We start from the raw sequence: 56822 nt of genomic DNA on the forward strand, positions 1-56822 counted from the left end.
TCATCGATCTGCACGTAGAGTGCGGTCAGGAGGGTGTCCAGCTCTTCGGTCGTCACAACCCGAATGCTGGACACCCTCCCTGCATGCCCGGAGCAGAACCGGCAAACCCAGCCGACTTCGGAACTACTCGTCTAGCCCGGGAGGGGCCCCGCTACGGGACGGCCGGCCCGCTCAGGTAGGTGCCGTCCGCGCTGTACGGCCAGGCGTTCGGCGCGCAGCCCTTCAGGCCGTAGATCTGCTGCATCATCGCGGGCGCCGGCTTGTTCGGGCCGGGGCAGGTCTCGTGGCCGTGGCCGATCCGGTGGCCCACCTCGTGGTTGACGATCAGCGCCCGGTAATCGTCCAGCGGGCCGCTGAACTGGGGTGAACCGGTGTTCCAGCGCTTGGAGTTGACGAGCACCTGGTTGCCGACGTTGCAGTTGACCTCGCCGTGGGTGTCCAGGCCGGAGGCGCCGCAGATCTTGTCGACCGTGGCCGGGGAGGCGATCTTCACGGTGAAGTCGTACGGGCCGGTCGCCACCAGCTGGAAGCCGTTCTTGTGGTCGTTGGTCCAGCCGCGCCGGTCGCCGAGGATGCCGTGGACCTGCGCGGCGGCGGCCGCCGCGTCGATGCCGATGCCGTCCTCGACCTCCACCCGGTAGCGGCGCACGGTGCCGCGGCCGACCGGCTTGGCGGTGGCCGGGGCGATGGTGAAGGTGCCCGCGCCCTTGCTGGGGCCCGGGTCCGGCTCGGTGGCGGTGGGCGTGGGCGTCGGGGTCGGGGTGGGCGTCGCCGTGGGGGTCGGGGTCGGTGGCGGTGCCGCACCGGTCGACTGTTCGGCCGGCGGGGCGATCCGGGCCTGGGCGGCCGGTCCGGGGGCCGACGAGCCGGCGGAACGATTCAGCAGGAAGGCGGCGGAACCCAGCACCAGCAGCGAGGCGACCAGCGCCGTGAGCATGCCAGGGCCTATTCGGCGACGTGCCCGGCGGCGTCGACGGCTGCCGCCGGCCTTGCGGGGCGGGGTGGCTCGCCTGCGGGTGGATGGGGCTGCGGACACGCTCGACACCCTGGCATGGAGGACTGGTGAATGTCCACGTACCGGGTATGCAACCCCGGGCGGCCGCTGGGCGTTCAGCGGGCGCCGGGCTTCCGGCGGCCGTGCCCGCCGGCGCACCGGTGCCCGCGCCGCCGGCGGGCGCCCGTTCGGCGCGTCCGCGGCGTCCGCCGGGCCCCTGGCCACCGCCGCCGCCGTGAGCCGGGTCCGATCCGGTGATCGCGGTTGACCTCTGCGGTTCGGGTGGCAGACTTCAGGGCATGGCGATCCACAGGAATCTTCTCGACGGCCCCGAACCGACCCTCCTGCCCGAGGAGGAGCGGCCCTACCGGATGCTGGCGGAGGAGTCGGCCTCCCCGACCCAGGTGGCGGCCGAGTTCCCGGCCTTCTGCCTGGCCTGGGCCATGCTCGCCGACGACGCCTACGCGGCCGGCCGCTACGTCGAGTCGTACGCCTACGCGCGCACCGGCTACCACCGCGGCCTGGACGCGCTGCGCCGCAGCGGCTGGAAGGGCCACGGGCCGGTGCCGTGGGAGCACCGCGGCAACCGCGGCTTCCTGCGCTGCCTGGCGGCGCTCGCCCGGGCGGCCGGCGCGATCAAGGAGACCGAGGAGGAGACGCGCTGCTGGCAGTTCCTGAAGGACAGCAGCGCGGAGGCCTACGCGGAGCTCAAGCAGTAGGGCGCTCGAGCAGGAAGGCGCTCGACCAGGAGCGCCTTCGCGCAGGAGCGCGTTCAGCAGGAGGGCGCCCCGCGCGAGCGCGAGGACCACACGACCGTGCCCCCGGCGGAGGACCGCCGGGGGCACACCCGTTGTCACGCCCGTCCCGACGGGCTCACTTCAGGCGCTTGCCGGCCGAGCGCAGCTGCTCGGCGGCCTCGACCACCCGGGCGGCCATGCCGGCCTCGGCCAGCTTGCCCCAGGTGCGGGGGTCGTAGGTGCTCTTCTTGCCGACCTCGCCGTCGACCTTCAGCACGCCGTCGTAGTTGGCGAACATGTGGCCGGCCACCGGGCGGGTGAAGGCGTACTGGGTGTCGGTGTCCAGGTTCATCTTCACGACGCCGTTCTCCAGCGCGGTGGCGATCTCCTCGGCGGTGGAGCCCGAGCCGCCGTGGAAGACGAAGTCGAACGGGTCGGTCTTGCCGAACTGCTTGCCGATCGCGTCCTGCAGCTCGCGCAGCAGCTCCGGCTTCAGCACGACGTTGCCCGGCTTGTACACGCCGTGCACGTTGCCGAAGGAGGCGGCCAGCAGGTAGCGGCCCTTCTCGCCCAGCCCCAGCGCCTCGGCGGTGCGCACGGCGTCGTTGACGCTGGTGTACAGCTCGTCGTTGATCTCGTGCGAGACGCCGTCCTCCTCGCCACCGGTCGGGGTGATCTCGACCTCGAGGATGATCTTGGCGGCGGCGGCCTGGGCCAGCAGCTCCTGGGCGATGGCCAGGTTGTCGGCCAGGGTCTCGGCGGAGCCGTCCCACATGTGCGACTGGAACAGCGGGTTCTCGCCCTTGGCCACGCGCTCGGCGGAGATCGCCAGCAGCGGGCGGACGTAGCCGTCCAGCTTGTCCTTGGGGCAGTGGTCGGTGTGCAGCGCGACGGTGACGTCGTACTTGGCGGCGACGATGTGCGCGAACTCGGCGAGCGCGACCGCGCCGGTCACCATGTCCTTCTTGTGCTGGCCGCCCAGGAACTCCGCGCCACCGGTCGAGATCTGGATGATGCCGTCGCTCTCGGCCTCGGCGAAACCACGCAGCGCGGCGTGCAGGGTCTGCGACGAGGTGACGTTGATGGCCGGGTAGGCGAACTTGCCCGCCTTGGCCCGGTCCAGCATCTCGTTGTAGACCTCGGGAGTTGCGATGGGCATGCGATCCGCTCCTGTCGGGTTGCGGCGTACGGACGGTGCTGTCCGACGCTGTGTACGCCTTCGTGACGACTCCGTGCCGGCCCGCCGACGCGCGGCGCTGCGGTGTGGCTCTCCGGCACCAAGGTTCGAGGCGGCCTCCGCGGTACGGCCATGAGGGTGGTGGGCCGCCGCGGACCGGACGCCGGTGCCATCTTCCCAGACTCGTGCCCGCAGGTCAGCAGGAGCCCGCCAGTCGGAACGTCCGGCCCGGGCGCTCGGCCGGAAGCCGTCGGAGCGCCCGGCCGGAAGTCGTCCGGCGCTCGGCCGGAAGCCGTCGGCAAGGTACGCCCGCTATCCTGCGCCCGTGGACTACAACCAGCTGGCCGTCAACCTCCTCGACGCCAAATCCCTGATCTCGTCCCTCGGTGCCATCGGGCTCATCGCGATCATCTTCGCGGAGACCGGCCTGCTGGTCGGCTTCTTCTTCCCGGGCGACTCACTGCTGATCCTCGCCGGCGTGGCCGCCTCGAACGCCGCCTCCTCGGTGCTCGGCGACGGCGCCAAGCTGCCGATCGCCGTCCTGCTCGTCGGCTGCCCGATCGCGGCGATCGCCGGTGCCCAGCTGGGGCACCTGATCGGGGCGAAGGTCGGGCCGAGGATGTTCGACAAGCCCGAGTCGAAGATCTTCCGCCGCGAGTACGTGGTGAAGGCGGAGGAGTACTTCAACAAGTTCGGCTCCGGCAAGGCCGTGGTGCTGGCCCGCTTCATGCCGATCATCCGGACGTTCCTGAACCCGGTGGCCGGCACCCTGGAGATGCCCGCCCGGACGTTCTTCGTCTGGAACGTCGTCGGTGGCGTGCTCTGGACCGAGTCGATGCTGCTGATCGGCTACTTCTTCGGTGACGCGCTCGCCCCGGTGATCGACAAGTACCTGATCCCGGCGGTGCTGCTGATCGTCCTGCTGTCCGTCTCGCCGATCCTGGTCGAGGTGCTGCGGGAGCGCCGCAAGAAGAAGGCGGGCGTCGTCGACAGCGCCCCCGAGACGGTGCAGAGCGGCAGCGGTCGGCACCGGCGCGGCTGAGGCCGACCGGCCGGCGGCAACCGGGTCCGACGGGTCCAACGCGAAGGGCCGGGCTGTTCCACGTGGAACAGCCCGGCCCTTCGCGTTCGACGCGGGGTTCCGCGGCTCCCTCGCGCTGAACGCCGGGTTCCGCGGCTCCGGACGGGGTCAGAGGCCCAGGTCGTCCAGGTGGTACGCGGTCACGTACTCCAGACCCTGCTCCGCGATGGCGTCCGCACCGCCGCGCTCGACGATCACCGCGACGCCGACCACCTCGGCGCCCGCCTCGCGCAGCGCCTCGACGGCGGTCAGCACCGAGCCGCCGGTGGTGGAGGTGTCCTCGACCGCCAGCACCCGGCGGCCCTTCACGTCCGGGCCCTCGATCCGGCGCTGCAGGCCGTGCGCCTTGCCGGCCTTGCGGACCACGAAGGCGTCCAGCTTCCGTCCGCGGGCGGCGGCGGCGTGCAGCATCGAGGCGGCCACCGGGTCGGCGCCCAGGGTCAGGCCGCCGACGGCGTCGTAGTCCAGGTGCGAGGTCGCGTCCAGCATCACCCGGCCGACCAGCGGGGCCGCCTCGCCGTCCAGCGTGATCCGGCGCAGGTCGACGTAGTAGTCGGCCTCCTTGCCGGAGGAAAGGGTGACCTTGCCGTGCACGACGGCCTTGTCCTTGATCTGTGCCAGCAGGGCGTCGCGGTCGTTGCTCATGAGCGTTCAGTCTAGGCCCTGCCCGCCGCCCCGTCGGCTAACGGCGGCGCAGCGCCCTGACCAGCACCACGGCACCGCCCAGCAGCGCCACCGAGCCGCCGATCACCCACGGCACCGCGCTGCGGCCGCCGGCGCCCGGCACGACGATGCCGCCGGCCTCGCCGCCCCAGCGGGACGCCGCCCGGGCCCGGGCGCTGCGGGCGGGCATCGCCGGGGCGTAGCGGCCGCGCGGCGGGGCGTGGTCCACTTCCTCGGCGGAGCGGCCGACGATGCTGCGGCGGACGGGGCCGCTGAGGTCCGGCTCGTCCTCGTAGGCGAACAGCGGCTCGACCGGCACCTCCTCGGCGACCTCGTCCTGGCGTCCGCCGCTCCCGGCCCCGGCGCCCTCGCCGGACCCGGCGTCCTCGACGTCGTCGGCGGACCCGTCGGCGTCCTCGTCATCGGCGGCGGAGCCGGTGGGCAGCCCGAAGCGCTCGGCGTCGGCGTCGGAGAAGGCGATCAGGTCGGAGAGGTCGTCGTCCAGGTCGTCGCCGGGCTGGTCCTGGCGGTCCTCGATGGAGACCACCTCGGCCTCGGGCCCGTCACCGGCCCCGGCGGCGTCGCCGCTCTCCTCCTCGTCCGCCGGTCCGGCGTCCTGGGAGGTGAGCGCGGCGGCGAAGCGGTCCAGCAGGCGGTGGCCGGTGGCGGTGAGGGTCTCGGCGTCGAACTCGGTCAACCGGCCGGTGGCGGTCAGGTCGCCGGTGAAGCGGATCGTCGCGGTGCCGTCCTCGGCGCCGTCCGCGACGCTGACCCGCACGGTGGCGGTCACCTCGCCGTCGCCCCGGGCCTCCTGCCCCTCGGCCAGCACGGTGAGCACGCCCTCCCGGCCCTCGATCAGCGACAGCACGCCCTTGTAGGTGATCGTGGAGCCGCCGATCCGGAGCTTCAGCCGTCCGCCGATCTCCTCGGCCGGGCCGCTCCCGACGGCTGAAGGCTCGGTGTTCAGCCCCGGCACGCTCCGGGCCAGTTGCGCCGGATCCTGCAAGGCCTCCCGCACCAGCTCTGCGGACATCGGGACGACAACCTCATGCTCCATGCCACGGAGCCTACCGATCCGATCCCGCCCGGTCCCCACCTACCGCCACTCGAGTTTCGGGGCGGGGCGGCGGGCGGTCGGAGTGCGGCGCCCCGCACGCCGTGGACCGGTCGGCCGGGGGCCCGTCGGGCTCGTCCGCCGCCGCTCAGTGCGGGCCCAGCACGGTCAGCGGCGCGGGGGGCCGCGCGGGCCGGCGCGCGGTCAGCCGGGCGGTCGAGGCGCGCAGGGACTCGGGGGTCAGGGCGCGGGGCGGCGGGGCGTCGGGGGCCAGGGTGACCGGGGGTTGGACGGCGGCGGCGAGCAGGAAGTCCTGGGCGGTGTCCGGTGCGCCGGGGAGGCAGGCGGCGGTCGGGCCGCCGGGCACGTCGTACGGGGCGGTCCGCAGGCCTGCCGCGCGCAGACCGGACTCGATGCGCCAGAGGCCGTCCTCGTCCCCGCCGGCCCGGACGGCGATCCGGCCGCCCGGGGCCAGCAGCCGGGCCGCGAGGCCGTAGAACTCCTGGGAGTGGTACTTGACCGGTCCGCCGTCCGAGGGGGCGGGCAGGTCGACGAGCACCACGTCGTACTCCTCGCCGGGCGTGCCGCGCAGCCAGGCCATCGGGTCGGCCGCCGTCCTGCGGACCCGGGGGTCGTCCAGCGAGTGGCCGGTGAGGGCGGCGAGCCCGGGGTCGGTGCCGGCGAGCCGGGGGAGGACGGGGTCGGTGTCGACCAGTCGTACGGAGCGGACGCCGCCGTGCCGCAGCACCTCCCGCAGGGCGAGGCCGTCGCCGCCGCCGAGCAGCAGGACTTTGGTGTCCGGTCCGGCGGCCATGGCGGGGTGGACCAGCGCCTCGCTGCCCCGGTACTCGTCGGGGCCGCAGACCGCGAGCCGTCCGTCGAGGTAGAGCCGGAGCGGGCCCTCGGTGGGGCCGGTGAGCACGATCTCCTGGTACCGGCTGCGGGTGGCGTAGCGGACCTGGTCGCCGTAGAGGGCGTGCCGGGCGGCGCGTTCGACGGTGTCGGAGCCGGCGGCGGCCGCCGCGAGCAGGCCGAGGACGAGGGTGCAGCCGAGCCAGAGCAGCCGTCGTATCCGGGGGACGGGTTCCTCGCGGAAGAGCCAGAGCACCACGGCGGCCCCGGCGACCGCGTTGACCGCCCCGGTGACCAGCGCGCCGTCGCCCGGGCCGAGGCAGGGGACGATCAGGAAGGGGAAGGCGAGGCCGCCGATCAGCGCGCCCACGTAGTCGGCGGCGAAGAGGTCGGCGGCGGCGCGTCCGGCGTCCTCGCGCCGGATCCGCTGGATGAGGGTCATCAGCAGCGGGATCTCGGCACCGATCAGGACGCCGATCAGGCAGGTGAGGCCGACCATGGCGGCCTGGTAGCGGCCGATCCAGGCCCAGCAGGAGTACAGCGCGAGGGCGGAGAGTCCTCCGGTGAGCGCGAGGGCGCATTCGACCAGGGCGAAGGCGGTGGCGGGCCGTCGGGTGAGCCGCTTGGCGAGCAGCGAGCCGAGGCCCATGGCGAACACCATCACGGAGAGCACGACCGAGGTCTGGGTGACCGTGTCCCCGAGCAGGTAGTCGCCGAGTGCCACGAGTTCGAGCTCGTAGACGAGCCCGCAGGCCGCGCAGACGAAGGCGGCCAGCAGGACGGCCAGCCGGGCGAGCCGGGGGTGGGAGCGCAGCCGGGAGCGACGGCGGGCGGGGAGGGGGGTCACGCTCCGCCCGGACCGGGGCGGGGTGCCGTCGTGGAGGTCCACTCGCGGGCGTACGGGCGGGCCGGCCGGATGATTGATCACGAACAAACGCTAGGGGACGTGCGGGACGGATAGCTGCGCCCATCCGGCGGACAGTACGGGCTGTCGGATTGACGAATCGTTCCTGCGTGCGATTCATCGGCGAGAGCCGGGTGATCTAAGAGAGGGTCGGCGTTCCCTCCGAGGCTCCGGGTGGTCACGGCCCCGGCACCACCAGCGAGGAGCGGGTGCAGACCAGCTGCCCCTCCTGGGGGTAGGCGTGCCAGGTCCGCCAGAGCAGCCGGTCCGTACCGCCCTGGGTGACCAGCGCGGTGAAGGCGCTCGGGTCACCGGGGAAGACCCCGGCGAGGCCGCGCGGGTGCCCCTCGACCAGGGCCAGCAGTTCCTGGGCGCGGGCCGCGAAGTCGTGCGGGGGCAGCGCCTCGATCCGGGCGGCGAACTCGTACTCCCAGCCGCCGACCTGCTTGGCGACCCGGGCCGGCAGCGGGGTGCGGCGGCCGGGCAGGCAGGCGACGGTTTCCAGGCAGCTGCCGGGGCCGGCGTCGATCACCACCTGGTGCGAGGCGCCCAGCAGCCGGAGCTGGAGGGTGCCCGGGGTGCCGGGGCGGCTGCCTTCGAGTCTCAGGTCGCGGACCGCGAGCGCCGGCAGCGGTTCGCCGCCGAGGCACCAGGCCAGGTCACCGGCGCGGGTGTCCGTGTAGGAGGTCTGCAGTGTGGTGAGCATGCTCGGCTCCGCGTTTCAGCTCCGTGCGCGCCCGCCGAGCAGCAGCGACTAGGCCTAGGCGATGGCGAGGCTGTTCGTGGCTGTGCGGCCCTGGGCGCGGCCGACCGTGGAAGGAAGGATTCCGGCTGGAGATTCAGCAGCAGAGAAGCATGAATACGCCGGGTCCGTCGGTGATTTACCCAACTTTGTCAAGCATTCACCGTTTCGAGCACACCCGCTTCCCGGCTCTGATCGACCCGGTGTGCGACTCTGCACAGCGCGCGCCCTTACGACCGGCCCGCGCGCCGTGCGCGCCGGATGTGCGCCCTCCGTGCGCCCCACGCGCCGCCGCCCTCCACACGCCGGGCGTGGAGGGCGGGCGGGTGTGCCAAGGAGGTCGGCGGGATTGCCGCCTTGGCAGCGGAACAGCCTGATTTGCAGGGTAGTTGATGGCGGATCAGAACAGGCGTCGGATCGGACCGGCGCCCGTTCGAGGGGGCGCGCGAGCGCTCAGAGGCGCTGCAGCCGCGCGACGGCCTCCTGGAGCACCTCGTCCTTTTTGCAGAAAGTGAAGCGGACCAGGCTAAGGCCCGCCTCGGCGTCGTCGTAGAAGACGGCGTTGGGGATCGCCACCACACCGCAGCGCTCCGGCAGGGCGCGGCAGAACTCGACGCCGTCCTTCTCGCCGAGCGGGGTGATGTCGGTGGTGACGAAGTAGGTGCCCTCGGGGGCGAAGGCCCGGAACCCGGCCGCGGTGAGGCCGCCGAGCAGCAGGTCGCGCTTGCGCAGCAGATCGGCGCGCAGGGTGTCGAAGTAGTCGTCGGGCAGCCGCAGGGCCTCGGCGACGGCGTACTGGAACGGGCCGGCGCTGACGTAGGTGAGGTACTGCTTCGCGGTGCGCACGGCGGACACCAGCGCCGGACTCCCGGTGACCCAGCCGACCTTCCAGCCGGTGAAGGAGAAGGTCTTGCCGGCCGAGGAGATGCTCACGGTGCGCTCGCGCATGCCGGGCAGGCCGGCGAGCGGGCGGTGGACGGTGCCGAAGACCAGGTGCTCGTAGACCTCGTCGGTGACCACCAGCAGGTCGTGCTCCACGGCGAGGGCGGCGATGCCGGCCGTTTCCTCGGCGGTCAGCACGGTGCCGGTGGGGTTGTGCGGGGTGTTGATCAGCAGCAGCCGGGTGCGCGGGGTGATCAGGGCGCGCAACTCGTCCAGGTCGGGGCGGAACGACGGGGCCCGCAGGGTGAGCGGGCGGCGGGTGGCACCGGCCATGGCGATGCAGGCGGCGTAGGAGTCGTAGAACGGCTCGAGGGCGATCACCTCGTCGCCGGGCTCCAGCAGCGCGAGCAGGGCGGCGGCGATGGCCTCGGTGGCGCCGGCGGTGACCAGCACCTCGGTGTCCGGGTCGTAGGCCAGGCCGTGGAAGCGCTGCTGGTGCTCGGCGATGGCGGTGCGCAGCTCGGGGATGCCGGGGCCGGGCGGGTACTGGTTGCCCCGGCCCTCGCGCAGGGCCCGTACGGCCGCCTCGCGGACCTCCTCGGGCCCGTCGGTGTCCGGGAAGCCCTGGCCGAGGTTGATCGAGCCGGTGGCCGTGGCCAGGGCCGACATCTCGGCGAAGATCGTCGTGCCCATCCCGGCCAGTCGGCGGTTCAGCAGCGGCCTGGTTCCCATGCGAAAGGCTCCTCACGCGTCGTCGTCGCGCCCATCCTGGGCCAGTCGGAGGCCGCCGACAAGGACGGCCCGGGAGGAGGGCGGCCCGGGTCAGGACGGCCGGGGAGGAGGACAGCACGGGTCAGGGCGGCCGGGGGCGAGCGGGGCCGGGGCACGGCAGGACAGCCGGGGACGAGCGCGGCCCGGGGCGCGGCAGGGCGGCCGGCGACGACCCTGGCCGGGACGGCGAACGGCCCGCCGCCGCGCCGTGGGCGCAGGGGCGGGCCGGAGGGGGGAACGCGGGGGATCAGGCCTCGTCGGAGCCCTCGCCCTCGCCCTCCTCGCCCTCGATCTCGTTCTGCAGGCCGAGGCGCTCGACGATCCACTGCTCGAACCCGACCGCGGCCTGGGTCCAGTTCGCGGTGGTGGTGACGAAGTAGTCCAGGTTGACGCCGGTGCCGACGATCATCTGGGCCTCGCCGATCAGGCGGACGACGCCGTCCTCGTGGGTGTGGGTGTAGACCTTGGGCCAGAGGGTCTCGCGGTTCCACTCGTCGATCAGGTCGAGGATCTCGCCCTTCTTCTCCAGCGGGTACGCGCGGTCGTAGAAGGCGCGGACCGCGAAGAGCTCCTTCTGCTCGCCGCGGAACATGTAGTAGACGCGGAAGCCCTCCCAGGGGGCGGTGAGGTCGCCCTCCTCGTCCACGACGTGCTTGAGCTGCATCTGGTCGAGCAGCTGGGTGACCAGGCCCTGGTCCGGAACGATGATCGGCGGCGGGCCGGCCGGCCGGCCGCCCTGGCCACCGGGCTGGCCACCGCCCCCGGGGACGCCGAAGGACGGGATGGACGACGGGTCGATGCTCATGGGGGTCCTCTTCCTCAGTGCACGTGGTGGCCGGCAATGAGAGGCCGCCCTTTCCACCTCCCATCCTGCCTCATCCGGGGCTCCGCTCACAGGGGCACCCGGGGGCGCGTCGATCTTCGTTCGGGGGTGTCGCGGGGCCCCGGTAACGCACGGTGTCCGGAGCCGGCGACGGGTCGGCGGGCGGTCGGCGCGCCCGGCGCGCGCGTGAGCCACGTCACGCGCCCGGCGCCCGGGTTCGGCTGCCGTACCGGCCGGATGCGGTTAGCGTGCGACGGGGCTCGCCTTTTGCAACATCGCTGTCGCGTGGGCGAGTTGATGAGGACTTGAGTCGAAGGGGGGAGTGGGATGGAGCGTGCGGTGACCGGGGAGGGCAACTCGCTCGGGGCGCTGCTGCGGAGCATCCGGCTGGAGCGGGGGATGACGCAGGAGCAACTGGGGGAGGCGTCGGGGCTGAGCGTGCGGTCGATCCGCGACCTGGAGCGGGGGGTGTCCTGCCCGCGCGTCTCCACGCTGCGGCTGCTGAGCCAGACGTGGAACCTGCCGGAGTCCCAGGGGGCCGAGCTGCACCGGCTGGCGCGCAGCCGGCGGGACCGCTCGCGGCGGCAGCGCCGGGGCGCGGCCGACTGACCGCGCCCGCGGCACGACCCGTACGGGCCGCCTCCCGCACGTGGACGGCGGCAGGCGGCCCGTACCCGGGCCCGGGCGGTGCTACTTCTCCAGCGGCCCGCGGCTGCGGACGGTGAGGCGGTCGCCCTCGTCGTCCCGCTCGACCAGGACGGTGTCCCCGTCGTGCACCTGGCCGGACAGGATCGCCCGGGCCAGCTGGTCGCCGATCGCGGACTGCACCAGCCGGCGCAGCGGGCGGGCGCCGTACGCCGGGTCGTACCCGGTGAGCGCCAGCCAGTCGCGGGCGGCCTCGGAGACGTCCAGGGTGAGCCGCCGCTCGCGCAGCCGCTCGCCGAGGTGGGCCACCTGGAGGTCGACGATCCGGCTGAGCTCGGCGGTGCCCAGCGGGTCGAAGACCACGATGTCATCCAGCCGGTTGAGGAACTCCGGCTTGAAGGTGAGCCGGACGGTGTCCAGCACCAGGGCCTTCTTCCGGTCCTCCGGGGTGGCCGGGTCGACCAGGTACTGGCTGCCCAGGTTGGAGGTGAGGATCAGGATGGCGTTGCGGAAGTCCACCGTGCGGCCCTGGCCGTCGGTGAGCCGGCCGTCGTCCAGCACCTGGAGCAGGACGTCGAAGACCTCCGGGTGCGCCTTCTCCACCTCGTCCAGCAGCACCACGCTGTACGGACGGCGGCGGACCGCCTCGGTGAGCTGGCCGCCCTCCTCGTAGCCGACGTAGCCGGGCGGGGCGCCGACCAGGCGGGCGACGGAGTGCTTCTCGCCGTACTCGCTCATGTCGATCCGGACCATCGCCCGCTCGTCGTCGAACAGGAAGTCGGCCAGGGCCTTGGCGAGTTCGGTCTTGCCGACACCGGTCGGGCCGAGGAACAGGAACGAGCCGGTCGGGCGGTCCGGGTCGGCGATGCCCGAGCGGGTGCGGCGCACCGCGTCCGAGACCGCCTGCACGGCCTGCTTCTGGCCGATCAGGCGGCGACCCAACTCCCCCTCCATGCGCAGGAGTTTGGCGCTCTCGCCCTCCAGCAGGCGGCCGGCCGGGATGCCCGTCCAGGAGGCCACCACGTCGGCCACGTCGTCCGGGCCGACCTCCTCCTTGACCATCGAGGCCGAGGCGGCCCCGGGCTCGTCGTCGGCGGTCGCGGCGCGCTCCTGGGCGTCCGCGAGCTCCTTCTCGGCGGCCGGGATCTCGGCATACATCAGCTTGGACGCCCGCTCGAAGTCGCCGTCCCGCTGGGCGCGTTCGAGGGCGCCCTGCAGTTCGTCCAGCCGCTCCTTGAGCTCGCCGACCCGGTTGAGGCTCTTCTTCTCCTGCTCCCAGCGCGCCGTCAGCACGCTCAACTGCTCGTTCCGGTCGGCGAGGTCGCGCCGCAGCCGGGCCAGCCGGTCGACCGAGGCCGGGTCGGACTCCTTCTCCAGGGCCAGCTCCTCCATCCGCAACCGGTCGACGGCGCGCTGGAGTTCGTCGATCTCGACCGGGGAGGAGTCGATCTCCATCCGGAGCCGGGAGGCCGCCTCGTCGACCAGGTCGATGGCCTTGTCGGGCAGGAAGCGGGAGGTGATGTAGCGGTTGGACAGGGTGGCGGCCGCGACCAGGGCGGCGTCCGAGATCTGCACCTTGTGGTGCGCCTCGTACCGGCCCTTGAGGCCGCGCAGGATGGCGATCGAGTCCTCCACGCTGGGCTCGCCGACCAGCACCTGCTGGAAGCGGCGCTCCAGGGCCGGGTCCTTCTCGATCCGCTCGCGGTACTCGTCCAGCGTGGTCGCGCCGACCATCCGCAGCTCGCCGCGGGCCAGCATCGGCTTGAGCATGTTGCCCGCGTCCATCGCGGAGTCCCCGCCGGCGCCCGCGCCGACCACGGTGTGCAGCTCGTCGATGAAGGTGACGACCTGGCCGTCGGAGGACTTGATGTCGTTCAGGACGGCCTTCAGCCGCTCCTCGAACTCACCGCGGAACTTGGCCCCGGCCACCATCGCGCCGAGGTCCAGCGCGACCAGCCGCTTGCCGCGCAGCGACTCCGGCACGTCGCCGGCCACGATGCGCTGGGCCAGGCCCTCGACCACGGCGGTCTTGCCGACACCGGGCTCGCCGATCAGCACCGGGTTGTTCTTGGTCCGGCGGGAGAGCACCTGGACGACCCGGCGGATCTCGTGGTCACGGCCGATCACCGGGTCGAGCTTGCCGTCCCGGGCGGCCTGGGTGAGGTCGGTGCCGTACTTCTCCAGCGCCTTGTAGGTGCCCTCGGGGTCCGGCGAGGTGACCCGGCCGCTGCCCCGGACGTCCTTGAAGGCGGCGAGCAGCGCCTTGGGCGTCGCGCCGTGCCGCACCAGCAGCTCGGCCACCGGGCCGCCCTCGGCGGCCAGGCCGACCATCAGGTGCTCGGTGGAGACGTACTGGTCGTCCAGGTCGTCCGCGCGCCGGCCGGCCTCGGTGAGCACCGCCAGGGTGTCCCGGGCGAGCTGGGGAGCGGCCACCGTCGAGCCCATCGCGCTGGGCAGGGCGGTGAGTTGGCGGCGCGCCTCGGCGTCGATCCGGCCGGCGTCCGCCCCGACCGCCTCCAGCAGGGGCCGGGCGATGCCCTCGGGCTGCTCCAGCATGGCGATCAGGATGTGCACCGGCCTGACGTCCGGGTTGCCGGCTGCGCCCGCCTGCCGGATCGCGGCGGACAGGGCGTCCTGCGTCTTGGTGGTGAACTTGCTGGCGTCCACTGCTGGGGGATCCTCCCTCGTCGTCCTTCACTGCTGCTGGCTACAGCATGCACTAAGTTGAGTCTATTCCGCTCAACTTTCCGCGCGGTACTCCGGCCCGCCCTCCGACCCGCCCCCCGGCCCGCTTTCCGACCCGCCCCCCGGCCCGCTTTCCGACCCGCCCTCCGGCCGGTCGTCCGCCCGGCCCTCTCCCGGCGTGGTTCTCCCCAGGGCCCGGACCTTGCGCTTCAAGGTCGGGCCGTTCGCCCGCCGGGTCAGCCCCAGCAGCTCCCGGGCCGGCCCGCCCGGCCGGTGTCCGGCCGGCCAGACCGCGCGCAGCGGCCGCCGCAGGTCCAGCTCCTCCGCCAGCGGGACCTCGACCAGCCGCCGGGTGGTCAGCTCCTCCACCACCGCGAGCTCGCTCAGGCAGACCGGCCCCGCGCCGGTCATCGCCGCCGCCTTCAGTGCGGTGGACGAGGCCAGCTCCAACCGGGGCCGCACGGCGCCCCCGTACGGGGTCAGCGCCATCTCCAGCACCTCCCGGGTGCCCGAGCCGGGCTCGCGCAGCACCAGCGGCGTGGCCGCCAGCTCCGCCCCGGTCAGCGGGGTGCGCCGACGTGCCCACGGGTGGCCCGGGGCCACCACGACCACCAGCCGGTCCGCAGCGACCACCGCGCCGGCCAGCCCCGGCGGGGTGGAGGGGCCCTCGACGAAGCCGAGGTCGGCCTCCCCGGCCAGCACGTGCCCGGCGACCTCCGCCGAGTTCGCCGTCCGCAGCGTCACCGCCGTCCCCGGACTGGCCTCGGCGAGCGCCAGCAGCCAGCCCGGCATCAGGTACTCCGCGACGGTCAGGCTGGCCACCACCCGCAGCTTGGCGTCCCGCCGCTCGCGCAGCGCGTCGATCCCGGCGTCCAGCGCCTGTGCCGCCTCCACCACCTGCCGGGCCCACTCGACCACCAGCCGGCCCGCGTCGGTCGGCCGGCTGCCCCGCGGCGAGCGCTCCAGCAGCGGCACGCCGATCTGCCGCTCCATGCCCTTGATCCGGGCGCTGGCCGTCGGCTGGCTGACGCCCAGCTCGGCCGCGGCCCGTCCGACGCTGCCCAGCCGGGCCACCGCGAGCAGCAGTTCCAGGGCGCCGAGCTCGGGGACGCGCGGGGAGAGAGCCATAGGTCCAGCCTATGCCCCCATAGAAACCGCGGCGCTACCGGCGGCCGGGCCGCCCGGGCAGGGTGTTGTCCATGTCCACCTCGGCCGCCGTCCGCCCGCTCACCCGCCCCACCGCCCGTACCAGGGCCGCCCGGTTCGACCTCTCCCGACTGGGCCCCAACTGGTACGCCACCGTGATGGGCACCGCGATCGTCGCCAACGGCGCCGCGGCCCTGCCGGTACGCCTGCCCGGGCTGATCGGCTTCGGCGAGGTGATGTGGGCGCTCGGACTGACCGCCCTGCTGGTGCTGGCCGCGGCCCGGCTGGTCCACCTCACCCGGCACCGTGCGGCGGCCCGGGCCCAGTTGCTGGACGAGCCGGCCACCGCCGTCTTCTACGGCTGCCCGCCGATGGCGCTGCTGGCGGTCGGGCTCGGCACCCTGACGCTCGGCTCCCGGGTCATCGGTACCGGCCCGGCGGTCGCCGTGGACGCCGTGCTGTGGGGCGTCGGCACCCTGTACGCGCTGACCGTCGCCGCCGGCATCCCGTACCTGATGATCACCCGGCACCCGGTCTCCGTCCTGGAGGCCAACCCGACCTGGCTGCTGCCCGTGGTCGCCCCGCTGGTCGCCTCCGCCTGCGGCCCGGCCCTCGTCCCGCATCTCCCGGCCGGGCAGCCGCAGCAGGCCCTGCTGTACGGCTGCTGCGCGCTGTTCGGGGTCGGTCTGCTGGCCACCCTGGTGCTGCTGCCGGTGGTGTTCACCGGCCTGTTCCACACCAAGCTGCCCGCCCTGGCACTCACCCCGTCCCTGTTCCTGGTGCTTGGCCCGCTCGGCCAGTCCGTCACCGCGGTGCACCAGCTCGCCGACGCCGCCCGCCCGGTGCTGCCCGGGCCGGCTTCCGTCCTGCTACCGCTCGCCGAGCTGTACGGCGTCGCGGTGCTCGGGGTCGCGATGCTCTGGCTGGCCGTCGCGGTCACCGCCAACCTGCGCGCCCGCCGGGCCGGGATGCCGTTCGCGATGACCTGGTGGGCGTACACCTTCCCGATCGGCACCTGCGTCACCGGCGCCGCCGCGCTCGCCCGGCACACCGGCTTCGGCGGCTTCACCGGGCTGGCCACCGGGCTCTACCTGCTGCTGCTCGTCGCCTGGGTGCTGGCGGCGCGGGGCACCGCGGCCGGGCTGGCCCGCGGCCGGCTGCTCGCGCGCCGAACCCGCTGAACCCGCCGAGCCCGCCGAGCCCGCCGAGCCGGCAGGGGTGCTCGGGCGCCGCCGGCCGGGAGGATCCCCTGCTTCCGGCCCGCCGGCTCAGGAGCGCGCCGCAGTTGCAGGAACGCGCAGCTGCAGGACGACCGTGCCCGGCCGACCGGCGGAACCGCCGTCCGCTGCCCGTACCCCGCGCTGGCCTCGGTGTTCACCGGAATCCGGCCCGCCGCCGGGGGTGCGCCGGCCGAGCCCGCGTGCAGGTACCTGCAATTGCGCGAACCTGCACTCGGGCGCCACTTGTCCGCCGGCCGTCACGCTGTGAAGGTGGAGGTGCGCCAGGTCGTCCGGGCAACCGCAGCCCGATGGTGGCGACTTGCTCTTCGGACTGACCGCGGCTGCGACAACCCGCGGCCGTGGAACGGGGGGGAAGAGCACCGGCCGGGGTCCATGTGTGGTGATGGACTCCGGATCCGGATCCGGCGAGGCGTTGCTGCTCCGCCTCGCCGGGAGCGCCTTGGCATGGCGTACCGATGGCGGCCCCCGGGGCCGGTGTGCGACGGCACCCGGCCCCGGGGGCCCGCCGTTCGGCCGGTACCGTGAACACGCCCGGAGACCGGTACCGCGCACCCCAGGCCCGCGCGACCGGCCAGGGGCAGTACCACGGCAGAGGCGTCCGGCAGGGGGAGTACGACGTGACGGCGGAACCGGCGGTCACGCCGCACCGGACGCCACCCGCGGGCGGCGAACCCGACGAGGCGGCCCGGCAGCTGTACCTGGCGATCATCGCCGAAGGCGGACGCATCCCGTTCACCGACGTCCCGGAAAGCGAGCGCGACGCGCTCCGGCAACTCCTCGACATCGGCCTGGTCATGGCCAACCGGATGGACCACTGCTACACCGCCGTCAGCCCGCGCTCGGTCAGCGACCGCGTCGGCGCCGAACTGCGCAGCGCGGCCACCCGCCTGCTGGTCCGCGCGGAGAACCTCCCCGGCGCCCTGGACACCCTCACCCGCGCCTACGACGCCATGCCCCGCCCGTCCGGCCGCCCCGGCGGCGCGGTCTACGTCGAGGGCCACGTCCACATCCGCCAGCGGATCTCCCAACTGGTCTCCGACTGCCGTTCCGAGGTGCTCACCGCCCAGCCAGGCCACCGGCCCGCCGACACCCTGCAGATCGCCCTCGCCCAGGACGTCCAACTGCTCCAGCGCGGCTGCTCGCTGCGCACCATCTACCAGCCGGTCGCGCTCGCCGACCCGCCCGCGCTCGCCTACGCGGAGGAGGTCACCCGGCACGGTTCCCAGATCCGCGTCCTCGACGAGCCCTTCCAGCGGCTGATCGTCTTCGACCGCAGCGTCGCCGTCATCGCCGCCAACGACGACAACAGCACCGCCGCCTTCATCAGCGACCCGGCCGCCCTCGCCTTCCTGATCGGCGCCTTCGAACGCGACTGGGCCCGCGCCGACACCACCGAGGCCGCCGCCTGCCTCGGCCAGGGCCCCGCCCGCACCATCCCCGACCGGGTCGGCCGCCTCCTCGCCCGCGGCCTCACCCAGCGCGCCGTCGCCACCCGGCTCGGGCTGAGCGAACGCACCGTCGCCGCCCACATCTCGCGGCTGCGCGACCGCTACGGCGCCCAGACCCTCTTCCAGCTCGGCTGGCTGATGCGGGGCTCCCGCGAGGACTGACGGACCGGGCCCGGCGACGCGTCCGGACGGGACGCCCGGCAGACGAGAGGAGAACGACCATGACCGACCGCAGCCTCGCCCTGCTCGACGAGGCCGCCCGCGAGCTCTACCGCGCGATCCTGCGCGAGGGCGGCCGGATCCGCATCGCCGACATCCCGCAGCAGGACGCGGAGACCGTCCAGGCGCTGCTGGAGCTGGGGCTGCTGAAGCCGTACCTGTCGGACGGCTCGCTCAGCGCGATCAACCCGCGCTCGGTCTCCGCCCGGATCGCGGCCGACCTGCGCACGGCCGGGACCCGACTGCTGGTGCAGGCCGAGGAGGTGCCCGACCTCCTCGGTGACCTCACCAACGCCTACGACGCCGCCCCTCGGTGCCACGACCGCGACCGTACGCGGACCAGTCGGGTGGTCGTCGGGGCGAAGGACATCCGGCACCAGATCGCCAGGCTCACCGAGGAGTTGCGCAGCGAGGCGCTCTGCCTCCACCCGGGCGGCGCCCGGCCGGCGGAGGCCGCCGATGACATCGTGGACCACGCCCGGCGCTACGTGGCGTCCGGCGGCGCACTCCGCACGGTCTACGGGGCGTCGGTGCTCACCGACGGCCCGTCGGTCCGGCTGGCCGCGCGGCTGACCGAGCTCGGCTGCCACCTCCGGGTCCTGGCGGTGCCGTTCACGAAGATGATGGTCCTCGACCGGACGGTCGCGGTGATCCCCGCCGCGCCGGACGCGAGCAGCGCGGCCTTCGTCGAGGACCCGATCGTGGTCGACTTCCTGGTGAGGAGCTTCGAAACGCACTGGCAGCAGGCCGAGGGCGTGAACTGGGCGGCACTGACGGACGGTTCGAACGAGTCCGTGACCCGGGAGCAGGTGGGCCGCCTGCTCGCCCGGGGACTCACGCAGCGGGCGATCGCCAGCCGCATGGGGCTGAGCGAGCGGACCGTCGCCGGTCACATCGCCCGGCTGCGCGAGTCCTACGACGCGGAGACACTGTTCCAACTGGGCTGGCGGATGCGGGGAGCCCGGACGGGGGAGTCCGGTGGGCGAGCCCCCGTGGGTCCTGCTCAGCCGGTGGCGGCGCCGGTCGGCCAGTAACCGGGGAGGGCGGACTTCTGCCGGGGGACGTTGAACTGCTCGCCCGGGGCGGTCCAGAAGCCCTCGCGGAGGGAGAGCGCCATGCCGGCCCAGTCGAGTGCGGTCTCCACCGTGTGGTTGAGGGCCTCCTGCGACCAGGTGTCGTCGAAGACCAGCGGCAGGACGGGGGCGACCTGCTCGATGGTGGCGATCAGGGGGTTGTGGGTGATGGCCTCGTCGACGAGCAGGACGATCGGCTTCCGCAGGGCCGAGGCCCAGCCCAGCTCCAGGCTCACGCCGGCCGAGAGCGGCGCTCCGACGTAGGCGAAGACCAGGTCGGCGGACTGCAGGGCGCGGAAGTCGGAGGGCACCCGGGGCTCGGGGGCGCGGCCGGCGACGGTCCAGGCGTCGCTGTGGTGCGCGCTGTACACGGCGGCCCCGCTGCGGAGGAGGGTGGTGCGGAGCGTCGTCAGCCGCGTCCGGCTGGCGAGGGTCACCACGCTGTCCGCGGGACCGGTCAGGCGCATCAGCGGCGCGGCCAGGAACACGCGTGCACGCCGGCCCTCAGGGGCCTGGCTGTCGTGGTGACGCAGGTAGGGCTCGGTCATGTCGACTCCGGGGAAAGGCCGACCGGGTGGGGATGCGGTGCCGGTAGGCGCTGCGGTTGGTTGCTGCTTCGGAAAAGTCGAAGAGATCAGCCGGATATTTGACAGTACAGCGGCAAGTTTGCCTTTTCGCCGCACCATCGGGGACGAAATGATCGTCTATCAGCGGTTGCAGCCCCGTCCAGCGTCCCGCCCTGTCATCTGGATGACTGGCAGAGAGATGACGCTCTCTGTGGAGTCGGGGAGATGACACCGCTGTGAGGTCTGCGGCATCATGTGGACGCTAGTGCTATTAGATCCAGCTCACGGAGCTCTTGAGAGAAGGAGGGGTGGGTCCGTGTCCCCTATGTACCGACTCGTCCGCACGGTTGCGCTTTCGGTTGTCCTCGGCGCGGCTGTGCTGGCTGGGGTTCAGGCTGTTGTCGGCAGCGAGCAGGCCGGCGTCTCCACGACCGCGGCGGTTTCGGTGAGCGACGACATCCACTGGTGAGGCCTGGCCGGTTGGGGCATCGGGACCTGAGGGTGAGTCCGTGCCGCACTGACGGCCCGGCCGAGGTGCTGGAAAAGCCGCTCCTTTGAGGGAGCGTTTCCTACGCGTCTTCTTCTCGCGGGGAGCGGCCTAGCACATAGCCGAGTTGGAAGAGGGAGTCGACGTTGTAGTCCTCCCTCATCTCGGCGATATGCCGGGCGAGCGTCCGCTCACTGATGCCGAGCCGCCGCGCTATGACGCGGTGGTTCGTTCCGGAGAGCAGGAGCTCGATGATGGTCTGCCGGAGTTGCGACACGACCTGACGCGGGACCGTGCGGTCCCCCTCGAACTCGAGCGCCCTGTTCCAGCTCCGCTCGAAGACCTCCTCGGCGAGGAAGTTGATGACGGCGGGGTCGTAGATGAAGGCGGCGATGGTGTCGCCCGCCACGGGAATCACCGCCAGCTTCCGATCGACCACGATCAGCCTGGTGTACGGCTCGTCGAGGGTGCGGAACTGCCAACCGGCCTTCGCCAGCTGGGCCACGTAGTCCCTGGTCGGCTGGTGGTAGCGGGTGCTCGCGTGGTAGATCGTCCGCATCGACGCGCCGTGCCGGAGCATGTCGAGATCGCGGTCCAGGAATGCGGTCAGCAACTCGGCCGGGCGCGGTCCGCCCGGTTGCATGGCGAGTCCCTCCGTCCACCCGCTGGCCGCGGATTGCTGGAGCCGTTGATTGATCAGGGCGCGGCCCCGGACGTATTCGATGGGACCGCCGGATTGGTTCGGTGCGTGGAAAGCCTCGGCGAGTTCGCTGAGCTCCGTCGGCAACGCCACCGCGCGGGACAGAAGGTCGAGCGCCTGCCGTTGCCACGTCGAACTCAGGCTTGCCGACAGCTGTGTCGGGTCGACGGCGAAATAGGCGTCCGGCTCTTCGTTGTCGAGAATTAGCAGCCCGAGGTCCAGCAACTCCTGGAGGGCGGAATCCTCGCCGGAATCGCAGGCATTCCGGCTCAGCCGACCGCTCTCGCTCACGGCCTTCAGATAGAGCGTGCGGGCATCCTCCGACAGGACGCGGAGTCCGCCTGGCGCGGCACCTGCTCCTTCTCGCCCACTCATTCTTGGTCTCCCTGTGTTGACCGGACAAGTTAGTCAACGCGACGGATGGCTACTGCAGCAAGGATCTTATGCGGCTTGCAGGATCCGGTCGGAGTCGTCCCAGGTGGCGATCGCCCCCCTTGCCGCAGCACTCTCTCACCACACGCCAGCCGCCGGCACCCCCCGAACAGGAGGGAGCCGGCGGCTGGCGGAGCAGGCGGGCCCGCGGGTCAGCGCTTGGGGCGCCAGACGACGAGGGCGCTGGACTGCGGGGTGGGGGGCTGGTACGGGACGAGGTCGCGGCGGTAGGACGCGTGGACGGCGGCCTCGCGCTGCTGGAGCGCGGCGGCGGCGCCCTCGAGGGAGTCGACCAGTTCGGTGATGCGGGACTGGAGGGCGGCGACCTGGTTCTCCAGCTCGATGATCCGCTTGATGCCGGCCAGGTTGATGCCCTCGTCCTGCGAGAGCCGCTGGACCTCCCGCAACTGCTGGATGTCGCGGGCGGAGTAGCGGCGGCCGCGACCGGCGGTGCGGTCGGGGCTGACCAGGCCGAGGCGGTCGTACTGGCGCAGGGTCTGCGGGTGCAGGCCGGACAGCTCGGCGGCCACCGAGATGACGTACACCGGGGTGTCCTCGGTGAGCACGTACTGCGGCGGCGCGGTGGCGGCGCGCCGGGTGCGGCGGGGGCCGTCGCCGGGCAGGCCCTCGCCGAGCCCGGGGCCGATCGGGCTGTCGGGTGTCATCGAGTCGGGGTTCATCTGGTCGTCACGCTCCCTTCGCCGCCCGGAACAGGGCGGCTCGTGGGTCGTCGGAGGCGGTGGCCTCGCGGTACTGCTCGAGGGCGTTCAGCGCGTCGCCGGTGACGTGCTGCGGCACCACGACCTCGACGGTGACGAGGAGGTCGCCTCGGGTGCCGTCCTTGCGGGTGGCGCCCTTGCCGCGGGCGCGCATGGTGAGACCGTTGGCGCTGCCCGGGGGCAGCTTGAGCTTGACGGTGGGGCCGCCGAGGGTGGGCACCTCGATGGTCGCGCCGAGGGCGGCCTCGGGGAAGGTGACCGGGACGGTGACGGTCAGGTTGTCGCCCTTGCGCCCGAAGACCGGGTGCGGCTCGACGTGCACGGTGACGTAGAGGTCGCCGGGCTGGCCGCCGCGCTCGCCCTGGGCGCCCTTGCCCTTGAGCCGGATCCGCTGGTCGGCCTGGACACCGGCCGGGATGCGGACCTGCATGGTGCGGGCCGAGCTGGCCCGGCCGCTGCCGTGGCAGTCGGTGCACGGGTCGTCGACGATCATGCCGCGGCCGCGGCAGTCCTTGCACGGCTCGGAGAGCGCGAAGGCGCCCTGGCCGCGGCTGACGGTGCCGGCGCCGACGCAGGTCGGGCAGACCCGCGGGGTGGTGCCGGACTTGGCGCCGGTGCCGTTGCAGGTCCGGCAGGGAGCCTGGCTGGTCATCCGCAGCGGCACGGTCGCGCCGTCGACCGCCTCCTCGAAGGAGAGCGTCACCTCGGTCTCGACGTCGGCACCGCGCCGGGGCTGGGCCTGCCGGGCGCCGCCCCGGTTGAAGAGGCCGCCGAAGACATCGCCGAGGCCGCCGCCGCCCTGGCTGCCGCTGAAGAGGTCGCCGAAGTCGAAGCCGTAGCTGCCGGTGCCGGGGCCGCCGGTGCGGAAGCCGCCGTTGGCGAAGAGGCTGCGGGCCTCGTCGTACTCCTTGCGGCGCTTGTCGTCGGAGAGGACGTCGTACGCCTCGGAGATGTCCTTGAAGCGCTCCTCGGCCTTGGCGTCGCCCTTGTTCGCGTCCGGGTGGAACTCGCGCGCCAGCTTGCGGTACGTCTTCTTGATCTCGGCGGCGGTGGCGTCCTTGGGCACGCCGAGGACCTTGTAGTAGTCCTTCTCGACGAAGTCCTTGCCGCTCATGCGCCCACCTCGCTGCGCCCGGCAGCCGCTGAGCGGTCCGCGCACCCCTGGATGGTTCGCTCGCTGCGCTCGCTCACGGCTCCCGCCACCTCCCGATGTCCATCGTCACTGTGCTGTCAACAGCCGCTGGAAGAAGAGCCGTTGACAGCGCGCTGCGGAGCCGGCCGCTCGACTTGCCGGCGTTCGACTCCGCAGCGCACTGGTTGTCAGCTGTCACAGGTTGTCAGCTGTCCGAGCCACCGTCGGACTCGTCCGTGTCGGCGGGCTTCGCCTCGGCGTCCGGGGCGGACGTCGTCTGGGTGCCCGGCTGGGGCTCCGCGACGGCGACCATGGCGGGGCGGATGATCCGCTCGCCGATGCGGTAGCCGGGCTGGAGGATCTGCACACAGGTGTCCACGGTGACATCCGAGGAGTAGCTGTGCATCAGTGCCTCGTGCTGCGTCGGGTCGAAGGGCTCGCCCTCCTTGCCGAACTGCTGGAGGCCCAGCTTGGCGACGACCGTCTCCAGGGACTCGGCGACGGACTTGAAGCCGCCCGTCACCTCGCCGTGCTCGCGGGCGCGGCCGATGTCGTCCAGGACGGGGATCAGGGACTCCAGGATGTTGGAGACCGCGATCTCGCGGACGGTCAGCCGGTCGCGCTCGACCCGCTTGCGGTAGTTCTGGTACTCGGCCTGCAGCCGCTGCAGGTCCCCGGTGCGCTCGGCCAGCTCGCGCTTGGCCGTGGCGAGCTCGTCGGAGCCCTCGCCCGCACCCGCCGAGGCGGCTTCCTCGGCTGCCTTGATCACGGCTTCCTCGGCGGCGGAGTCGTCGCCGGGCTTGCCGCCCTGCGGCTTGTCCGTCACGCCGACGCACCGCCCTTGGGCTTCTCGTCGTCCACGATCTCGGCGTCGACGACGTCGTCGTCCTTCGCCTGGGCGGACTCACCGGCCCCGGCCGCACCGGCGGCGTCGGCGTTGGCGTAGAGCGCCTGGCCGAGCTTCTGGGCGGTGGTGGACACCTTCTCCGAGGCCTCGCGGATCTTCGCGATGTCCTCGCCCTTCAGGGCCTCCTTGAGCTCACCGATGGCGGTCTCGACCTCGGTCTTGACGTCGGCGGGGAGCTTGTCGGCGTTGTCGGCGATGAACTTCTCGGTCGAGTAGACGAGCTGCTCGGCGGAGTTGCGGGTCTCCACGGCCTCGCGGCGCTTGTGGTCGTCCTCGGCGTACTGCTCGGCCTCGCGGCGCATCCGGTCGACCTCGTCCTTCGGCAGCGAGGAGCCGCCGGTGACGGTCATCTTCTGCTCCTTGCCGGTGCCGAGGTCCTTGGCCGCGACGTGCATGATGCCGTTGGCGTCGATGTCGAAGGTGACCTCGATCTGCGGCAGGCCGCGCGGCGCCGGCGGCAGGCCGGTCAGCTCGAACATGCCGAGCTTCTTGTTGTAGGCGGCGATCTCGCGCTCGCCCTGGTAGACCTGGATCTGGACGGACGGCTGGTTGTCCTCGGCCGTCGTGAAGATCTCGGAACGCTTGGTCGGGATCGTGGTGTTGCGCTCGATCAGCTTGGTCATGATGCCGCCCTTGGTCTCGATGCCGAGGGACAGCGGGGTGACGTCCAGCAGCAGGACGTCCTTGACCTCGCCCTTGAGGACACCGGCCTGGAGCGAGGCGCCGATGGCGACGACCTCGTCCGGGTTGACGCCCTTGTTGGCGTCCTTGCCGCCGGTCAGCTCGCGGACGAGCTCGGCGACGGCCGGCATGCGGGTCGAGCCGCCGACCAGGACGACGTGGTCGATCTCGGAGAGCGAGATGCCGGCGTCCTTGATCACGTTGTGGAACGGGACCTTGCAGCGCTCCAGCAGGTCCGCGGTCAGCTGCTGGAACTGGGCGCGGGTGAGCTTCTCGTCCAGGTGCAGCGGACCCTCGGCGGAGGCCGTGATGTACGGCAGGTTGATCGAGGTCTCGGAGGACGAGGACAGCTCGATCTTGGCCTTCTCGGCGGCCTCGCGCAGACGCTGCAGGGCCATCTTGTCCTTGGACAGGTCGACGCCGTGGCCGGCCTGGAAGACCTTCACCAGGTGGTTGACGACGCGCTGGTCCCAGTCGTCACCACCGAGGTGGTTGTCACCGTTGGTGGCCTTCACCTCGACGACCCCGTCGCCGATCTCCAGCAGGGAGACGTCGAAGGTGCCGCCGCCGAGGTCGAAGACCAGGATGGTCTGGTCGTCCTTGTCCAGGCCGTACGCCAGGGCGGCCGCGGTGGGCTCGTTGACGATGCGCAGGACGTTGAGGCCCGCGATCTCGCCGGCCTCCTTGGTGGCCTGGCGCTCCGAGTCGTTGAAGTACGCCGGGACGGTGATGACGGCGTCGGTGACGGTCTCGCCCAGGTACGCCTCGGCGTCGCGCTTCAGCTTCTGCAGCACGAAGGCCGAGATCTGCTGCGGCGTGAAGTCCTTGCCGTCGATGTTGATCTTCCACCCGGTGCCCATGTGGCGCTTGACCGAGCGGATGGTGCGGTCGACGTTGGTGACCGCCTGGCGCTTGGCCACCTCGCCGACCAGGACCTCGCCGTTCTTCGCGAAGGCGACGACGGACGGCGTGGTCCGAGCGCCCTCGGCGTTCGTGATGACGGTGGGCTCGCCACCCTCCAGAACGCTGACGACCGAGTTCGTCGTGCCGAGGTCGATGCCGACCGCGCGTGCCATCGTAGGTACCTCCACGGAAGAGTTGAGCTTTACAGGCTCAAGGATGCACGACCCGTCCGGGGCCGTCAACAGCTTTGAGTGCGGGCGGCTCAACTTTGCTGAGCCGAACGGTCGGGCGCCGGAGCCCGGCGGCGGGCGGAGGTCGGCCGCCGGCCGGTCGGCCCGCCGGATTCCGAATCGGGCTCGATCGGGTGCGGCGCGTGGGAGTCACGTGACTGCCGCCATAGCTTGGGAACCTTCTGGTGGCCTGTTGTTGACAGGTAATGTCCGGGCCGTCGGCCCGGAAAGTTACCGACCAGTACACTCACTTCAGAAAACCGTGGAACCACAGACCCTGCTGAACCGCAAGCCGCAGGAGACGGAGAGCCGATGCAGCTAGCAGCGATCGTCATCTCGCTGGTCACCTTCGTGATCGGCACCGCGCTCGCCCTTCGTGCGGCGTGGCACATCTTCCGGGTGGTGCTGACCGGCTCGCCGGACTCCACCCGCTTCGGGAAGCCCGCCCAGCGGGTGAGGACCGTGGCGGTCGAGTTCATCGGCCACACCCGGATGAACCGCTGGGGGATCGTCGGCATCGCCCACTGGTTCGTCGCCGTCGGCTTCTTCAGCCTGGTGCTGACCATCGTCAACGCGATGGGCCAGCTCTTCGACGCCGAGTGGGAACTGCCGGTCATCGGCCACTGGATGATCTGGCAGCTCTTCGTCGAGCTCGTCGGCACCCTGACCACCCTGGGCATCGTGACCCTGATGGTGATCCGGCTGATGAGCCTGCCGTCCAGGTCGGGCCGCAAGTCCCGGTTCGCCGGCTCGATCGCCTGGCAGGCCTTCTACGTCGAGTACACGATCCTCGGCATCGGCCTCTGCATCCTGATGCTCCGCGCGCTGGAGGGCGCCCTGGCGGGCGTCGACTCCTACGGCCCCGAGCACCTGGTCTCCTACCCGATCGTCTCCGCGCTCAGCGGGCTGTCGCACGGCACCCTGGAGAACCTGGTCTACCTGTTCGCGATGCTGAAGATCTGCATCTCGTTCGCCTGGGCCATCACCATCGGCCTCAACCCCTCGATGGGCGTGGCCTGGCACCGCTTCCTCGGCTTCTTCAACATCTACTTCAAGCGCGAGGAGGACGGCGGCACCGCGCTCGGCGCGCTCCGCCCGATGACCAGCAAGGGCCAGCCGATCGACTTCGAGGACCCGGCGGAGGACGCCGTCTTCGGCGTCTCCCAGGTCGAGCACTTCTCCTGGAAGGGCATCCTCGACTTCTCCACCTGCACCGAGTGCGGCCGCTGCCAGTCGCAGTGCCCCGCCTGGAACACCGGCAAGCCGCTCTCCCCCAAGCTGCTGATCATGAGCCTTCGCGAGCACGCCTACGGCAAGGCGCCGTACCTGCTGGCCGGCGGCGGCAAGGACATGGAGGGCACCGAGCAGGCCACCGCCGAACAGCTCAAGGACCTCCCGGCGGCCGCCCTGGCCGAGGCCGACCGCCCGCTGATCGGCACCGCCGAGGAGAACGGCGTCATCGACCCGGACGTGCTGTGGTCCTGCACCACCTGCGGCGCCTGCGTCGAGCAGTGCCCGGTGGACATCGAGCACGTCGACCACATCGTCGACATGCGCCGCTACCAGGTGATGATCGAGAGCAACTTCCCGACCGAGGCCGGGACGATGCTCAAGAACCTGGAGAACAAGGGCAACCCGTGGGGCATGGCCACCAAGGCCCGCCTCGACTGGGTCAAGGAGCTCAAGAAGGAGACCGGCATCGAGGTGCCGGTGATCGGCGAGGACATCGACCCCGCCGAGGTCGAGTACCTCTACTGGGTCGGCTGCGCCGGCGCCCTGGAGGACCGCGCCAAGAAGACCACCAAGGCCTTCGCCGAGCTGCTGCACACCGCGGGCGTGAAGTTCGCGATCCTCGGCAAGGAGGAGACCTGCACCGGTGACTCCCCGCGCCGCCTGGGCAACGAGTTCCTGTTCCAGATGCTCGGCGCGCAGAACGTGGAGACCCTGAACGCCGCGCTGGAGGACGCCCCGACCAAGCGGATCGTGGCCACCTGCCCGCACTGCTTCAACACCATCGCCAACGAGTACCCCCAGCTCGGCGGGCACTTCGAGGTGATCCACCACACCCAGCTGCTCCAGCACCTGATCGACGAGGGCAAGCTCGTCCCGGTCAACCCGGTCGAGGGCCTGATCACCTACCACGACCCCTGCTACCTGGGCCGCCACAACAAGGTCTACAGCCCGCCGCGCGAGATCATGGACAAGGTCCCCGGTCTGCGCCAGCAGGAGATGCACCGGCACAAGGAGCGCGGCTTCTGCTGCGGCGCCGGCGGTGCCCGGATGTGGATGGAGGAGCGCATCGGCAAGCGGATCAACACCGAGCGCGTGGACGAGGCGCTGTCCCTCAACCCGGACATCGTCTCCACCGCCTGCCCGTTCTGCCTGGTGATGCTCTCCGACTCGGTCAACGGCAAGAAGAACGAGGGCGCGGCCAAGGAGCACCTGAAGGTGGTCGACGTGGCCCAGCTGCTGCTCGACTCGGTGAAGGCGACCCCGCCCGCCGCGGCCGAGGACGAGCCGGCGACCGTCGGCGCGTAGCGACCGCTGTTCGACAGTTCTGCTACAACCGCCCGGCCCGGTGGACGCACCCAACGCGCCCGCCGGGCCGGGCCTTTCGGCGCCACGGCCGACGTCCGGGCGCACGCCGGGCGGACGGCGGGTGACGCCGGTCGCACGGCCGCCGGACTGGCATTCGGTCGGAAGGAAATACAGTAGGCGCCGGACCGGCTGCGAGGCCGGTCGGCCCGTTCCGAACGGGTCGAGAACACCGACGGAGGTACGGCCCACCGGGCCGGGCCGCAGAGACCACAAGGGGAACAGCGCAGACCATGACCGAGGCGATCATGCTCGTCGGTGGTAAGGGCACGCGACTGCGTCCGCTGACCACCCACACCCCCAAGCCGATGCTGCCCGTGGCGGGTGTCCCGTTCATCGCCCACCAGCTGGCCCGCGCGGCCGCTGCCGGGGTGACCCGCGTGGTGCTGGCCACCTCGTACCTGGCCGAGGTGTTCGAGGACCACTTCCAGGACGGCACCCCGTACGGCATCGAGCTGGTCTACCTCACCGAGCGCGAGCCGCTGGGCACCGGCGGAGCCATCCGCAACGCCGCCTCCGGCCTGACCTGCGGCCCCGACGAGCCGGTCCTGGTCTTCAACGGGGACATCCTGTCCGGGCTGGACATCGCCGCCCTGCGCGATGGCCACGTGGCCGCCGGGGCCGACGTCACCCTCCACCTCACCCGGGTCGAGGATCCGCGGGCCTTCGGCCTCGTCCCGACCGACGCGGACGGACGGGTGCTGGAGTTCCTGGAGAAGCCGGAGACGCCGGAGCAGATCGTCACCGACCAGATCAACGCCGGCTGCTACGTCTTCACCCGGTCCGTCATCGACCGCATCCCGGCCGGCCGGGAGGTGTCCGTCGAGCGCGAGACCTTCCCCGAGCTGCTCGCCACCGGTGCCCTGCTGCGCGGCGTCGTCGACACCTCGTACTGGCTGGACCTCGGCACCCCGGCCGCGTTCGTCCGCGGCTCGGCCGACCTGGTGCTCGGCAAGGTCGACTCCCCGGCCGTCCCCGGCCCCACCGGCGACGCCCTGCTGCTGCCCGGCGCCACCGTCCACCCGCGCGCGGTGCTCAGCGGCGGCACCGTGGTCGCCGAGGACGCGGTGATCGAGGCCGGCGCGATCGTCGAGGGCAGCGTGATCCTGCCCGGCGCGGTGATCGGCCCGGACACCCTGGTCAAGGACTCGATCGTGGGCGCCTTCGCCACCGTCGGCGACCGCTCGGCACTGGACGGCGCGGTGATCGGCGACGGCGCGATCGTGGAGTCCGACAACGAGCTGCCCAGCGGCGTCCGGATCGCCTGCGGCACCCTGCTGCCGGTCGGCGCGGTGCGCACCTCGGCCGGTCCGGGCGGCTGCCCGGCCGGCACCACCGCGGCCGCCGCGGTGCACGGGCCGTCGGTCACCGCCCAGCGGTAGCGCCGCCGGCCGGGGCCTCCGGCCCCGTTCGTCTCAGGCTCGCTGCAAACCGGCCCCGGCTCCGTCCGGGGCCGACGTGCGCTGGGCCGGACGGGTACCTTCGGAGCGTGGCTGGTAATCGATACGACAGGGGTCAGGGCGCCGACCGCCCGCACGGCGGGTGGTCGCCCGCTCCGCCGCCGGCGGGGGCGCCCGGGGGGTACGGGCAGCCGGACGGGCCGGAGTACTTCACGGCCCCGCACCCGGCGGCGGCCGGCGGCCCGGCGGGGGCTGCCGCCGCTGACGGCGCTGACGGCGCTGACGGCGCTGACGGCGCGCCGGGCGGCCCCGGCGGGGTGCCCGGTGGCGGGTACGACCCGTACGCGGCCGACCGGCCGGGCAGCACCCGGGCCTTCCCGGTCGGCGACCCGTACGGCGGACAGCCGCCGTACCCGGCCCAGCCCGGCCACGACCAGGGCTGGTACGGCCAGGGGCCGGACCACGGCGGCCACGACGGCGGCTACGGGGGCGGCCGCGACGGCGGCTACGACGGCCGCTACGAGGGCGGCTACGGGCAGGAACCGCCCTACGGCCCGGACTCGCACGCGCCGTACGGCCGGGAGCCGCACGCGCCGTACGGCCAGGACAACGTCGCCGTCTACCGGGCGGGCGGCCAGTCCGCCCCGCACGTCGCCGGACCCCGCCCGCAGTGGCGCGAGCTGTTCACCGGCCTCCTCCGCAACCCGACCGCGATCTTCGACCGCACCCGTGACCACCAGGTCTGGCTGCCCGCGCTCACCGTCTCCCTGCTCTACGGCGTGCTCGCGGTGCTCGGCATCGGGCTGACCCGCGACGACATCGTCAACTCGACCTTCACCGTCGCGCTGACCGGCCTGCTGGCCGGCGCCGTCTGCTTCACCGTGGTCGGCGGGATCTTCGGCGCGGTCACCTACGCCCTGGCCCGCCAGCTCGGCGGCGACGGCCCGTGGAAGTCGACCGTCGGCCTGGCCGCGCTGATCGGCTGGCTCACCGACGCGCCCCGCCTGCTGCTCGACCTGGTGCTGCCCTCCGGCAGCGCGGTGGTCCAGGCCGTCGGCTGGGCCACCTGGATGTTCTGCGCGTACCTGCTGACCGCCATGGTCCGCCGGGTGCACGACCTGCCCTGGGGCAAGGCGGCCGCCGCCGCGGCGGTGCAACTGGTCGCGCTGCTGGTGCTGATCAAGCTGCCGACGCTGGGCTGAACGGCGGCAGGCAGAATGGTGGGCGGGCCGGGCCGCAAGGCCCACGGCCCGCCCGCCCTCGTTCCGCCCCAGCCAGGAGCCAGCCATGCCCCTCCCCACCACCCACGTCAGCTTCCCGGCCGGGGCGGTGACCGGAGAGTCACCGGTGCTCGCGGTGCACCCGCTGGAGGACGGCCGGTACGCGGTGGTGACCGAGTCGACCCCGTTCCACCCGCTCGACCACACCTGGCCCGACCAGCCGGCCGACCACGGCACCCTGACCGTCGACGGCACCGAGCTGGCCGTCGTGGACTGCCTCACCGGCGCGGTCGGCCCGGACGGCGGCGCGCCGCTGGTCGGTGCCGACATCCCCGTCAAGCGCGGCGACGAGGAGTGGTCCTGGCTGGTCCTGCACGTCCTGGACACCGACCCGGGCGACCTCACCGGCCGTACTGCCGTCCTCGCCGTCGACGCCGAGCGCCGCGCCGCCCTCAGCGCCTCGCACAGCGGCTGCCACCTGCTCGCCCTCGCCCTGAACGCCGCGCTCGCCCCGCGCTGGCGCAAGGACCCGGGCCGCTCGGACGCCTTCGGCAACCCCGACTTCGACAGCCTGGCGATGGCGAGCTCGGTGATGGACACCCACGCCAGCACCGACACCTACCGGCTCGGCAAGTCCCTGAAGAAGAAGGGCTTCACGGTGGACGCCACCGAGGAGTTCCCGGCCCTCGCCGACGCCCTGCCCGCCCTCACCGAGGCCGTCAACGCCCGGCTCGCCGCGTGGGTCGCCGCGGACGCCCCGGTCCGGATCGAGGTGCCCGGGCCCGAGCTCACCGCCCGCCGCCAGTGGCACTGCGAACTGCCGGAGGGCCCCGCCGAGATCTTCTGCGGCGGTACCCACCTGCACCACCTCGGCGAGCTCGCCGAGCTCCGCACCGAGCTGCGGCTCTCCGAGGACGGCACCGAGCTGGTCGCCGTCACCAGCCCCAAGCGGGCCTGACGAACGCCGCGGGCGGCCGCCCCCGTCGTGGGGACGGCCGCCCGCCGTGCGTGCACTCCGCCGGGATCAGACCTCGGTGCGGTGGAAGTTCAGGTACGAGCGGGACGGCGTCGGACCGCGCTGGCCCTGGTAGCGCGAGCCGTAGCGCGCCGAGCCGTACGGGTGCTCGGACGGCGAGGACAGCCGGAACAGGCACAGCTGCCCGATCTTCATCCCCGGGTAGAGCTTGATCGGCAGCGTCGCGACGTTCGACAGCTCCAGGGTCACGTGACCGCTGAACCCGGGGTCGATGAAGCCGGCCGTGGAGTGGGTGAGCAGGCCCAGCCGGCCCAGGCTCGACTTGCCCTCCAGCCGGGAGGCCACGTCCTCGGGCAGCGTGATGACCTCGTACGTCGAGGCCAGCACGAACTCGCCCGGGTGCAGGATGAACGCCTCGTCGCCCTCCGGCTCGACCAGCCGGGTCAGGTCCGGCTGCTCCTCGGAGGGGTCGATGTGCGGGTACTTGTGGTTCTCGAACACGCGGAAGAAGCGGTCGAGGCGCACGTCGATGCTCGACGGCTGGATCATCGCCGGGTCGTAGGGGTCGATGACGACCCGGCCCAGGTCGATTTCGGTCCGGATGTCCTTGTCAGAGAGCAGCACGGTTCGAGGTTACGTGCACGACGGGGCCCCGGACGAATCCGCCCGGGGCCCCTCGTGTCCGTCCGACGGCCGTCAGGCCAGGAACTCCGCGGCCTCCATCCGCATCGCCCGCGCCAGTTGCGTCGTCGAGAGCTCCTGCACGTCGGCCAGCACCGAGCTCCGGAGCCGCCCGCACTGCGGACAGCGGATCAACCGCCCGGGCCCGAGCCGACCGGGGCCGAGGTTCTGCATCGGGAACGTGGTGGTGCTGAACAGGTGCCCCTCGGCACAACGAACGACGGCGCGCTGCTCCATCGGTCCCCTTCCCATCCCTAACCCAGTACTCACCCGTACTCATCGCGCCCCGGCGGCCAGGCCCCGGGACAGCGTCACATTAGGGGATGTTCCGGACATTCCTCACCATGGCTCGCCGCCCCGAACCCACACCCGCCGGAGCACCACACGCGGCCCAAACAGTACGCCCCCCGCCCACCCCCACCCGGCTCCGCCACGTCCTCGGACCAGCCGTGCAACCACAGTCACGGATGGGGTACAGTGGCACCGGATCGAGCGGTCTCTGACCTCTCATCAGGCGGGCGTAGTTTAATGGTAGAACATGAGCTTCCCAAGCTTAGAGCGCGAGTTCGATTCTCGTCGCCCGCTCCAGCGCAAAGCCGCAGGCCAGAGGCCTGCGGCTTGTTTGTTGTCTGGACCAATTTGGGTCAGTCGTGCCAGATTCGTGCCAGATGGTCGCTGGCGTGGGCACCGGTAGCGGATTTTTCGGCCCGTCGACCGCACCTCTCGGGCGGGCGCACAACAATCGTCTCAAATGGCGAGATCAACTTTTTGTGGTCTGTGTCACGAAGTTGGTCGAGTGGGATGCGTGACCTGCGCACCGGTGGTCGACCGTCGATCATGACGAACGGCGGGACGTCCTTGTAGGGGCCGGACAATCCAGGAAGCCGGTGGAGGCTGGCGCCTGGAAACGGGGGACACTGAGTCGGCAGGTCGCCTACCATGCTCGCGATGCGCCTCCGGGTGGGGGAGGCGCCGAGGAGGGGCTCTTACAAGATTTTCGTAGTCGGTGATCGTCCTGGGCCCTGGGTCAGCTGAGCAGGATGCGCTGGCGTAGAAGGCGGTGTCCGGCGCGGCCGTAGGTCTGCCGTTTGAGCAGCTTGATCTTGTTGTTGACGCCCTCGGTGCGGCCGTTGTGCCAGGGCAGGGTGAGGGCGTGGTCGACGCTGGCGCGGTCGCGCCCGAGGCCGGTGGCGTAGGCGTGCAGGAACGGCAGGTCCGTGGCCCGGACCCGTGTGATCCATCCGGTCAGCGCCTCGGCGTTGGCCGGTTTTGGGGTGAGGAGGGCGGCGAAGTCGCCTACAGCGTCTGCCAGGGCAGTCATCTCCGGGCACGCTCCGGCGAGTTGGTCACGCAGCACTCGCTGGTCCTCGCGCAGGTGGTCGGGGTCGGTGAGCAGGAGGCGGGCGGCCTTGCGCGGGGAGAGGCTGGCGTGGTCGGCCTCGACCCGGCCCTGGTTGATGTAGCGGACCAGAAGGTTCGCGCTGCCGGTGTAGCCCAGTTCCTTGATCTCGCGCAGGAGGTGGGTGACGGGCACGGCGGGGTCCTCGGCCCGGCGTCGGCGCAGGTGCTCGCGGTAGGGGTCGACCAGGGTGGGCCGGTAGAGGGGCGCCCGGACCAGGCGCTCGGGCTCGGTGTGACGGGCATAGCGCTTGACAGTGTTCAGCGCGAGGCCCAGGCGGCGGGAGCATTCCAGCAGGCCGACCCCGGCCTCGAGGAGCTGGTGGACCTGCTGCCACCGCTCGCGGGTGGTCGCGGCGCGGGTGCCTTCCCGAAGGGGCGGCCCGGCCTTGGCCCAGCACGCGCTGTGGGCTGCGATTTCCTTCTGTGCAGCCTCGGCCAGTCCGTGCCACAGGTGCCAGCGGTCGCAAACTTGAGTGATCGCAGGGTCGGCGTCGGTGGTGGCCTGGGCGAAGCTCCCGGCTCCGTCCCGGCAGACGGCCTCGATGCCGGGGTGGGCCTTCAGCCAGGCGGTCACCGTCTCCATCTTGCGGTCCGGCAGGACATCGATGCGCTCGCCGGTGGCGGCGTCGATCAGGATGGTGGCGTAGCGGTGGCCCCGGCGCAGGGCGAACTCGTCGATGCCCAGCACCCGCGGGACGACCCGGGCGGGCAGGCTGATGCGCATCAGGCAGTTCAGCACGCTCGCCCAGGTCAGCGCGTGGTGCAGCACGCCCAGCAGGCGGGCCCCGGCCGACCCGGCCAGTGCCACGGCGACCGCGTCGACCACCTTCTGCAGAGCAGGAGTGCGACGCTGGTAACGCCGGGTCAGCCCGTCGATCTGCTCGGCGAAGGTGACCTTCTCGCAGGCCGGGTTCTCGCAGTACAGGCGGCGCACCGATAAGTCGATCACGACCGCCCGACCGCCCACCGCTTCGTCTGCGACATGCCGCTCGTATCGAAAGTGCACCCAGTCCGACGACTGCCCGCACAACGGGCACGTCGCCGGCAAGTCATTCCTGGTCCGGGCTGTGATCCTCAGCAGATCCCCGCTGGCCTCCACGCGCTCAACCTGCACCGCGGCCAGCTGCGGCAGCAGGTCCCCCACCATGACAACACACCCAGACAGCGTCTCACCGTCAACAAGGCGACACCACAGGCGAGTTGAAACAATCATCAGCTACGAAAATCTTGTAAGAGCCGTTGGCTGGACACACCCGACCTCGCCCGCCAGGCCGTAGCCGAGCAACAGGCCACGGACAGCCGGTAGCCGGTGCGGCCCCCAAGGTGGGTTCGGGACCTACTGGCGCCGGAATGGCCAGCTGGCGCGACGGTGACGGCCCGACCGTGCGCTGCTGGCTGGGTGTTCTTCCTCGGCAGTGCACGGCGGGATGGGAGCCGGGGGTTCGCTGCTGAGGAGGAGCGACCGCCAGACCCGTTCCTGGAGCCCTCGGATGCAGGCTCCGCAGGCGTACATCGGCGCCTGGGCGCCAGCCACGGTTGCGGGGCCGATCCACAGGACTCGGGTCCACCGCTCGCCGCAGTAGAGCCAACAGAATCCGTCGACCCAGTGGTTACCGTCGTCCGTGGAGGCTGGGGCGGGCAGGCCGCCATGGGCGAACTCGGCGATGGCCGGTAACACAGCGTGCGGTAACGCCAGTTCGGTCAACAGGAGCTCGCCTCCTCGGTCGGCCTCGGGACACTCCGCGTGCACTGCAGTGCGGTGTCGACCGCCGAGGCGACTCGTGCTCGCAGCGGCTCCGACGTGATCAAGGTGGCGGCTTCGGCGAAGTCCCGTGCCGCCGCTAGCAGGAGGCGGGACTGTACGGCCAGGTAGTCGCTCAGGAAGGCGTGGACGGCAGGTGGGACGTCGTCGAGGACGGCGGCGCTGTAGATCACGGTGAGGGAGAACGCCCAACAAGCGTGGAGGAACCCGAAGGCGGGCCGGTCGGTTTCGCGCCAGGGCGAGTAGAAGGTCACATCGTCCGGCAGCGAGACCGATGCCATGGCCAGGGCTTCGTTGAACCAGTGGTGGCCGGCCTCGTGGAGGAGGTCGCGGGCGAGGACTTCGGTGGCGTCGGTGTAGTCGGTGAACACGGTGCCGGGGAGGCGGGTGATGCTCCAGCTGAAGAGGGTGTCGCGCAGTTCCCGTCGTTCGAGCAGGCAGACGATCGGCGCGTGCTGGTCGAGCAGGTCACCGAACCCGTGCTTGCGGGCGGATCCCAGGGCCGCAGTGAGTAGCTCATGCAGCCGGGCCGGTGCAGCCGTGGTCTCCGGTGCGAGGAGGTAGTAGGCCGTCTCCGAGAGCGGCGACTGCAGGAGCTTCCCGTCCTCGGGGTTGAGCAGCAGGTGAGCGCCGCTGCGGGAGTCTGCGGACGCCAGGTACGCGAGGTCGCGCAGCTCGGTGCGCCGGTACCAGGAGAGCAGGTCGCCGTGACGGTTGGTGGCGGCCTGCTCGGCTCCTTCGAGCAGGTGGTGCGCGACCGCGTGGGCGACTGCTCCGCCGGTCGGGCCGTGGCCGTCGAGGTTGCTGCCGAGGAGGTCCGCGATGCGTCGCGTGCGCTCCGCCTTCCGTTCCTGGAGGCCGGGCAGGTGGAAGAGCTGGTCGGTCAAGGGCTCGGGCATGGTCACGTCTCCTCGGGCGGGTGGTGCGTCCGGTGCAGCGCGCGATGCACCGGACGCGCCGGGTCCTGTGTGGGGCTACAGCTGGGTGTCGTCGGTGGGCGCCTCAGCGGTCACGTTCGACCGGGAGGTGTTCCAGCCGTGCGGCGACGCGTTGGATGTGTGGGCGGTGATCCGCACCGGCCCGTCGTCGTGCAGGGCAGCCACGGCGCTGACGAACTCGCTGAACTGGTCGGGGTTCTCCATGGGTCCTCCTCGCAGGTGGATTGGTCGAGAGGGAGTCGGGCGGTCGCGGGGGACCGCGGCTCCGGTGCATCGGGGGATCACCGAGTCCCTTGCCGCGCTGGTGTCTCGGCGGTCAGGAGGGTGAGGAACTTGCGTACCCGGCCGGCGCGCACGGGTTCGGTGCCGTGGATGAGCTGGCTGCCGAAGACGAGCAGGGTGCCGGCGGCGGGCCGCGCGGTCCAGCGGGTGCGGCCCATCTCGCTGAACCAGCCGGAGGAACCGTCGGCGCCTTCGGAGATGAACCGCATGCGGGGCGCGTAGCCCGGAGCGGGCTCCGGGGCCGGCGGGGTCCAGGGCGCCTCGCTGCCGCTGGTCTCGACGTAGAAGCCGCCGCTGCCGTCGGTCGCGAGCTCGATGGTGACGCTTGCTGCGGCGATCTGCCGGGGCCAGGTGCCGGGGTCAGGGGCGATGCCGTCTGCGTGGGCGCTGATGTACTGGCCGGCCTGGTACTCCAGGAAGATCCAGGGGCGGTGGCCCTGGATGGAGGGCAGGTTCCGCGCGATCGCGGTATGGCTGCGTTCCAGCGCGGAGTCCAGGATCGCCTGGGCGGCGGCCGGGACGTCGGTCATCTCCACGCGACCGACGGGCTCGTAGAGCGCACGGGCCTGCTCGGAGCTGAGTCCGGGGACCTCGTGGATGGTGGAGGTGCGAGCGCTGTCGAAGGACTCGCGGCCGCGCTGAGCGAGCTCCACGTCCATGAGCTCGTTGAGCTGTCGCACCTCGGGGGCGCTGAGGAAGCCCTCGATGGTGTGGATGCTGAGCGTCTCGGCGATGTGGATCACCGGCGAACCTCCGTGGGATCGAGGGCATGCGGGGATGGGGCCGGAGGAGGGCAGGCGCAGCGGAACAGGTCGTCGCTGGTGGGGTAGTCGATGAGTTCGGCGAGGAGCCGGCCACCGGTGGGGAGCGCGGCGAGGTAGTCGTCCGGGTGGCTGCCGGGTGCGGGCACGAGCCGCAGGTCCAGGACGGGGTAGCGGTTCCCACCGGTGCCGCAGGTCAGCAGGCTGCGGCCGAGGTCGAGCGCGCAGGAAGGGGGCAATGCGCCTTCGGCTCGCGCGGCGAGTTGGCACAGCCGGGTGGCGATCTCGGCGGCCTCGGTCCGGTTGCGTGGCAGGACGCCGACGGCCAACTCGCGCTGCGGTGCACCAGGGGCGGCGGCGTGGCCCTGGCAGCTGTCGTAGGTGACGTAGTTCCAGCGCTCGGTGAGGGCTCGCACGAGCGGGAAGACCCCGGGCTCAATGCCGTCACGCCACTGCGGGTGCCGGGGGTCGAGGTCGTCGGCTTCGTGGACACCCGGCAGGCCCACGGTGTTGATGTTGCCGAGCGTACTGGTGCGCAGGCGGGCCCGCTGCCGGGGTGCGAGCGGATCGTCCCAACGGCTGAGGAAGGCGGCGACGTCGTGCATCTGGTTCGGGTGGCGCGGGCGCCAGCGGAGCCGGGTGCACCAGACCCCTTCGGGGTGTTCCGGCTGTGCGAGCAGGGCAGCGATGCCGTCGATCAGCCGCATGCGGTGGTTGCAGTAGGCATCGCCCAGGTCGGCATGCGCGTACCGGAGGCGCACGGCCATGCACCCGCCTCCGCAGGTGTCCCGGTAACCGCAGGAGACGCACGGCGCGATGAGGGAGCGGGCATCGGCGAGCAACCGGGAGCGGTCCTGGGCGTGCCGCACCTCCTGTTGGGAGCCGAGGAGCGGGAGTCTGGTCAACTTGGCTCGGGGCCAGGGGAGTTCGTCGCAGCTGCCGAGGCGACCGTCGGGGTACAGCGTGAAGACGTGGTCGCACTTGAGGTCGTCGTAGTGGCAGGAGCCGGTGCGCAGGCCGCGTAGCCGGCGGATCACGGAGACGGCCGGATCCAGTTTGATCTTGCGGAACCAGCCGGCGCGGACCCACTGGACGGCTGCGGCGAGGGCGAAGTCCGCGTACTGGGCAGGGGTGATGGCCCACGCCGGCCCAGCGGATCCGATCGCCGCGGCCTGCATAGCCCTGCTGGTACCGACGCGCCTGGAAGTTGCTCGTGTCGGTACGACCACGGCGCCGTCGAAGCAGGGGACGAAGCTGATCGCCATCACGGCCGGGAAGGAGGCCAGGTGGTCGACGATCTCTTCGGCCCGGCCGAGGATTTGCGGTGTGACGGCGCAGATGACCGAGGCGGCCCGGTCGCGGCGCTCCAGCAGCTGCAGCGTCTCGACGATCCTGGGGTAGACGGGCACCCCGTCGTAGCCGACGCGCCAGCTGTTCCCTTGGGCGTCGCCGTCGAGGGAGATGCTGATCTCCAGCGAGGGCAGGCGCTCGTCGAAGAGGTCGAGCCAGGCGTTGTCGAGAAGCAGACCGTTGGTCTGGAGGCTGACCCGGATCACGTTCGGGTTGGCCGCGAGTGCACGCAGGACGCCGGTGATCGCGTCCTTGCCGGCGGTGAGCGGCTCGCCGCCGTGCAGTTCGACGGCGAGCGGCCGGTCGGTGAAGAGCGCAGCCAGTTGGTGGACCTGGTCGGCGTCGATGCGGCGGCCACCTGGGGCTTCCTTGCGCTTCTCGAAGCAGTACAGGCAGTCGATGTCGCAGGTCTCGCCGCGCAGCTTGAGGATCACGGACACGGCCGCAGTGCTGTCGCCGGGGTCGAGGCGGGCGTACAGGGCGTCGAGGTCGTTCGAGGGCGGGGCGGTGGACAAGGCTCACCTCCAGGGGGCCTCGGTGGTCAGGCAGTTGCGGACTCCAGATGCTTGGCCCAGGCGAGCAGGGCCGCGTCGGTGAGCGGTACGCGGTCGTCGGCTCGGCGCAGGAACCAGCCGTCGCTGTAGCGCTGGGGTAGCCATCCCGAGCCGCTGACCGACACCGGGTTTGGCTCGCCACTGGCGCCGTTGACGAGGTGACAGGACAGCAGAGCACTGGTCAGCCGACGCTGGATCGGTCGGAACCACCCCCAGGACGTGTCCTGCCAGAGCGCGCTCAGCGGTCTGGGGCTCCACGGCTGGTCGGCCATGAGCGGCAGCCACTTCTCTCCGAGCAGGGGCTGCCCGGCGGCAGCGCACTCGGCGGAGGCGAGCGTCAGCGCCAGGCGTTCCAGGACCAGGTCGGCCGAGGCGTACAGGCCATCGACGATCAGTCCGATGAGGTCCTCGGTCAGGCTCGCCACCGTCTCGGCGCGGTCGGCCACGCCCCAGGCGCGGTAGACCTCAGCCTCGCCGGAGTTGATGACCGGAATCCACTGGCCGGCCTGGTAGCGCTTCGCGGTTCGCAGGCACGTCAGCGCCGGCAGGTCCCTGCGGACCCGGCGGAACAGAGCGAGATCGTCGGCACGAACGTCGAAGCCACGCAGGAGTCCGCGCAACTGCTCCATCTGGTCCGGGGTGGAGACCTGGAGGTCGATCCGGACGCCGTCGCTCAGCCACGAACGGGACCCGGGGAGATCCGGAGCGTCGCCGAGCAGGCGCAGGTCGATGTCACTGGTTGCGTGGGCGAGACCACATGCCAGGGCTCCCTCCAACCAGACCGCCGTGCCGGGGTGGGAGGACAGGAGGCGCTCGGCGGCCTGGCCTGCGATGCGGAGGCGGCTTCGTGTCGAGTCGCTGATCACGGGCCCTCCTGGTGGGCGGCTCCTACTGGAGTGGAGATCGACGCGAGGAGCTGGGTGAGCCAGGCGTCCAGTTCCTGGCGGACGTCCGTGCGTTGAGCGCCGATGTGCGGCGTGACCAGGAGGTTCCGCGCACCAGCGGTGGTGTGCGCCAGGCCCACGTGCTCGGCTTCGATGGCGTCCAGGGCGAGACCGCCGATCCGCTGTGCGTCGAGCGCGCGCAGGAAAGCCTCCACGTCGAGCGTCTCGATCCGACCGGCGCAGATCACCAGCGGCTGGCGGGCGGCAACCCCAGCGAGGAAGCCCTCGTTGAACAGCCCTCGCGTCCCGTCCCGCAGCGGCAGGGCCATGACGTGGACGTCCGCGTGCTCGACGAGCTCGTGAGCGGGCAGCTGCTGCAGCTCGGGAGGGTTGGATGGCCAGTGGGCGAAGGTCACTCGGCGTGCGAAGGGCGCGAGCAGCCTTGCGGTCGATCTCCCGACCGGGCCGGCACCCCACATGGCGACGTCGAGCGCGGACAGGGGCCTGCCCAGGCAGGCGTCCTTCATGTGGCTGCCCTGGACAAGGGCGTTGTGGCCCAAGGGGATGCGGCGCGCCAGGCTGAGCGCGGCAACCAGGCACCACTCGGCCACGGCGGCGGCACTGACGTGCGGATTGCGGTGCAGGGTGATACCGCGCCGGGCCAGCTCGGCAACGTCGATGTTGTCGGTACCCGAGCCGACCCGGACGACGTGCTGGAGCAGCGGCAGCTGGTCGAGCTGCTCGCCGCCCAGCCGTGCTCCGGAGCGCAGAGCGAGGAACGTGGCCCGGTGCGCGGCGTCGGGCAGCGAGTCGAAGTCGACCGTCTCGATGAACTCGACCCCAGGAAGCGAGCGTTCGAGTTGATGCAGATCGGCGGCGCCCTTGGCGATGAGGACGGTGTCGGTCATCAGGGGGCGGTTCCTCGCGGCACTGGGGACAGGTAGCGTCCGAAGGCGAGGTCGCCGTCGCCGACCAGGACCTCGATCGGCGGGGGCGTGCCGAAGAAGTCGTCCGCGGCACGCTTGACGCCGGGCAGGCCGTCCCACGCTTTCGGGTTGACGGCGGTGTCGGCGTAGTCGTCCAGGAGGAGCGTCCCAGCGGGGGCGAGCCTGGGGACGCAGGCTCGCAGCCCGGTGAGGGTGGAGTCGTAGAAGTCGCCGTCCAGGTAGGCCAGGGCGATCGTGCTGGGCAGCTCGCCGGGGATGGTCTGTTCGAACCAGCCCGGGTGGATCGTCGGCGGTGTGCGGTTCCACCGGGCGTGGGTGTCCAGGACGTCCTGCGGAGTGGAGCGAAGGTCGCCCTCGGCGAGGTGATCGGAGTCCTTGGTGCCAGGGGCGGGCATGCCGGCGAAGGAGTCGAAGACGTGGATCTCGCGCTGGCTATCGCCGAGCGAGTCCAGGACGCAGCGCATCCACAGGGCCATCGCGCCGCGGTAGCAGCCGAGTTCGACGATCGCCCCGCCGATGCCCTGCTCGACCAGGCGGCGCAACTCGTCGGTGATGACGTTCAGCCGGTCGGCGCAGACCGTTCCCGCGTGCTCTGCGAGGAGCCACTCGCGTAGGTCGTCGTTCAAGGCGGTCACCACCTGTCGATGAACGGGTCGTTGAGCCGCCCGTGAAGGGCGGCAACCAGCGGCTCGTTGATCCGGGGCAGGAGGTACACCTCGGTGAGCTTGCCGATGGGCGTCCATTCGAAGCCGACCTGGATCGGGTCGGGCGGGTCCGGGAACTGCGGGGTGGTGCCGTCCAGCGGATGGGAGAGGAAGGTGAACTGGGTCTTCTGGACGGTCCCGAACTCGTCGTTCCAGATGGCCGGCACGTACTCGGTCACCAGCAGGAGGCGGTCGACGGCCACGTCGAGTCCCGTCTCCTGCTGGACCTTGCGGCGGACCGCGTCGCGCAGGCTCTCGCCCTCCTGCGCCTTGCCGCCGGGCAGGTTGTAGTGGAACCCGGAGTGGTCGTCGTAGGAGAGGAGGAGGACCTGGTCGTCGTGCAGGATTACGGACTTCACCGACACGCTGATGCGGGGCAGGGTCATCGCGGGATCCCTCGGGGTGTGAGGTCAGATGCAGGACAGTGCGTCAGGTTCGCCCACCCGCAGCAGGTCGCCGACGGCCGCGAGCGGGGCCTCGGCGCTGGGGCGGAAGGTGCCCTCGCGGGTGAACTGGCGTGCGGCGGCGCGCATGCCGGCCAGGGCGGCGCGGCTGAACTGGTTGGCGTAGATGCACAGCCGGTAGCCGGCCTGGCCGAGGTCGGTGGAGGTGAGCTGGGGGAAGGCGGTGGGCACGGTGACCAGCGGGGCCGCGTTGGTCCACCGAGCGGCCACCTCCAGGGGCTGGCCGCCGGTCTGGTCCTTGGAATGGATCAGCACGGCGTCCGCACCTGCCTCGACGAAGCGTGTCGAACGGCCCGTGGCCAGCTCCAGGCTCATGCCGGCGATCAGGGACTCGGTGCGGGAGATGATCACCAGCTCGTCGCCGACGATCTTGCGGATGCGCTCGATCTGCCGGACGACGAGGTCCGCGGCGGCGAGCTGCTGCGCGGTGTGCGCGGCGAAGCTGTTGCACTTGGGGTAGGCGCTGTCCTCCAGGCAGACCGCTGCTGCCCCGGCCCGGACCAGGTCGGCCGCGATGCGGGCGGCACCTTCGACGGTGCCGCCCGCGTTGTCGACGTCGACGATCACTGGGCGTTCGGTTACCCGGCCGAGCGCGGTGACCACGTCGGCCAGGTCGCGGGCGCTGAGCACGTTGGCGTCGGGCAGGCCGAGGGCGGCGGACACCTCCAGGCCGCTCACCCAGAGCGCGTCGAACCCTTCCTCGATGGCCAGGCGGGCCGCCATGGCGTTGACGGCCCCCGCAGCCAGCACCGGGCGTGCCGGTGTCGGCGAGGTGAGCGACCGGCGTAGTCGGGCCGCCGGATCGGATGTCGGCATCAGCTCTCCTTCCCTTCGTCGGCCGGCAGGCCGGGGATCAGTCCGAGGTGTTCGAGCGCGGTCCATGCGGAGCCGAGGACCTGCGCCGGGGTGGCGCCGGCGTCCAGGCGGACCACGGTGCCGAGCAGCGGGAACGCCTGCGGGGAACCGGTGACCTCCGCGTAGACCTCCTGCACCGCGGACTGCACGTGGTGCACGTCCCAGTCCGCCCGCACGGCGTCGCCGGCGCGGTCCTTGGCCCTCAGCATGGAGTCGGCGGCGGGGAGTTCGAGCACCAGCGTCGCGTCCGGACCCGCCGCCAGCCCTTCGGCAAGGGCCTTGTAGGTGTCCTCCGCCCGGGCGCCGTGCTTGACGGCGAAGAACGCGAGCTCGCTCAGCAGCCAGCGGTCCGCGATGACCGGCCGTGCGCGGCGCTGGGGTTCGACCAGCTGCTGCAGCGTGGTGTTCTTGTCCGCGACGATGGCCGACAGGTAGCTGGCCCTGTTCTCGGCGGACGGCCGGTACTTCCCCTCGACGATCTGCCCGGCGTGCTCGGGCGACAGGAAGTTCGTGGTCAGGACGCAGAGCGGGGTGGTGTCGAACAGGCCCTGCCACAGCTGGAAAAGCCCCTTGCGGAGCGTGGTCTTCCCAGTGCCGTCCAGGCCCTCGATGGCGATGAAGGGGTAGCGGTTCGTCATCACTCGACCTGCCCTGCTCCGGTGCCGCCTGCGTACTTGGTGAACTGCCCGCGCCACACGGCGGTCGTGGACACCAGGTCCACCAGCCGCAGCTCGCCCAGCTCGTCCAGCAGAGCGGGCAGCGTCCGCTCCACCTCGATGCTCGCCGTGATGGCCTCGCAGAAGGCCCGCCGGGTCCGTTCGTCGTCCTGTGCCCGAAGGGCGGCGGCCAGCACACGGCCCGCCATTCCGTAGGCGACCGCGCTGACCGCGCCCTCCAGGACCTGGGCGGGGATCGGCCCGGGGTTCGGCTCCAAGGTCAGGTGCCGCACACCGCGATGCCTGATCACCGCGAAGAACCCGACCCACCACGCGCTCGCCTCGCACGCCGCGATCACGGCCTCGACCCACGGCGCCGCCGCGCCGTCGGCCAGTAGGCGCTTGCGGGCCTGCTCCGCCGCGCGCACCGTGCCGACGGCGCTCGCGTCTCCGTCCGCGCCGTGCTGCTGCGGGTACGACCACCAGTAGGAGAGACGCGCGTGCTGGAGCAGCGTCTGCGCCTCCGGACCGGGGACGCTGGTGGGCCGCAGGGCCAGGCCGGCCACGGGGACACCGCTGATGTCGGGCAAGCTCCCACCGGCCTGCGCGATCTCGCGCCACTCCTCGATGTGTAGTTGCAGCCGCTGGATCAGCAGCCCGTCCGCCAGAGTCTGCCAAGCCGCCCTCAGCGACGGCGCGGTGGACTCCTCCGCAGGACTCGTCGTTCTCATCACCTGTAAGTCCTTCCTGGCGCGCGGCCCGTGGTGGCGACGACCGCCGCAACCGGCTCGCATGCGCTCCACCCATGGTCACGAAGAAGCCCGCTCTCGCTTATGGGCGTTTATGCGAGTCGCGGCAGATGCCAATCTGACGGGGCATCACACGGAAGAATGTCAGGGTGGAAAGCAGTCAGCAGCGACGGTGCACCTCCTGCGGCAGCGCCCTGAGCCGCTACAACGCCGGTGCCAGATGCGGCCCCTGCCAGCGCGGGTTACGTATCGCGCCCGAGTTCTGGGACGACCCTCAGGTCCAGCAGGCAGTGTCGACCTGGGACCTGGGAACACTGTGCCGCCTCATTCGGCGCCATACCGGCATGCCACAGGCGGCCTTCGCTCGGATCGTCAACAGCGACCAGTCCGAGATCAGCCGATTGGAGCGCGGTCAGCGGGCCATCAAGGACCGGCGCAAGATGACCCAGTGGGCCCAGGTTCTCAACTTCCCCGAAGAGTTGGCTGGTCCGCTCCCGAGTGAGTCCGAGCACCCGGTGTCGACCACGCAGGTCGCGAGGCGCCTGCCGACTGCCACCGCGGCGGCCGGGTCGCGGCACCTGTACTTCCCCGCCGGCCAGAGCCTCTCCGGTGGTGCCCTGCCCGCACTGGTGATCGACGCCGAGACCTTTCGCGGCAACGAGCTTCACCTCAGCGGCAGCGCCGAGTTGGACGCCTGGACGAAGGCGTCCACCCGCTCCCTCGTGATCGCCAAGCGGACCATCGACGGTACGAGTCGCCAGTTCGCCGTCGACGCCCGCTTCGGTGCCCGTGCCAAGGGCAAGGCAACGCTCCGCATCCCGTCCGCGTACGAGCTCGACGACCTCACATACGGGATCCTGTGGGCAGTCACCGGCTTCGACGCCGCTCTGCTCGACGACGACGCCGGTCTGCACGCCGTCCTGCCGCTCACCATCGGCACCGACCTCGACCCGCTGGCCGCCGCCGCGCAGGACGAGGACCTGACGCCCGGCTCCCTCATGTTCATCGGCTCTCAGGCCAGCGCCCACTACATCCTCGACAGCCGCAGCGCCCTCGGCGAAGACCCGGTCTTCTGGACCCGCGAGCAGAGCGGAGAGGAGGCCGCCACCTGGCTCTTCTTCATCCACAAGCTCGACTACCTCCGACGAACCGCCCCGGCGACACCCGAAGCGAGGGGCGGGACCGGCCGCGCCTTCTGCATCCCGCCGGCAGCGGTCACCCGCTCCCCAGGTCACGAGCGGGTCCTGTTGTTCCTGGCGATCGCCCTGATGGAATCCCTCGGCATCACCACCTGGATCACCGACAACTCCGACCTCATGGAGACCGAGGGCTTCGCCCTGCTCCCTCAGCAACGCGCCATCATCGCCAGCTGGGTGCGAGCCGAGGCCGTCTCCAAGCTCGGACGCACCACACGACGGGCCGACCTGCACGCCTTCGCCGACGCCGTCGGCCACGCCGCCGCGCACTCCGTCACCACAGCCGATGCCACCCGCGACCGCCTCATCGCCACCGCCGACTACCTCGGACTCGACTGGGCCTGGCTCACCCGGCGCTGCCGCCAGCTCGCCACCGTCGGCACCCGCGCCCTCGCCAGACCTCGAAGCCGACTGCTCGGCCTGGAAGGCCTGGATGCCGCTTGTCAGTTCATCGCCGCCCACCACGTGCCCTGAACCGATAGATTGCCCGGAGGTCGCCCGGCCGCACCGCTGATGGGACAACACCCGAACAAGGAGACAATGGCGTTGAGCAAGAGGACAGTCGCGATCTTCTCCCTGGGCGGAACCATCGCCATGACCACCGACCCGGCCACGGGCGGAGTCGTACCGGCCCTCTCCGCCCACGAGCTCCTCGCCGCCGTCCCCGCTCTGCAGGACCTGGACGTCGAGCTGCGCGTCCACGACTTCCGGCGCCTCCCTGGCGCCTCCCTCAGCTTCGACGACCTGAGCGCCCTCTCGGACGCCATCGCCGACGCCTTCCGGGCCGACTGCGACGGCGCGGTGGTCACCCAGGGCACGGACACCATCGAGGAGACCGCCTACCTCCTCGACCTCCTGCACGCTGGCGAGCAGCCGATCGTCGTCACCGGGGCCATGCGCAACCCCACCCAGCCCGGAGCGGACGGACCGGCGAACATCCACGCGGCCGTCATCGCCGCTGCGGCTACAGAACTGCGCGGCGCCGGCACCGTGGTCGTCCTTGGCGACGAGATCCACGCGGCCCGCAGCGTCCGCAAGTCCCACAGCACCAGCCCGGCCGCGTTCACCTCCCCGGCCACTGGGCCCCTCGGACGCCTCTACGAGGGCCGCGTCCACCCACGCGGCCCGCTCGCCGCCCGCACCGCCTTCCCCGGACCGCTCACCAGCCCCACGCCCCGCGTAGGCATGTACACCGCGACGCTCGGCGACGACGGCACCCTCCTCGCCACGATGGCCGAGGCATGCGACGGCCTCGTCGTAGCCGCGTTCGGCGTGGGCCACGTCCCTCAGAATTTCGTTGCCACCCTGGAGCAGACCGCCGCCCGGATCCCGGTCGTCCTCACCAGCCGAATCGGCAACGGACCGGTCCTGGAAGCGACTTACAGCTTCCCCGGCTCGGAGAAGGACCTGCTCGCCCGCGGACTGATCCGCGGCGGCCACCTCGACCCCTACAAGGCCCGGCTCCTCCTGCACCTCCTGCTCGCCCAGGGCCGGAAGGCCGACGAGATCGTCGCCGGCTTCCGCGCCATGGCTGACTGACGCCGAAACCCCCAGCAGCCCTTCAATCGCGAGGACCATCCCCATGCGCGCCAGCGAACTGACCCTCGGCCGGACCTTCGGCGTCACCTTCGAGCACGGCGAGGACTTCTTCGAGGCCCTCGCCGCGTTCTGCAAGGACAACGACGTCCGGCAGGGCTACATCCCCATGTTCATCGGCGCGTTCTCCGAGGCCGAGATCGTTGGCACCTGCGACGGCCTGACCCACCCCGAACAGCCGCTCTGGGACCGCACCCGCGTCGAATTCGTCGAGGCCCTCGGCGGCGGCACCCTCGCCCACGACCCTGCCACCGGACTGGTCCTCCCGCACATCCACCTCGCTGCCGGTCTCAAGGGCGACAACGCCGATGGACGCACCAGCCACCTGCTCAGCGCTCGGGTGCAGTTCCTCAGCGAGCTCATGGTCGTGGAGGTTACTGGGCCCACCATGACCCGGCCGCGCAACCCGCAGCTCTACGACGTGCCGCTCCTCACCTTCGGCCCTACCTGTTGAGCCTGCTCAGCCAGTCATGGCCCGGCAGGGCCAGCTCCAGCGCCCCCACGAGCCAGGCCCGCTGGCCGGCGTCGAGGCGGGGCAGTACCCGATCGAAGTCGAGCTGGTCCTTCTCGCGCACGTTCTTCGCCTTGTAGAACAGCTGCACCTCGGGGCTCAGGTACGGGATGCCCGTGCAGGTCACCTGGCCGAGCTGCGCCAGCGGGCGCCGGACGCGGGAGTCCCGACGCGAGACCCAGTCCTCACCGTCGGCCTTGTCCAGCATGAGCTGAACCGACCACGGCTCGTCGGGTGAACGACGGCACCACACGTCGTGCACCCGGCTCGGCAGGTCCTCACCCGTCGACCAGGCACGCAGCCTTCCGGCACCAGGCGGATCGGCCAGGAAGAGGTCCCACCCCTCGAAGTGCCGGCGGACCCGGGCCTGGTCGCGGTGAAGGACCAGCACGTCGAGGTCGCTGTGCTCGCGGTACGGCTCACCGACGGCCCATTCGATCGCGAAGCCGCCCGCGATCCACCAGGGGAAGTCCGCCCCGGCCAGCAGCTCGGCTGCCTCCTGGGGTGAGAGGGGAGTCCACGGCCCCTGCGCCGGTACGGTCGCGTTCGCGTCGATCACGGCAGCCATCCTGGCACTTCCCGCACTGAGCAGCCCGTCCAACTCGCCTACGCATAAACACGCATGGGGGAATCCAGCCAGCACGCCCAATGTGGTTGGCGCGGCTGACACTACCGAAGCGTGCGAACGCTCTCGCAGAGGAGGAAGCAAGTGCAGGTGCCCACATCGGTCCCCAATCGCACCACCGAGTCCGCTCCGGCCGCGTGTCGGTCGACATCCAGGCACGCCAGTTGGCGACATCCAGCCATCGACATCAGCGCCGGCGCCGCCCGACGCGAGACCCGTTCCACGCTGGCGGCCTGGGACCTCGCCGAAATCGCCGACGCGGCTGAACTGTGCGTGTCCGAGCTGGTCACGAACGCGATCACGCACGCCCGGCACCCCGACGCCACATTCCAGCTGGACCTGGCCCGCCACGGGGACCACCTGCTCGTCGCAGCCAGCGACGCCGACGGTCCCGCCATCCCGCACCTCCGTATCCCAGAGGACGGCGACGAGCACGGCCGCGGTCTGCTGATCGTCCGTGCGCTGTCAACGGCCTGGGGCGTGGCGTACTCCAACGACGGCCTCAAGACCGTCTGGTGCAGGCTTGAAACGCATGTGATCTCCGAGTCCGTCCGCCAGTTGGCCAGCTGAGGTACCGGCGCCTCGCACTGATGGTGCGTGCGGAGGCGGGTCGCCCGCCTCGGCCACTGGCCTGGCTGAACCTCGCCAGCGGCCCGATGGTGTCAGCTGGCGCGACAGTCACCGCCATGAGCGACTCCCAGCCCCAAGAAGTCGTGGCCCAACCCCGTACCGCCGCCGGCGTGCTCTTCTTTGACGGGGACAACCGCGTCCTCCTCGTGAAGCCGACCTACAAGCCCGGCTGGGAGATCCCCGGCGGCTACCTGCACGCGGGGGAGACTCCGAGCGAGGGCGTCGCCCGCGAGGTCAAGGAGGAGCTCGGCATCACCCCGCCGATCGGCCGCCTGCTCGTCGTCGACTGGGCACCCCACCCCGCCGAGGGCGACAAACTCCTCTTCGTCTTCGACGGCGGCACCCTCCCAGCCGACGAGCTCAACCGCATCGCCGTCGACCAGGTCGAGATCGACGAGTACGCCTTCCACGCAATCGACCAGGTCGACACGCTGCTCATCCCCCGCCTGGCACGTCGAGTCCGCGCCGCAGCTGACTCCCGGTCCCGGGGCAGCACCGACTATCTGGAGCATGGCGTACCGGTATGACCAGGACGGGCCGGATGCCTGCTGCCTAATCGTCACCGAAGTGGCAGCACAGGCGGACTGATCGCAATGGTCACGTGTGTCAGTCTCGTCGCCTACGCTTCGTGGATAGGTCTCGAAGAACAGTGACGGGGGCTCTGTTGCAGGAGCACGCCAACGATGGCGCTTTGATACCTCCGCGCGCCTCCGCCCTGATGGAATCACTCCGGGCGTTCGGCTACGACATGGCCACTGCGCTGGCTGATCTCGTCGACAACAGCCTCGCGGCAGCAGCCAGCGAAGTCCGCGTGGAGTTCAGCACGGACAAGGGGGCCGCCTGGGTTGCGGTGGTGGACAACGGTGCCGGAATGACCGCGGCTCAGTTACACGAAGCGGTCCGTTTCGGGGGCACGGGACCCACGGCCGAGCGCCGGGTCGGCGACCTTGGACGATTCGGGCTGGGGTTGAAGACCGCATCACTCTCGCAGTGCCGCCTTCTCACGGTTCTCTCCCGCACTCCTGATGGTCTGGCATCCAGGACCTGGGACCTCGACCTGGTCCGGGCCACCGACGACTGGCGTGTCCTTGTGGTGCCTGACTCCGAAGCTCTGAGTATCGCCGAAAAGTTGGGGTTCGAGGGCAACGGCACAATGGTTCTCTGGCGCCGGCTGGACCGCGCAGGAGAAGGCCCTGTACTCGCCCGACGACTCGGCCAGTGCCGTGCGAAACTGCGGATGTGGTTCCACCGGTTCCTCGAGGCTGGTGCGCTTCGTCTGGTGGTCGGTGACCACTCGTTGACACCGTGGGATCCGTTCTGGCGTCGTCATGTGGCGACCCAGGACCTTGGGACGGAACGACTCGGTGAGGCCACCCCGGTACTCGTGACGCCCTACGTACTCCCGCACCCGACGCGACTGAGCGAGGCTGAGCTTGCCGAGGGCGCTGGCCCGCGTGGATGGCACGCGCAGCAGGGCTTCTACGTGTACCGCGGGAACAGGATGGTCTCCGCCGGAGGTTGGCTCGGACTACCCGACCTGACGATGGTTCCGCCAACCCGGCTGGCGCGAATCGAGGTTCATGTCGACCCTGCTGACGACCACAGGTGGCAGGTCGACGTGCGTAAGTCCCGGGTCCACGCTCCTGCTGCCCTGGAGGAGCGACTCGTACGGCTCGCCACCGCAGCCAGGGATGCGTCCACCAGGGTCTTCCGACGCCGAGCGGTGACCGCGGGAGAGGGACGCGGCCGCGACGGAGGGGTCACCTTCGGCTGGGTGCACGAGCGACGACACGGCGTCTCCAGCTACCTCGTCAACCGACAGCACCCGGTGGTCGTGGCCGCGCTTGCCAGCGACGAGGGTGCGAAGGTCGAGGCTGTTCTTCGGCTCGTCGAACGAACGCTGCCTGTGGGTTTCATCGCCATCGAGGCACAGAACGATCCCGGGAGAACACCGCAGGCGGCGCTCGAAGGCGCCGACGAGGCGGAGGCGCGAGCGGACCTGACGGCGATGCTCGCCGCACTGCCCGACGACCCGGCGACCAGGGAGGCCGCGATCCGGGCGCTGGCCTCTGTCGAGCCCTTCAACCGATTTCCCCACCTGGTCGCCGAGATCGCCGGCCAGGTCCGTCCGGAAGGCGCGTGACCGTGACCCTCGACCCCATGACGCTGGCCCTCAACATGGCCGAGACGATGCTGCTGGCGACGGACAGGCCCGGGCGCTCGTCCGAGGAGATAGGGCGGATCTCGGATACGGTCCACAAGATGCTGTCCGCAGCCGGCCACGACATCCCGGCGGAACGCATTGCCAGGGAACTCGAAGCACGGTTCGACGTCTGGGTTCCCCGTGAGGTCTGGGTCGCGGATCCCAAGGGCCATGCTCCGTGGCTGGCCGACCGACACGAGAAGATCGAGTGGTCCTACTGGGACCGCTACAAGACGTGGTTGACGCGCCGCTCGGGCTGGAAGCCGCCGGCCGTCGAGTCACTCAGTGACTCGACTGACACGGTGCTGTCCCTGCTGGAGGATCCCCTGCGGCCCGGTGAGTGGTCGGTGAAGGGGCTGACCTACGGGCAGGTCCAGTCCGGGAAGACCGCGAACTACACTGGCCTGATCTGCAAGGCCGTCGACGCCGGGTACCAGGTCGTCGTGGTCCTCACCGGTGCACACGAGAGCCTGCGTCACCAGACCCAGACTCGCCTGGACCTTGAGTTCCTCGGGTTCAACAGCCGGTTCACCCGCCAGCAGACCGCGGAGTCGATCGAGGTCGGCGTTGGCAACCTCGGTATGAGGAATCCGCGGCTCTGCCAGTCAATCACCACCAGGGACAAGGACTTCAGTGTCGGGGCGTTCGAGAGCACCAGGACCGACCCGCGGAGGGTTTGCCTGCTCGCGGTAGTCAAGAAGAACGCCCGGATCCTCGCGAACCTCCGCGACTGGCTGGGCAACTTCGCGACGGAGCAGGCCGATGGACGGCGCCTGATCACCGAAGTCCCGCTGCTGCTGATCGACGACGAGGCCGACTACGCGTCCGTCGACACCAAGAAGCCCCGCCGCGGGGGAAGCGCGAGCGACGCCGAGCACGACCCGACCCGGATCAACCAGTGCATCCGGGACGTGCTGAGTCTGTTCGAGAAGCGTGCATACGTGGCCTACACCGCAACACCGTTCGCCAACATCTTCATCTCCGACGAGATCGACCACCCGGAATACGGTGACGACCTCTTCCCACGGAGCTTCATGGTGGCTCTCAGCCCACCGTCGAACTACTGCGGTCCCGAAGTGGTGTTCGGACTGGAGGATCCGACGGCGGACGTCGTCCGTGAACCCCTCCCCGTGATCCGGGACGTGGCGGACGAGGCCGCGTGGATGCCGGATGGCCACACGAAGGACCACCAGCCACCATCTGAGCTTCCCGCCTCGCTGAGGCAGGCAATCGACGCGTTCGTGCTGGCGACCGCCGCGAGGAAGGCGCGCTCCGAGTACTTCGGGAGCCGTGCCGGCCACAACACGATGCTGGTCCATGTCACGCGCTTCAAGGCAGTCCAGTTCGCGGTGGCACGCCAGTTGAAGGAACACCTGCGAGCGATGGACGACCTCTGGGGAGATCGCGGTGCTGCGGGAACCGCCCTGCGCGAGCGACTCAGGGATCTCTGGGAGCAGGACTTCGTTCCCACCTACGCCGAGCTCGCCGACCGCTCTGATCTGACCGGTCTGGTCGGGGAGCCCCTCGAGTACGACCAGGTCGAGTCCGTGATCGGTGAGGTGCTCACCGAGTGCGCCGACGGGGTAAAGACGATCAACGGTGAGGCTGCGGACGTTCTGGAGTACGAGTCCAACACTCCGGCGACCGTGATCGCCGTCGGTGGTGACAAGCTCTCCCGTGGTCTGACACTGGAGGGGCTGACGGTCTCATACTACCTGCGGGCGTCGCGGACGTACGACACGCTCATGCAGATGGGCCGGTGGTTCGGTTACCGGAGTGGGTACCTCGACGTTACCCGGCTCTACACCACGCGGGAACTCGTCGATTCCTACGTCCACGTCACGCGGGCGAACCGGGAGCTGATGGATCTCGTGTCGTCCCTTGCGGCAGCTGGCCTCCGGCCCGTCGACGTCGGTTTGCGTGTCCAGGACGGGTACGAGCACCTGCAGGTCACCGCTGCTGCCAAGATGCGGAACTCCACCGTTCTCACGTTGTCCTCTGCCGGGCAGCGTCCGGAGACCCTGTACATGCGGACCACCGAACAGGCCATGGTGGAGAACCACGCCCGACTCGAGCGCCTCGTCGACGCGATCAAGGACTACGAACCAGTTCCGGAGGAACTGAGGCACGGCGCGAAGGGGCTCATGCGAAGTGGCGTGCCGGCCGAGGTGGTCATCGAGTTCCTCGACGGGTTCGCCGCCTCGTCGAAGATACTGCAGGCGCGACCGCAGAGCCTCGTGGAGTACATCACCAGGCAGAACGGGCAGGGAGAGCTGACCAACTGGACCATCGCGGTCACAAGTGGCAGCGCCGCGACGACCTTCGCCGCCGGCGGTGAGACCTTCCGTATGGTCAAGCGCAAGCTGCTGGGCAGCGCTTCCACGATCTCTGCAGGCACCGACTTCCAGGTCGGCGTCCTGGTCAGTCCCGACCACGAAGCCATCGGACTTCCGCAGGACGTGCACGATCGTGCCTTCGAGGCCACGCGCCGGGAGTTCTCGCGAAGGAAGGACCGAGCACCCCAGCGGCCGAGCGGTGCGGAGATCCGTCGCCATCGGGATCCGCGCGAGGGCCTCCTACTCGTGTACCCGGTGGATCCCACTGGGCGAGTTGAGGGTATCCAGCCGGAGGGCGTTCCTATGGTCGGTTACGCGTTGTCCCTTCCCAACTCCGATACGGCGACGCCCACCAGGTACCGCGTCAACGAGACGTATCTCCGCGAACTTCAGCAGATGGTCGAGGATGACGACGACGTCGAGGGAGACGACGAGTGACGACGGTCGACGCCGAGGAGATCGCAGGACTGTTCGCGACGATCGAGCAGGCACAGGGCACGGGCTACGGAAGTGCCAGGCGTCGTCTTCTCCCGGACAGCCCGCTGGACATCTTCCTCGAAGTTCGCTTCCCGGGACGGGACCGGGCGTTGGTCATCGCCAGCACGGAGCGGATCGGGGATCGCGATCTCGTCCTCGCGAACGGCCTGACCTGCGCGTTCCATGACGGGCACGTCGAGGTGGTCGCGCAGTCGGCCACGGACCCGCAGATCTTCTGCGCGCTGCTCGCGGACCTTCTCGACCACCTCCAACGCACCAGCGTCGGGCCGGCGGCGGCAGTCGTCCGTCGGATCGGGTCATGGCAGCGGATGCTCGTGCGCGGCCTCGGCGACGCGCTCGGGCCGGAGGCCAGGGTGGGCCTGTTCGGCGAGCTCCTGGTTCTCCGAGACCTCGTCGTGCCGGCTCTTGGAGAGAACGCCCTCGCCGCGTGGCAGGGGCCGCAGGGCGGTCCGAAGGACTTCGCCTGGGCGGCCTGGGGACTGGAGGTCAAGTCCATGGGCGGCACTCGTGCCCGACTGCGCTGCCGGATCCACGGCGAGGACCAGCTCGACGACGCCTCGTACGACTACCTGGCGCTCGTCCACCAGACGCTGCTCAGCGGTGCAGGAGGTGTGAGCCTTCCTGATCTGGTCGACGAACTCCGTGCCCACACCGCGCTCACCACTCAGCAGGCCGCGCTCGAGAACAACCTCCTCGAAGCCGGCTGGCTCGACGCGCACAGGTCCCACTATGAGGGGGAGCGGTGGTTGCTCACGGCCAGACGGTGCTTCAGGGTGACTGACGGCTTTCCACGGGTGGTCCCGCAGATGCTGCCGAGGGGTGTGCGAGGCGTCGCCTACGACATCGACCTCGGAGTCTGCGCGGACGCGGCTGTCGATGAGGACCAGGTTCGTGCTGTACTTGGCGCCCAGACAGTCAGTACACCCAGTGGAGGGGCACGTGACGGGCAGTGATCTGAGGGAGTTCGCGGAACTCCTGTACGAGGAGGCCCGGTCACGGACCGACTCGCCCGTCGGAACCATGTTCAACGGTGCGTTCGTGGAGGCGTTCCGGGAGTACCTCGTAGAGGACGGCAGTATCGAGGACATCGAGTCGGCCTACTGCAGGAAGCAGATCGGGCGGAGCGTCGCGGAGGCGTACGGCTACGGCCTCCAAGACGAGGACACCGTGCTCGACGTCATCATCGCCGAGCACGGCTGGAAGGCCGAGGTGATGCGCAAGGCCGAGGTGCAACGCGCCGTCCGCCGAGCGCAGGTCTTCGTGGAGAAGTGCCGTACCGGGCTGTACCTCGGCATGGAGGAGACGGACCCGGCGTATCCGATGGCGAAGCGGATCCACGACGTCTGGCCCGCCCTGAACCGGGTACGGATCTTCCTCTTCACGGACGCGCGCGTCACGGTGGACTCAATGCCACCAGGTGAGATCGACAGTCTGCGATGCACGTACGAGGTGTGGGACATAGCCCGCCTCCACCGCCTGGCCTCCTCGGGACGGCGGAGCGAGGAGACGGTCATCACGCTTGACGAGTTCGGTGGCCCTCTCACCTGCCTGGCTGCCCCCGGCGACGCCGACTACCAGTGCTTCCTCGCCGTCCTGCCAGGGGCACTCCTCGCAGAGCTGTACGAGCGCCACGGGGCGCGGCTCCTGCAACGGAACGTACGGGCGTTCCTGCAGGCCCGTGGAAAGGTGAACAAGGGCATCGGCGAGACGGTGAGGGAGAACCCCGGCCGTTTCCTCGCGTACAACAACGGGGTGTCGGCAACGGCCACGGCAGCGGACACGGAGTACCTGCCCGACGGTTCGTTGGTGATCGCCAGCCTGACCGACCTGCAGATCGTGAACGGCGGACAGACCACCGCCTCCCTGCACCGTGTCTGGCTGGGTGATCCGTTGGCTCTCGCCACCGTCAGAGTGCCCGCGAAGATCACTGTTGTCCGGCCGGAGCTGCTCGACGATCTCGTACCGAGGATCTCGCGGTACGCCAACTCCCAGAACGCCATCAAGGAAGCCGACTTCGAGGCCAACAGCCCGTACCACGTGGAGCTCCAGGAGCTGTCTCGTTCGGAATGGGCGCCCGCTCCCGAAGGAAGTACCCAGATGACCCGCTGGTACTACGAGCGCGTCCGCGGGCAGTACCAGGTGGACTTGGGTCGG

The 56822-nt window shown here is 71.2% G+C and carries 48 protein-coding genes, 1 tRNA gene and 2 pseudogenes (1 of these 51 running past the window's edge); 20 read left to right on the top strand and 31 right to left on the bottom strand.

Going from position 1 to position 56822, the window contains the following annotated elements; translation table 11 throughout:
• Window positions 1–151: 151 nt before the first annotated feature.
• The gene (locus tag ACGF07_RS10100; protein WP_392897079.1) at window positions 152–937 is read right to left on the bottom strand and encodes a DUF3152 domain-containing protein; all 786 of its coding nucleotides are present in this window, start codon (window positions 935–937) and stop codon (window positions 152–154) included.
• Between the two features lie 356 nt (window positions 938–1293).
• On the opposite strand from ACGF07_RS10100, the gene ACGF07_RS10105 reads away from it, so the two are divergent.
• Window positions 1294–1713: a DUF3151 domain-containing protein gene (locus ACGF07_RS10105; protein WP_350749668.1), complete on the top strand. Its 420-nt coding sequence runs from the start codon at window positions 1294–1296 to the stop codon at window positions 1711–1713.
• Between the two features lie 154 nt (window positions 1714–1867).
• Here ACGF07_RS10105 and fbaA read toward each other — a convergent pair whose 3' ends face one another.
• The gene (gene fbaA, locus ACGF07_RS10110; protein ID WP_350749670.1) at window positions 1868–2890 is read right to left on the bottom strand and encodes a class II fructose-bisphosphate aldolase; all 1023 of its coding nucleotides are present in this window, start codon (window positions 2888–2890) and stop codon (window positions 1868–1870) included.
• A gap of 343 nt (window positions 2891–3233) precedes the next feature.
• On the opposite strand from fbaA, the gene ACGF07_RS10115 reads away from it, so the two are divergent.
• Window positions 3234–3950 (top strand): VTT domain-containing protein, encoded by a 717-nt coding sequence (locus ACGF07_RS10115; protein ID WP_350749673.1) that lies wholly within the window; start codon window positions 3234–3236, stop codon window positions 3948–3950.
• A 147-nt stretch (window positions 3951–4097) separates the two neighbouring features.
• On the opposite strand, the gene pyrE is transcribed toward ACGF07_RS10115, so the two are convergent.
• The 6 genes from pyrE to ACGF07_RS10145 all read right to left on the bottom strand — a co-directional run bounded on the left by pyrE (window position 4098) and on the right by ACGF07_RS10145 (window position 10662).
• Window positions 4098–4634 carry an orotate phosphoribosyltransferase gene (pyrE, locus tag ACGF07_RS10120; RefSeq protein WP_392897081.1) on the bottom strand — a complete coding sequence of 179 codons (537 nt, stop codon included), beginning with the start codon at window positions 4632–4634 and terminating at the stop codon, window positions 4098–4100.
• 37 nt (window positions 4635–4671) lie between these two features.
• Entirely contained in the window at window positions 4672–5709 is a 1038-nt protein-coding gene (locus tag ACGF07_RS10125) for a CoxG family protein (RefSeq protein WP_392897083.1), read from the bottom strand.
• A 145-nt stretch (window positions 5710–5854) separates the two neighbouring features.
• Entirely contained in the window at window positions 5855–7405 is a 1551-nt protein-coding gene (locus ACGF07_RS10130) for a polyamine aminopropyltransferase (RefSeq protein ID WP_392897085.1), read from the bottom strand.
• A gap of 235 nt (window positions 7406–7640) precedes the next feature.
• On the bottom strand, window positions 7641–8168 hold the full coding sequence (locus ACGF07_RS10135; RefSeq protein WP_392897087.1) for a DUF2617 family protein: 528 nt from the start codon (window positions 8166–8168) through the stop codon (window positions 7641–7643).
• A gap of 489 nt (window positions 8169–8657) precedes the next feature.
• Entirely contained in the window at window positions 8658–9818 is a 1161-nt protein-coding gene (locus tag ACGF07_RS10140; protein ID WP_392897089.1) for a pyridoxal phosphate-dependent aminotransferase, read from the bottom strand.
• 286 nt (window positions 9819–10104) lie between these two features.
• Window positions 10105–10662 carry a YbjN domain-containing protein gene (locus tag ACGF07_RS10145; RefSeq protein ID WP_350746320.1) on the bottom strand — a complete coding sequence of 186 codons (558 nt, stop codon included), beginning with the start codon at window positions 10660–10662 and terminating at the stop codon, window positions 10105–10107.
• A 345-nt stretch (window positions 10663–11007) separates the two neighbouring features.
• Here ACGF07_RS10145 and ACGF07_RS10150 point away from each other — a divergent pair, with 345 nt between their 5' ends.
• Window positions 11008–11289 (top strand): helix-turn-helix transcriptional regulator, encoded by a 282-nt coding sequence (locus ACGF07_RS10150; RefSeq protein ID WP_350746323.1) that lies wholly within the window; start codon window positions 11008–11010, stop codon window positions 11287–11289.
• A gap of 81 nt (window positions 11290–11370) precedes the next feature.
• Here ACGF07_RS10150 and clpB read toward each other — a convergent pair whose 3' ends face one another.
• Both clpB and ACGF07_RS10160 read right to left on the bottom strand, forming a co-directional pair.
• Window positions 11371–13992 (bottom strand): ATP-dependent chaperone ClpB, encoded by a 2622-nt coding sequence (clpB, locus tag ACGF07_RS10155; RefSeq protein ID WP_392897091.1) that lies wholly within the window; start codon window positions 13990–13992, stop codon window positions 11371–11373.
• A gap of 249 nt (window positions 13993–14241) precedes the next feature.
• A pseudogene (locus ACGF07_RS10160) lies at window positions 14242–15138 on the bottom strand (LysR family transcriptional regulator); the annotation flags it as partial.
• 71 nt (window positions 15139–15209) lie between these two features.
• Between ACGF07_RS10160 and ACGF07_RS10165 the strand changes: the two are divergent.
• The 3 genes from ACGF07_RS10165 to ACGF07_RS10175 all read left to right on the top strand — a co-directional run bounded on the left by ACGF07_RS10165 (window position 15210) and on the right by ACGF07_RS10175 (window position 19098).
• Window positions 15210–16337, top strand: coding sequence for a TDT family transporter (locus ACGF07_RS10165; protein WP_392897093.1), 1128 nt, complete (start codon window positions 15210–15212; stop codon window positions 16335–16337).
• A gap of 677 nt (window positions 16338–17014) precedes the next feature.
• Entirely contained in the window at window positions 17015–18007 is a 993-nt protein-coding gene (locus ACGF07_RS10170) for a LuxR C-terminal-related transcriptional regulator (protein WP_350743733.1), read from the top strand.
• A 59-nt stretch (window positions 18008–18066) separates the two neighbouring features.
• Entirely contained in the window at window positions 18067–19098 is a 1032-nt protein-coding gene (locus ACGF07_RS10175) for a LuxR C-terminal-related transcriptional regulator (protein WP_392897095.1), read from the top strand.
• On the opposite strand, the gene ACGF07_RS10180 is transcribed toward ACGF07_RS10175, so the two are convergent.
• From ACGF07_RS10180 to dnaK, 6 genes are all read right to left on the bottom strand, one after another.
• The gene (locus ACGF07_RS10180) at window positions 19068–19685 is read right to left on the bottom strand and encodes a hypothetical protein (protein WP_392897097.1); all 618 of its coding nucleotides are present in this window, start codon (window positions 19683–19685) and stop codon (window positions 19068–19070) included. The two genes, ACGF07_RS10175 and ACGF07_RS10180, sit on opposite strands and share 31 nt — an antisense overlap.
• A 587-nt stretch (window positions 19686–20272) precedes the next feature.
• On the bottom strand, window positions 20273–21265 hold the full coding sequence (locus tag ACGF07_RS10185; protein ID WP_350743736.1) for a helix-turn-helix domain-containing protein: 993 nt from the start codon (window positions 21263–21265) through the stop codon (window positions 20273–20275).
• 209 nt (window positions 21266–21474) lie between these two features.
• Entirely contained in the window at window positions 21475–22002 is a 528-nt protein-coding gene (locus ACGF07_RS10190; RefSeq protein ID WP_350743737.1) for a heat shock protein transcriptional repressor HspR, read from the bottom strand.
• A gap of 7 nt (window positions 22003–22009) precedes the next feature.
• Entirely contained in the window at window positions 22010–23155 is a 1146-nt protein-coding gene (gene dnaJ / locus ACGF07_RS10195; protein ID WP_350743738.1) for a molecular chaperone DnaJ, read from the bottom strand.
• Window positions 23156–23378: 223 nt separating this feature from the next.
• Entirely contained in the window at window positions 23379–23999 is a 621-nt protein-coding gene (gene grpE, locus ACGF07_RS10200; RefSeq protein WP_350743739.1) for a nucleotide exchange factor GrpE, read from the bottom strand.
• Window positions 23996–25837, bottom strand: coding sequence for a molecular chaperone DnaK (dnaK, locus tag ACGF07_RS10205; RefSeq protein WP_392897100.1), 1842 nt, complete (start codon window positions 25835–25837; stop codon window positions 23996–23998). Before dnaK ends, grpE begins: the two co-directional genes overlap by 4 nt.
• 369 nt (window positions 25838–26206) lie before the next feature.
• Here dnaK and ACGF07_RS10210 point away from each other — a divergent pair, with 369 nt between their 5' ends.
• The 4 genes and pseudogenes from ACGF07_RS10210 to ACGF07_RS10225 all read left to right on the top strand — a co-directional run bounded on the left by ACGF07_RS10210 (window position 26207) and on the right by ACGF07_RS10225 (window position 32067).
• Window positions 26207–28432 (top strand): (Fe-S)-binding protein, encoded by a 2226-nt coding sequence (locus ACGF07_RS10210; RefSeq protein ID WP_392897102.1) that lies wholly within the window; start codon window positions 26207–26209, stop codon window positions 28430–28432.
• Window positions 28433–28722: 290 nt separating this feature from the next.
• Window positions 28723–29796, top strand: a pseudogene (locus ACGF07_RS10215) (sugar phosphate nucleotidyltransferase); the annotation flags it as partial.
• A gap of 182 nt (window positions 29797–29978) precedes the next feature.
• Window positions 29979–31091: a Yip1 family protein gene (locus ACGF07_RS10220; protein ID WP_392897104.1), complete on the top strand. Its 1113-nt coding sequence runs from the start codon at window positions 29979–29981 to the stop codon at window positions 31089–31091.
• Window positions 31092–31176: 85 nt separating this feature from the next.
• Window positions 31177–32067, top strand: coding sequence for a metal-dependent hydrolase (locus ACGF07_RS10225; protein ID WP_392897106.1), 891 nt, complete (start codon window positions 31177–31179; stop codon window positions 32065–32067).
• A 66-nt stretch (window positions 32068–32133) separates the two neighbouring features.
• On the opposite strand, the gene dcd is transcribed toward ACGF07_RS10225, so the two are convergent.
• Together dcd and ACGF07_RS10235 are read right to left on the bottom strand one after the other, a co-directional pair.
• Window positions 32134–32709 (bottom strand): dCTP deaminase, encoded by a 576-nt coding sequence (gene dcd / locus ACGF07_RS10230; RefSeq protein WP_392897108.1) that lies wholly within the window; start codon window positions 32707–32709, stop codon window positions 32134–32136.
• Window positions 32710–32781: 72 nt separating this feature from the next.
• Entirely contained in the window at window positions 32782–33003 is a 222-nt protein-coding gene (locus ACGF07_RS10235; protein ID WP_350743745.1) for a hypothetical protein, read from the bottom strand.
• A gap of 277 nt (window positions 33004–33280) precedes the next feature.
• Between ACGF07_RS10235 and ACGF07_RS10240 the strand changes: the two genes are divergently transcribed.
• Window positions 33281–33354, top strand: a tRNA-Gly gene (locus ACGF07_RS10240).
• Between the two features lie 439 nt (window positions 33355–33793).
• On the opposite strand, the gene ACGF07_RS10245 is transcribed toward ACGF07_RS10240, so the two are convergent.
• The 12 genes from ACGF07_RS10245 to ACGF07_RS10300 form a co-directional block, all read right to left on the bottom strand.
• The gene (locus ACGF07_RS10245; RefSeq protein ID WP_392897109.1) at window positions 33794–35314 is read right to left on the bottom strand and encodes an ISL3 family transposase; all 1521 of its coding nucleotides are present in this window, start codon (window positions 35312–35314) and stop codon (window positions 33794–33796) included.
• Between the two features lie 554 nt (window positions 35315–35868).
• Window positions 35869–36828, bottom strand: coding sequence for an aKG-HExxH-type peptide beta-hydroxylase (locus tag ACGF07_RS10250; protein ID WP_392897111.1), 960 nt, complete (start codon window positions 36826–36828; stop codon window positions 35869–35871).
• A gap of 75 nt (window positions 36829–36903) precedes the next feature.
• On the bottom strand, window positions 36904–37071 hold the full coding sequence (locus ACGF07_RS10255) for a hypothetical protein (protein ID WP_359792242.1): 168 nt from the start codon (window positions 37069–37071) through the stop codon (window positions 36904–36906).
• Window positions 37072–37148: 77 nt separating this feature from the next.
• Window positions 37149–37892, bottom strand: coding sequence for a hypothetical protein (locus ACGF07_RS10260; RefSeq protein ID WP_392897113.1), 744 nt, complete (start codon window positions 37890–37892; stop codon window positions 37149–37151).
• Window positions 37889–39775, bottom strand: coding sequence for a radical SAM protein (locus ACGF07_RS10265; RefSeq protein ID WP_392897115.1), 1887 nt, complete (start codon window positions 39773–39775; stop codon window positions 37889–37891). The genes ACGF07_RS10260 and ACGF07_RS10265 overlap by 4 nt, the downstream gene beginning before the upstream one ends.
• Before the next feature lie 26 nt (window positions 39776–39801).
• On the bottom strand, window positions 39802–40680 hold the full coding sequence (locus tag ACGF07_RS10270; RefSeq protein WP_392897117.1) for a hypothetical protein: 879 nt from the start codon (window positions 40678–40680) through the stop codon (window positions 39802–39804).
• Window positions 40677–41606 (bottom strand): NAD(P)-dependent oxidoreductase, encoded by a 930-nt coding sequence (locus ACGF07_RS10275; protein ID WP_392897119.1) that lies wholly within the window; start codon window positions 41604–41606, stop codon window positions 40677–40679. Before ACGF07_RS10275 ends, ACGF07_RS10270 begins: the two co-directional genes overlap by 4 nt.
• Complete coding sequence (locus ACGF07_RS10280; protein ID WP_392897120.1) at window positions 41606–42280, bottom strand: TylF/MycF/NovP-related O-methyltransferase; 675 nt, start codon at window positions 42278–42280, stop codon at window positions 41606–41608. Before ACGF07_RS10280 ends, ACGF07_RS10275 begins: the two co-directional genes overlap by 1 nt.
• Window positions 42277–42735 (bottom strand): NUDIX domain-containing protein, encoded by a 459-nt coding sequence (locus ACGF07_RS10285; RefSeq protein ID WP_392897122.1) that lies wholly within the window; start codon window positions 42733–42735, stop codon window positions 42277–42279. Before ACGF07_RS10285 ends, ACGF07_RS10280 begins: the two co-directional genes overlap by 4 nt.
• A gap of 24 nt (window positions 42736–42759) precedes the next feature.
• A complete protein-coding gene (locus tag ACGF07_RS10290) occupies window positions 42760–43629 on the bottom strand; it encodes an isocitrate lyase/phosphoenolpyruvate mutase family protein (protein ID WP_392897124.1) in 870 nt (289 codons plus the stop codon).
• A complete protein-coding gene (locus ACGF07_RS10295) occupies window positions 43629–44306 on the bottom strand; it encodes a dTMP kinase (protein ID WP_392897126.1) in 678 nt (225 codons plus the stop codon). Before ACGF07_RS10295 ends, ACGF07_RS10290 begins: the two co-directional genes overlap by 1 nt.
• Window positions 44306–45055, bottom strand: a complete 750-nt coding sequence (locus tag ACGF07_RS10300; protein ID WP_392897128.1) for a hypothetical protein — start codon at window positions 45053–45055, stop codon at window positions 44306–44308. The genes ACGF07_RS10295 and ACGF07_RS10300 overlap by 1 nt, the downstream gene beginning before the upstream one ends.
• Window positions 45056–45417: 362 nt before the next feature.
• Here ACGF07_RS10300 and ACGF07_RS10305 point away from each other — a divergent pair, with 362 nt between their 5' ends.
• The 3 genes from ACGF07_RS10305 (at window position 45418) to ACGF07_RS10315 (ending at window position 48319) form a co-directional block, all read left to right on the top strand.
• Complete coding sequence (locus tag ACGF07_RS10305; RefSeq protein WP_392897130.1) at window positions 45418–46743, top strand: hypothetical protein; 1326 nt, start codon at window positions 45418–45420, stop codon at window positions 46741–46743.
• 66 nt (window positions 46744–46809) lie between these two features.
• Complete coding sequence (locus ACGF07_RS10310; protein WP_392897132.1) at window positions 46810–47808, top strand: asparaginase; 999 nt, start codon at window positions 46810–46812, stop codon at window positions 47806–47808.
• 43 nt (window positions 47809–47851) lie between these two features.
• Window positions 47852–48319, top strand: a complete 468-nt coding sequence (locus tag ACGF07_RS10315; protein WP_392897134.1) for a PPC domain-containing DNA-binding protein — start codon at window positions 47852–47854, stop codon at window positions 48317–48319.
• Here ACGF07_RS10315 and ACGF07_RS10320 read toward each other — a convergent pair.
• A complete protein-coding gene (locus ACGF07_RS10320; protein WP_392897136.1) occupies window positions 48309–48935 on the bottom strand; it encodes a nucleotidyltransferase domain-containing protein in 627 nt (208 codons plus the stop codon). The genes ACGF07_RS10315 and ACGF07_RS10320 overlap by 11 nt on opposite strands.
• Window positions 48936–49085: 150 nt before the next feature.
• Between ACGF07_RS10320 and ACGF07_RS10325 the strand changes: the two genes are divergently transcribed.
• The 6 genes from ACGF07_RS10325 to ACGF07_RS10350 form a co-directional block, all read left to right on the top strand.
• Entirely contained in the window at window positions 49086–49571 is a 486-nt protein-coding gene (locus ACGF07_RS10325; protein WP_392897138.1) for an ATP-binding protein, read from the top strand.
• Between the two features lie 116 nt (window positions 49572–49687).
• On the top strand, window positions 49688–50158 hold the full coding sequence (locus ACGF07_RS10330; protein ID WP_392897140.1) for an NUDIX domain-containing protein: 471 nt from the start codon (window positions 49688–49690) through the stop codon (window positions 50156–50158).
• Window positions 50159–50349: 191 nt separating this feature from the next.
• Window positions 50350–51774, top strand: a complete 1425-nt coding sequence (locus ACGF07_RS10335) for an ATP-binding protein (protein WP_392897142.1) — start codon at window positions 50350–50352, stop codon at window positions 51772–51774.
• 2 nt (window positions 51775–51776) lie between these two features.
• Window positions 51777–54608 (top strand): Z1 domain-containing protein, encoded by a 2832-nt coding sequence (locus ACGF07_RS10340; protein ID WP_392897144.1) that lies wholly within the window; start codon window positions 51777–51779, stop codon window positions 54606–54608.
• Window positions 54605–55621 carry a PD-(D/E)XK motif protein gene (locus ACGF07_RS10345; protein WP_392897146.1) on the top strand — a complete coding sequence of 339 codons (1017 nt, stop codon included), beginning with the start codon at window positions 54605–54607 and terminating at the stop codon, window positions 55619–55621. The genes ACGF07_RS10340 and ACGF07_RS10345 overlap by 4 nt, the downstream gene beginning before the upstream one ends.
• Window positions 55608–56822 carry the 5' portion of an AIPR family protein gene (locus tag ACGF07_RS10350; protein ID WP_392897148.1) on the top strand. The gene runs 522 nt beyond the window's last position, so 1215 of the gene's 1737 nt are visible here — the first part of the coding sequence; the start codon lies at window positions 55608–55610; its stop codon lies beyond the right edge, outside the window. Before ACGF07_RS10345 ends, ACGF07_RS10350 begins: the two co-directional genes overlap by 14 nt.

Source organism: Kitasatospora sp. NPDC048194 (genome assembly GCF_043202455.1).
GTDB lineage: Bacteria > Actinomycetota > Actinomycetes > Streptomycetales > Streptomycetaceae > Kitasatospora.

Bases quoted from the DNA above. Each gene is read 5' to 3' on its own strand.
- ACGF07_RS10100 (WP_392897079.1), bottom strand. From the start codon at position 937: ATGCTCACGGCGCTGGTCGCCTCGCTGCTGGTGCTGGGTTCCGCCGCC.
- ACGF07_RS10105 (WP_350749668.1), top strand. From the start codon at position 1,294: ATGGCGATCCACAGGAATCTTCTCGACGGCCCCGAACCGACCCTCCTG.
- fbaA (WP_350749670.1), bottom strand. From the start codon at position 2,890: ATGCCCATCGCAACTCCCGAGGTCTACAACGAGATGCTGGACCGGGCC.
- pyrE (WP_392897081.1), bottom strand. From the start codon at position 4,634: ATGAGCAACGACCGCGACGCCCTGCTGGCACAGATCAAGGACAAGGCC.
- ACGF07_RS10125 (WP_392897083.1), bottom strand. From the start codon at position 5,709: ATGGAGCATGAGGTTGTCGTCCCGATGTCCGCAGAGCTGGTGCGGGAG.
- ACGF07_RS10135 (WP_392897087.1), bottom strand. From the start codon at position 8,168: ATGCTCACCACACTGCAGACCTCCTACACGGACACCCGCGCCGGTGAC.
- ACGF07_RS10140 (WP_392897089.1), bottom strand. From the start codon at position 9,818: ATGGGAACCAGGCCGCTGCTGAACCGCCGACTGGCCGGGATGGGCACG.
- ACGF07_RS10145 (WP_350746320.1), bottom strand. From the start codon at position 10,662: ATGAGCATCGACCCGTCGTCCATCCCGTCCTTCGGCGTCCCCGGGGGC.
- ACGF07_RS10150 (WP_350746323.1), top strand. From the start codon at position 11,008: ATGGAGCGTGCGGTGACCGGGGAGGGCAACTCGCTCGGGGCGCTGCTG.
- ACGF07_RS10165 (WP_392897093.1), top strand. From the start codon at position 15,210: ATGTCCACCTCGGCCGCCGTCCGCCCGCTCACCCGCCCCACCGCCCGT.
- ACGF07_RS10175 (WP_392897095.1), top strand. From the start codon at position 18,067: ATGACCGACCGCAGCCTCGCCCTGCTCGACGAGGCCGCCCGCGAGCTC.
- ACGF07_RS10180 (WP_392897097.1), bottom strand. From the start codon at position 19,685: ATGACCGAGCCCTACCTGCGTCACCACGACAGCCAGGCCCCTGAGGGC.
- ACGF07_RS10185 (WP_350743736.1), bottom strand. From the start codon at position 21,265: ATGAGTGGGCGAGAAGGAGCAGGTGCCGCGCCAGGCGGACTCCGCGTC.
- ACGF07_RS10190 (WP_350743737.1), bottom strand. From the start codon at position 22,002: ATGAACCCCGACTCGATGACACCCGACAGCCCGATCGGCCCCGGGCTC.
- dnaJ (WP_350743738.1), bottom strand. From the start codon at position 23,155: ATGAGCGGCAAGGACTTCGTCGAGAAGGACTACTACAAGGTCCTCGGC.
- dnaK (WP_392897100.1), bottom strand. From the start codon at position 25,837: ATGGCACGCGCGGTCGGCATCGACCTCGGCACGACGAACTCGGTCGTC.
- ACGF07_RS10210 (WP_392897102.1), top strand. From the start codon at position 26,207: ATGCAGCTAGCAGCGATCGTCATCTCGCTGGTCACCTTCGTGATCGGC.
- ACGF07_RS10225 (WP_392897106.1), top strand. From the start codon at position 31,177: ATGCCCCTCCCCACCACCCACGTCAGCTTCCCGGCCGGGGCGGTGACC.
- ACGF07_RS10235 (WP_350743745.1), bottom strand. From the start codon at position 33,003: ATGGAGCAGCGCGCCGTCGTTCGTTGTGCCGAGGGGCACCTGTTCAGC.
- ACGF07_RS10245 (WP_392897109.1), bottom strand. From the start codon at position 35,314: ATGGTGGGGGACCTGCTGCCGCAGCTGGCCGCGGTGCAGGTTGAGCGC.
- ACGF07_RS10250 (WP_392897111.1), bottom strand. From the start codon at position 36,828: ATGCCCGAGCCCTTGACCGACCAGCTCTTCCACCTGCCCGGCCTCCAG.
- ACGF07_RS10255 (WP_359792242.1), bottom strand. From the start codon at position 37,071: ATGGAGAACCCCGACCAGTTCAGCGAGTTCGTCAGCGCCGTGGCTGCC.
- ACGF07_RS10275 (WP_392897119.1), bottom strand. From the start codon at position 41,606: ATGACCGACACCGTCCTCATCGCCAAGGGCGCCGCCGATCTGCATCAA.
- ACGF07_RS10285 (WP_392897122.1), bottom strand. From the start codon at position 42,735: ATGACCCTGCCCCGCATCAGCGTGTCGGTGAAGTCCGTAATCCTGCAC.
- ACGF07_RS10290 (WP_392897124.1), bottom strand. From the start codon at position 43,629: ATGCCGACATCCGATCCGGCGGCCCGACTACGCCGGTCGCTCACCTCG.
- ACGF07_RS10295 (WP_392897126.1), bottom strand. From the start codon at position 44,306: ATGACGAACCGCTACCCCTTCATCGCCATCGAGGGCCTGGACGGCACT.
- ACGF07_RS10300 (WP_392897128.1), bottom strand. From the start codon at position 45,055: ATGAGAACGACGAGTCCTGCGGAGGAGTCCACCGCGCCGTCGCTGAGG.
- ACGF07_RS10305 (WP_392897130.1), top strand. From the start codon at position 45,418: ATGCCACAGGCGGCCTTCGCTCGGATCGTCAACAGCGACCAGTCCGAG.
- ACGF07_RS10310 (WP_392897132.1), top strand. From the start codon at position 46,810: ATGGCGTTGAGCAAGAGGACAGTCGCGATCTTCTCCCTGGGCGGAACC.
- ACGF07_RS10315 (WP_392897134.1), top strand. From the start codon at position 47,852: ATGCGCGCCAGCGAACTGACCCTCGGCCGGACCTTCGGCGTCACCTTC.
- ACGF07_RS10330 (WP_392897140.1), top strand. From the start codon at position 49,688: ATGAGCGACTCCCAGCCCCAAGAAGTCGTGGCCCAACCCCGTACCGCC.
- ACGF07_RS10335 (WP_392897142.1), top strand. From the start codon at position 50,350: ATGGAATCACTCCGGGCGTTCGGCTACGACATGGCCACTGCGCTGGCT.